The 56,656-nt window shown below is 55.5% G+C and carries 55 protein-coding genes, 2 tRNA genes and 1 pseudogene (2 of these 58 only partly in view); 27 read left to right on the top strand and 31 right to left on the bottom strand.

The window, feature by feature from the left end:
* The 4 genes from B347_RS0106675 to B347_RS0106660 all read left to right on the top strand — a co-directional run.
* Positions 1-2,271, top strand: the 3' portion of a protein-coding gene (locus B347_RS0106675) for an ATP-binding protein (protein WP_033387299.1). 498 nt of this gene lie to the left of the window's left edge; only the last 2,271 of its 2,769 coding nucleotides appear in the window; its start codon lies off the left edge, out of view; its stop codon occupies positions 2,269-2,271.
* An 11-nt stretch (positions 2,272-2,282) separates the two neighbouring features.
* The gene (locus B347_RS0106670) at positions 2,283-3,479 is read left to right on the top strand and encodes an EAL domain-containing response regulator (protein ID WP_026014023.1); all 1,197 of its coding nucleotides are present in this window, start codon (positions 2,283-2,285) and stop codon (positions 3,477-3,479) included.
* Between the two features lie 278 nt (positions 3,480-3,757).
* Entirely contained in the window at positions 3,758-4,408 is a 651-nt protein-coding gene (locus tag B347_RS0106665; RefSeq protein WP_019408927.1) for a response regulator, read from the top strand.
* Positions 4,409-4,464: 56 nt separating this feature from the next.
* Positions 4,465-5,109, top strand: a complete 645-nt coding sequence (locus B347_RS0106660; RefSeq protein WP_019408926.1) for a response regulator — start codon at positions 4,465-4,467, stop codon at positions 5,107-5,109.
* 1 nt (position 5,110) lies between these two features.
* Here the strand turns inward: B347_RS0106660 and B347_RS0106655 are convergent, their stop codons facing one another.
* The 7 genes from B347_RS0106655 to B347_RS0106625 form a co-directional block, all read right to left on the bottom strand.
* Complete coding sequence (locus B347_RS0106655) at positions 5,111-5,617, bottom strand: fimbrial protein (protein WP_019408925.1); 507 nt, start codon at positions 5,615-5,617, stop codon at positions 5,111-5,113.
* A gap of 19 nt (positions 5,618-5,636) precedes the next feature.
* Positions 5,637-6,119: a fimbrial protein gene (locus B347_RS0106650; protein WP_019408924.1), complete on the bottom strand. Its 483-nt coding sequence runs from the start codon at positions 6,117-6,119 to the stop codon at positions 5,637-5,639.
* 48 nt (positions 6,120-6,167) lie between these two features.
* Positions 6,168-6,659, bottom strand: coding sequence for a fimbrial protein (locus tag B347_RS0106645; RefSeq protein WP_019408923.1), 492 nt, complete (start codon positions 6,657-6,659; stop codon positions 6,168-6,170).
* 20 nt (positions 6,660-6,679) lie between these two features.
* Entirely contained in the window at positions 6,680-7,606 is a 927-nt protein-coding gene (locus B347_RS0106640; protein WP_019408922.1) for a hypothetical protein, read from the bottom strand.
* Positions 7,599-10,229, bottom strand: a complete 2,631-nt coding sequence (locus B347_RS0106635; protein ID WP_019408921.1) for a fimbria/pilus outer membrane usher protein — start codon at positions 10,227-10,229, stop codon at positions 7,599-7,601. Before B347_RS0106635 ends, B347_RS0106640 begins: the two co-directional genes overlap by 8 nt.
* Before the next feature lie 35 nt (positions 10,230-10,264).
* The gene (locus B347_RS0106630) at positions 10,265-10,963 is read right to left on the bottom strand and encodes a fimbrial biogenesis chaperone (protein WP_019408920.1); all 699 of its coding nucleotides are present in this window, start codon (positions 10,961-10,963) and stop codon (positions 10,265-10,267) included.
* A 67-nt stretch (positions 10,964-11,030) separates the two neighbouring features.
* On the bottom strand, positions 11,031-11,606 hold the full coding sequence (locus B347_RS0106625; RefSeq protein WP_019408919.1) for a fimbrial protein: 576 nt from the start codon (positions 11,604-11,606) through the stop codon (positions 11,031-11,033).
* 179 nt (positions 11,607-11,785) lie between these two features.
* On the opposite strand from B347_RS0106625, the gene B347_RS0106620 reads away from it, so the two are divergent.
* Positions 11,786-15,022: a hybrid sensor histidine kinase/response regulator gene (locus B347_RS0106620; RefSeq protein WP_019408918.1), complete on the top strand. Its 3,237-nt coding sequence runs from the start codon at positions 11,786-11,788 to the stop codon at positions 15,020-15,022.
* Between the two features lie 17 nt (positions 15,023-15,039).
* Here the strand turns inward: B347_RS0106620 and B347_RS0106615 are convergent, their stop codons facing one another.
* Positions 15,040-15,981 carry a helix-turn-helix domain-containing protein gene (locus tag B347_RS0106615; RefSeq protein WP_019408917.1) on the bottom strand — a complete coding sequence of 314 codons (942 nt, stop codon included), beginning with the start codon at positions 15,979-15,981 and terminating at the stop codon, positions 15,040-15,042.
* Between the two features lie 360 nt (positions 15,982-16,341).
* Between B347_RS0106615 and B347_RS26660 the strand changes: the two genes are divergently transcribed.
* The 10 genes from B347_RS26660 (at position 16,342) to B347_RS0106565 (ending at position 25,916) form a co-directional block, all read left to right on the top strand.
* The gene (locus B347_RS26660) at positions 16,342-16,485 is read left to right on the top strand and encodes a hypothetical protein (protein WP_019408916.1); all 144 of its coding nucleotides are present in this window, start codon (positions 16,342-16,344) and stop codon (positions 16,483-16,485) included.
* Positions 16,486-16,527: 42 nt separating this feature from the next.
* Positions 16,528-17,586 carry a phenylacetaldoxime dehydratase family protein gene (locus tag B347_RS0106605; RefSeq protein WP_019408915.1) on the top strand — a complete coding sequence of 353 codons (1,059 nt, stop codon included), beginning with the start codon at positions 16,528-16,530 and terminating at the stop codon, positions 17,584-17,586.
* Between the two features lie 129 nt (positions 17,587-17,715).
* Positions 17,716-18,585: a transporter gene (locus B347_RS0106600; protein ID WP_019408914.1), complete on the top strand. Its 870-nt coding sequence runs from the start codon at positions 17,716-17,718 to the stop codon at positions 18,583-18,585.
* 172 nt (positions 18,586-18,757) lie between these two features.
* A complete protein-coding gene (locus B347_RS0106595) occupies positions 18,758-20,272 on the top strand; it encodes an amidase (RefSeq protein ID WP_019408913.1) in 1,515 nt (504 codons plus the stop codon).
* Between the two features lie 86 nt (positions 20,273-20,358).
* Entirely contained in the window at positions 20,359-20,958 is a 600-nt protein-coding gene (gene nthA, locus B347_RS0106590) for a nitrile hydratase subunit alpha (RefSeq protein WP_019408912.1), read from the top strand.
* Between the two features lie 41 nt (positions 20,959-20,999).
* Positions 21,000-21,662, top strand: a complete 663-nt coding sequence (nthB, locus tag B347_RS0106585; RefSeq protein WP_019408911.1) for a nitrile hydratase subunit beta — start codon at positions 21,000-21,002, stop codon at positions 21,660-21,662.
* Positions 21,659-22,912, top strand: a complete 1,254-nt coding sequence (locus B347_RS0106580; RefSeq protein ID WP_019408910.1) for a GTP-binding protein — start codon at positions 21,659-21,661, stop codon at positions 22,910-22,912. The genes nthB and B347_RS0106580 overlap by 4 nt, the downstream gene beginning before the upstream one ends.
* Before the next feature lie 12 nt (positions 22,913-22,924).
* Complete coding sequence (locus tag B347_RS27030) at positions 22,925-24,217, top strand: methyl-accepting chemotaxis protein (protein WP_026014021.1); 1,293 nt, start codon at positions 22,925-22,927, stop codon at positions 24,215-24,217.
* Positions 24,218-24,221: 4 nt separating this feature from the next.
* Entirely contained in the window at positions 24,222-25,238 is a 1,017-nt protein-coding gene (locus B347_RS0106570; RefSeq protein ID WP_019408908.1) for an AraC family transcriptional regulator, read from the top strand.
* A 111-nt stretch (positions 25,239-25,349) separates the two neighbouring features.
* On the top strand, positions 25,350-25,916 hold the full coding sequence (locus tag B347_RS0106565) for a TetR/AcrR family transcriptional regulator (protein ID WP_019408907.1): 567 nt from the start codon (positions 25,350-25,352) through the stop codon (positions 25,914-25,916).
* 219 nt (positions 25,917-26,135) lie between these two features.
* On the opposite strand, the gene B347_RS0106560 is transcribed toward B347_RS0106565, so the two are convergent.
* The 3 genes from B347_RS0106560 to B347_RS0106550 form a co-directional block, all read right to left on the bottom strand.
* The gene (locus tag B347_RS0106560) at positions 26,136-27,290 is read right to left on the bottom strand and encodes a Fic family protein (protein ID WP_019408906.1); all 1,155 of its coding nucleotides are present in this window, start codon (positions 27,288-27,290) and stop codon (positions 26,136-26,138) included.
* A 313-nt stretch (positions 27,291-27,603) separates the two neighbouring features.
* A complete protein-coding gene (locus B347_RS0106555) occupies positions 27,604-28,983 on the bottom strand; it encodes a sensor histidine kinase (RefSeq protein WP_019408905.1) in 1,380 nt (459 codons plus the stop codon).
* Positions 28,980-29,642 carry a response regulator gene (locus B347_RS0106550; protein WP_019408904.1) on the bottom strand — a complete coding sequence of 221 codons (663 nt, stop codon included), beginning with the start codon at positions 29,640-29,642 and terminating at the stop codon, positions 28,980-28,982. The genes B347_RS0106555 and B347_RS0106550 overlap by 4 nt, the downstream gene beginning before the upstream one ends.
* A 147-nt stretch (positions 29,643-29,789) precedes the next feature.
* Between B347_RS0106550 and B347_RS0106545 the strand changes: the two genes are divergently transcribed.
* From B347_RS0106545 to B347_RS0106525, 5 genes are read left to right on the top strand one after another with little or no spacing between them, the layout of a single operon-like run.
* On the top strand, positions 29,790-30,056 hold the full coding sequence (locus tag B347_RS0106545) for a PepSY domain-containing protein (protein ID WP_019408903.1): 267 nt from the start codon (positions 29,790-29,792) through the stop codon (positions 30,054-30,056).
* The gene (locus B347_RS0106540) at positions 30,056-30,601 is read left to right on the top strand and encodes a cytochrome b/b6 domain-containing protein (protein ID WP_019408902.1); all 546 of its coding nucleotides are present in this window, start codon (positions 30,056-30,058) and stop codon (positions 30,599-30,601) included. Before B347_RS0106545 ends, B347_RS0106540 begins: the two co-directional genes overlap by 1 nt.
* A gap of 22 nt (positions 30,602-30,623) precedes the next feature.
* Positions 30,624-31,892 (top strand): sialidase family protein, encoded by a 1,269-nt coding sequence (locus B347_RS0106535; RefSeq protein ID WP_026014020.1) that lies wholly within the window; start codon positions 30,624-30,626, stop codon positions 31,890-31,892.
* A complete protein-coding gene (locus B347_RS0106530; protein WP_019408900.1) occupies positions 31,892-32,479 on the top strand; it encodes a hypothetical protein in 588 nt (195 codons plus the stop codon). Before B347_RS0106535 ends, B347_RS0106530 begins: the two co-directional genes overlap by 1 nt.
* Positions 32,476-34,494 (top strand): LTA synthase family protein, encoded by a 2,019-nt coding sequence (locus tag B347_RS0106525; protein ID WP_019408899.1) that lies wholly within the window; start codon positions 32,476-32,478, stop codon positions 34,492-34,494. The genes B347_RS0106530 and B347_RS0106525 overlap by 4 nt, the downstream gene beginning before the upstream one ends.
* Before the next feature lie 453 nt (positions 34,495-34,947).
* On the opposite strand, the gene B347_RS0106515 is transcribed toward B347_RS0106525, so the two are convergent.
* From B347_RS0106515 to B347_RS0106495, 6 genes and pseudogenes are all read right to left on the bottom strand, one after another.
* Positions 34,948-35,673 (bottom strand): hypothetical protein, encoded by a 726-nt coding sequence (locus B347_RS0106515; RefSeq protein ID WP_019408897.1) that lies wholly within the window; start codon positions 35,671-35,673, stop codon positions 34,948-34,950.
* Positions 35,674-35,945: 272 nt separating this feature from the next.
* Positions 35,946-36,146: a hypothetical protein gene (locus B347_RS0106510; protein WP_026014019.1), complete on the bottom strand. Its 201-nt coding sequence runs from the start codon at positions 36,144-36,146 to the stop codon at positions 35,946-35,948.
* A gap of 120 nt (positions 36,147-36,266) precedes the next feature.
* Positions 36,267-36,527, bottom strand: a complete 261-nt coding sequence (locus B347_RS0106505; RefSeq protein ID WP_019408895.1) for a hypothetical protein — start codon at positions 36,525-36,527, stop codon at positions 36,267-36,269.
* A gap of 164 nt (positions 36,528-36,691) precedes the next feature.
* A complete protein-coding gene (locus tag B347_RS0106500) occupies positions 36,692-37,120 on the bottom strand; it encodes a hypothetical protein (protein ID WP_019408894.1) in 429 nt (142 codons plus the stop codon).
* A gap of 214 nt (positions 37,121-37,334) precedes the next feature.
* Positions 37,335-37,781: pseudogene (locus B347_RS26840) on the bottom strand (integrase arm-type DNA-binding domain-containing protein); the annotation flags it as partial.
* Between the two features lie 167 nt (positions 37,782-37,948).
* Positions 37,949-38,025 (bottom strand) — tRNA-Met (locus B347_RS0106495).
* 170 nt (positions 38,026-38,195) lie between these two features.
* On the opposite strand from B347_RS0106495, the gene B347_RS0106490 reads away from it, so the two are divergent.
* Complete coding sequence (locus B347_RS0106490; RefSeq protein WP_026014018.1) at positions 38,196-39,416, top strand: MFS transporter; 1,221 nt, start codon at positions 38,196-38,198, stop codon at positions 39,414-39,416.
* Between the two features lie 85 nt (positions 39,417-39,501).
* On the opposite strand, the gene B347_RS0106485 is transcribed toward B347_RS0106490, so the two are convergent.
* The 9 genes from B347_RS0106485 to B347_RS0106445 form a co-directional block, all read right to left on the bottom strand.
* Positions 39,502-40,551: an FUSC family protein gene (locus tag B347_RS0106485; protein WP_019408892.1), complete on the bottom strand. Its 1,050-nt coding sequence runs from the start codon at positions 40,549-40,551 to the stop codon at positions 39,502-39,504.
* A 169-nt stretch (positions 40,552-40,720) separates the two neighbouring features.
* Entirely contained in the window at positions 40,721-41,821 is a 1,101-nt protein-coding gene (ychF, locus tag B347_RS0106480; protein WP_019408891.1) for a redox-regulated ATPase YchF, read from the bottom strand.
* Positions 41,822-41,844: 23 nt separating this feature from the next.
* Positions 41,845-42,429 carry an aminoacyl-tRNA hydrolase gene (pth, locus tag B347_RS0106475; protein WP_003439790.1) on the bottom strand — a complete coding sequence of 195 codons (585 nt, stop codon included), beginning with the start codon at positions 42,427-42,429 and terminating at the stop codon, positions 41,845-41,847.
* A gap of 165 nt (positions 42,430-42,594) precedes the next feature.
* A complete protein-coding gene (locus tag B347_RS0106470; RefSeq protein ID WP_019408890.1) occupies positions 42,595-43,179 on the bottom strand; it encodes a 50S ribosomal protein L25/general stress protein Ctc in 585 nt (194 codons plus the stop codon).
* 139 nt (positions 43,180-43,318) lie between these two features.
* Complete coding sequence (locus B347_RS0106465) at positions 43,319-44,260, bottom strand: ribose-phosphate pyrophosphokinase (protein ID WP_003208392.1); 942 nt, start codon at positions 44,258-44,260, stop codon at positions 43,319-43,321.
* Positions 44,261-44,305: 45 nt separating this feature from the next.
* A tRNA-Gln gene (locus tag B347_RS0106460) sits at positions 44,306-44,380 on the bottom strand.
* Between the two features lie 10 nt (positions 44,381-44,390).
* Complete coding sequence (gene ispE / locus B347_RS0106455; protein WP_019408889.1) at positions 44,391-45,266, bottom strand: 4-(cytidine 5'-diphospho)-2-C-methyl-D-erythritol kinase; 876 nt, start codon at positions 45,264-45,266, stop codon at positions 44,391-44,393.
* A gap of 2 nt (positions 45,267-45,268) precedes the next feature.
* Positions 45,269-45,895 carry a lipoprotein insertase outer membrane protein LolB gene (gene lolB / locus B347_RS0106450; RefSeq protein WP_019408888.1) on the bottom strand — a complete coding sequence of 209 codons (627 nt, stop codon included), beginning with the start codon at positions 45,893-45,895 and terminating at the stop codon, positions 45,269-45,271.
* A gap of 3 nt (positions 45,896-45,898) precedes the next feature.
* Positions 45,899-47,623, bottom strand: coding sequence for a tetratricopeptide repeat protein (locus tag B347_RS0106445; protein ID WP_026014017.1), 1,725 nt, complete (start codon positions 47,621-47,623; stop codon positions 45,899-45,901).
* 213 nt (positions 47,624-47,836) lie between these two features.
* Between B347_RS0106445 and hemA the strand changes: the two genes are divergently transcribed.
* The 6 genes from hemA (at position 47,837) to B347_RS0106415 (ending at position 53,202) form a co-directional block, all read left to right on the top strand.
* Complete coding sequence (gene hemA, locus B347_RS0106440) at positions 47,837-49,123, top strand: glutamyl-tRNA reductase (protein ID WP_019408886.1); 1,287 nt, start codon at positions 47,837-47,839, stop codon at positions 49,121-49,123.
* The gene (gene prfA / locus B347_RS0106435; protein ID WP_019408885.1) at positions 49,123-50,205 is read left to right on the top strand and encodes a peptide chain release factor 1; all 1,083 of its coding nucleotides are present in this window, start codon (positions 49,123-49,125) and stop codon (positions 50,203-50,205) included. The genes hemA and prfA overlap by 1 nt, the downstream gene beginning before the upstream one ends.
* Positions 50,206-51,036 (top strand): peptide chain release factor N(5)-glutamine methyltransferase, encoded by an 831-nt coding sequence (gene prmC / locus B347_RS0106430; RefSeq protein ID WP_019408884.1) that lies wholly within the window; start codon positions 50,206-50,208, stop codon positions 51,034-51,036. It abuts the gene before it with no gap.
* Positions 51,030-51,785, top strand: coding sequence for a molybdopterin-synthase adenylyltransferase MoeB (locus B347_RS0106425; protein WP_019408883.1), 756 nt, complete (start codon positions 51,030-51,032; stop codon positions 51,783-51,785). The genes prmC and B347_RS0106425 overlap by 7 nt, the downstream gene beginning before the upstream one ends.
* Positions 51,778-52,569: a glutamate racemase gene (gene murI, locus B347_RS0106420; RefSeq protein ID WP_019408882.1), complete on the top strand. Its 792-nt coding sequence runs from the start codon at positions 51,778-51,780 to the stop codon at positions 52,567-52,569. Before B347_RS0106425 ends, murI begins: the two co-directional genes overlap by 8 nt.
* A 114-nt stretch (positions 52,570-52,683) precedes the next feature.
* A complete protein-coding gene (locus tag B347_RS0106415; RefSeq protein WP_019408881.1) occupies positions 52,684-53,202 on the top strand; it encodes an acyloxyacyl hydrolase in 519 nt (172 codons plus the stop codon).
* A 50-nt stretch (positions 53,203-53,252) separates the two neighbouring features.
* On the opposite strand, the gene B347_RS0106410 is transcribed toward B347_RS0106415, so the two are convergent.
* The 5 genes in view from B347_RS0106410 to B347_RS0106390 are tightly spaced (at most 28 nt apart) and all read right to left on the bottom strand, a layout consistent with a single transcriptional unit that may run on beyond the window.
* Positions 53,253-53,558: a YkgJ family cysteine cluster protein gene (locus B347_RS0106410; RefSeq protein ID WP_019408880.1), complete on the bottom strand. Its 306-nt coding sequence runs from the start codon at positions 53,556-53,558 to the stop codon at positions 53,253-53,255.
* Between the two features lie 28 nt (positions 53,559-53,586).
* On the bottom strand, positions 53,587-54,108 hold the full coding sequence (locus tag B347_RS0106405; RefSeq protein ID WP_019408879.1) for a DUF2878 domain-containing protein: 522 nt from the start codon (positions 54,106-54,108) through the stop codon (positions 53,587-53,589).
* Positions 54,101-55,372 (bottom strand): SAM-dependent methyltransferase, encoded by a 1,272-nt coding sequence (locus B347_RS0106400; RefSeq protein WP_019408878.1) that lies wholly within the window; start codon positions 55,370-55,372, stop codon positions 54,101-54,103. The genes B347_RS0106405 and B347_RS0106400 overlap by 8 nt, the downstream gene beginning before the upstream one ends.
* Positions 55,359-56,159, bottom strand: a complete 801-nt coding sequence (locus B347_RS0106395) for a DUF1365 domain-containing protein (RefSeq protein ID WP_019408877.1) — start codon at positions 56,157-56,159, stop codon at positions 55,359-55,361. Before B347_RS0106395 ends, B347_RS0106400 begins: the two co-directional genes overlap by 14 nt.
* Positions 56,156-56,656, bottom strand: the final stretch of a protein-coding gene (locus B347_RS0106390; RefSeq protein WP_019408876.1) for an NAD(P)/FAD-dependent oxidoreductase. The gene runs 747 nt beyond the window's last position; only the last 501 of its 1,248 coding nucleotides appear in the window; its start codon lies beyond the right edge, outside the window; the stop codon is at positions 56,156-56,158. The genes B347_RS0106395 and B347_RS0106390 overlap by 4 nt, the downstream gene beginning before the upstream one ends.

Genomic DNA, 56,656 nt, shown 5'->3' with positions numbered 1-56,656 from the left:
TGGCTGACTGACAGCAGGACGCTGGATTCTCCGTTCTATCTATTCACCCGACTGGATAACCGTAATGTATCTTCCGGCTGGCTGGGCATTGAGGTCGAGGTGCCGGACCTTACAGAAGCGCTTCGCAGTGAAACCGCTGGCGACTTTATGCTGCTGGATGGGCAAGGGCAGATCATTTTTACCAATGCTGCGCAGTCCACGTTGGTCGACGCTCTGCACCGGCTGGAACCCAAAAATGCATTTGGCTTTATCGGCCCAGGATGGATCCCCGAGAGCTTGGCGATTCGCAAAAAGCTGGGGTATTCAGGCTGGCAAATCGTCTACGCCGTCGATATTAATTCTTTGTTTCCGGTTCTGGCTTGGCCGCTGCTGGGCTGTGTGCTGTTGTGGATTGCCGTGTGCATTGGGCTACGCCTGCTCATAGAGCGTATTGATCGTCGGCTGATCATGCCGGGAGAAAAACGCATACAAGCGCTGATTGAAAGTGAGGCATTCAACCGCGCCGTGTTGCAAGTTGCCCCGATCGCCTTGTGCGTGATTCGCCGTGTCGATGGCAACGTGGTGTTAGAGAATTCGCTCTCGCAACAGTGGCTGGGTAACGGCACTGAGATGGGCAAACTTTGTCATGGCTGGATCCGTCGGGCCTTCGACGAAGATGACGCGCTCAACAGTGATGAAATTGAGATGGAAGATGGCCGTCTTCTGTACCTCGCGTTTACTCCGACCCGTTACAACGGGCAGGACGTGCTGATTTGTGCGTTCAGTGACATCAGTGCACGTAAGCAGATTGAGGTGACGCTGGAGCGCGCGCGGCAGTTGGCTGATCGGGCCAATGAAGCCAAGACTTTATTTTTGGCGACCATGAGTCATGAAATCCGCACCCCGTTATATGGCGTGCTCGGCACGCTCGAATTGCTGGCGCGGACCGAACTCAATGATCAGCAAAACAACTACCTCAGAGCCATCGAGCGTTCTTCTGGCAATTTATTGCAATTGATCTGCGACGTCCTCGATGTGTCGCGCATTGAGGCTGGGCAATTGCAGTTGGAACTCAATACCTTCAGCCCTATGGCGCTGATCGAAGAAGTGGTCCAAGGCTATAGCGGTGCGGCGCAAGCCAAGGGGCTGCAACTGTTTGCCTTGATAGACTCGACAGTGCCCGAATGGCTCAGCGGGGACGTGACTCGCATTCGGCAAATTTTGAATAACTTGCTCAATAACGCCCTCAAGTTCACCGACAACGGAAAAATTGTCCTGCGGCTCAAAATGGACAGCCGCGATGATGAACGCGTCATGCTGCGCTGGCAGGTCTCGGACACCGGTAAAGGCATCGCGCATGAAGAACAGGCCCGTTTGTTCGAGCCGTTTTATCAAATTGAATCAGCAAAAAATGTCGTGGCGGGTACCGGTCTGGGTTTGTCCATCTGCAAGCGCCTCATGCATTTAATGAACGGCAGCATGCGCCTTGTCAGCGAGCCGGGGCTTGGCAGTAGCTTTACTCTGCATTTGCCGCTGGAGCAGGTGCGTGAACCTTTGCATACCCACCCTTTGGACGAGTTATCGCCCGACGTTATCTACGTGGTATCGCCACTGCGTGAACTGGCTGAATGCTATTGCGGCTGGTTACGTCGCTGGGGTGCGCGGGCCCAGTTGGGCGTCCCCAAACCTGGCGAGGCTCCTGAGCACGCTGTTCTGTTGGAGCTGCATCCCGGCTCAGCCCGGCAAAGGCTAGAGCCAGATTGGACAGGCCCGGTGGTCGTGGCCGCAAGTAATAAGTCCGTTGCGCTTGATCTGGACACGACTTGTTGGCATGTCGATCTAAACAGCTTGCAGTCTGTATACCAGGCACTGAGTAACGCGCAGGGTATGCGGATTAACACGCCTATTGAGGCAGGGGTTGGCAAGTCAGATTTGAAACTGGATCTGCGGGTTTTGGTCGCGGAAGACAATGTCATTAACCAACTGATTTTGCGTGACCAACTTGAGGAACTCGGCTGTTCAGTGACGTTGGCCAGTGATGGCCTGGAAGCCTTGGGATTATGGCAGGAGGGGCGGTTTGACTTGGTTTTGACTGACGTCAACATGCCCAAAATGAACGGCTATGAGCTGGCAGCCCAGTTAAGGTCCATGAAAGCGGCACTGCCCATTATTGGCGCGACGGCCAATGCCATGCGCGATGAGGGTGAGCGCTGTCTAAGCGCGGGGATGAACCACTGTTTGATCAAGCCTTTTACGCTGCACACCTTATTTAACTGTCTTCAGCACTTCTAAAGGAGGGTCCAGTGAAGCCCTATCGTGTCTTGGTCGTCGAGGATCATCCCTTTCAGCATGAGTATTTAATGAATGTTTTCAGTGAGGTGGGCGGCTTTGATGTTGACACCGTGTGGGACGGAGATGAGGCGTTGGAAAGCCTGATGCGTCATGACTATGACCTGCTATTGACCGACCTACTGATGCCTGTAATGGATGGGGTGCAACTGATCCAGAAAGTTGCCGCCTTAAAAAAAAGACCGGCGCTGGCGTTGATGAGTGCGTCGTCGCGCCGAATGTTAATTAGCGCGGGCCTGGCCGCAAAAAATCTGGGCATGTCGGTGGTCGGTTTGATTTCCAAACCTGTCGAGTTCAATGCCGTCATGCGGTTAAAGGAACGGATGGCGATTTTTCGTATGAGCGGTGAAATCGACCCCGCGCTGGCGATTGAAGTGGACCCTCAGAGCATTGTGCGGGCAATGAACAATGGCCAGATTCAGGCCTGGTTTCAACCCAAGAAGTCTTTACATAACGGTAATATCCTCAGCGCAGAAGCCTTAGTCCGCTGGGTTCATCCGCAGGCGGGGTTGTTACTGCCCAAAGACTTTCTCTCACTGTTGATAAAGCAGGGGCTGGAAGAGCGCCTGTTGTGGTTAATGCTGGAAAAAACCCTGCAAGCGCAAAGAGAGTGGCGCCAGCAGGGTTGGGATATTCCGGTTTCAATCAATTTGCCGACGCATTTGCTCGATGACCACGACTTGGCTGATCGCTTGCGTGACTATGTGATAGCCGATGGTGGCGAGCCGCGAAGCATCGTGTTTGAACTGATGGAAAGCTCGATCACAGAAGAACTCAGCAATTATTACGCTGGCGCTTGCCGCTTGCGCATGATGGGCTTTGGGTTAGCCCAAGATGATTTTGGTAAAGGCTTTAGCTCCTACTTTAATCTGGTTTCTACCCCTTTCAGTGAGCTCAAGATAGACCGTTCGCTGGTGCATGGCTGTGTTGAGAACGAGAACCTGGCCTCCGCTTTACGCAGTCTGGTTGAGTTAAGTCAAAAACTAGGTCTTACGGTGGTCGCCGAAGGTGTCGAAACACAGGCTGAACTCGCCTTTCTTCGTCGTATCGGCTGTGACCAAGCGCAAGGCTTTCTGATCTGCGGTGCAGTGTCATGTGCTGATTTTGGAACTCTTTTGTTCGAGGATAGCTCTAAGCCATCATGGAGATAACTCAAAGCAAAGCATGATCCAAACAGCTTTCGTTCACGTCTGTCACTCAGATAAAACCACGCGCAACGGCTCAGGAAATCACGCGGTCATCGCTTTGTGCTGGCTTTAGGAGCGCGGGCCAAGCTGATGGTCATTGCCGTTACTGTGCTTCAGGTTCGTGATGTGTACTTCTGTTCAAGCCTTGTTCAGTGTTCGCTCGATTGGCTGGGTGAGCACTGACCCAGTTTTGAATCCACTCAGCGGTATATAGCAGTGCGTCATTAATTTGGAGCCAGGCAATGTGCGAATTAAAGGCAGTAATTGCCGATGATCATCCGGTGGTGCTTTTGGGCCTTCGGGAGGTGATTCAGCGTGATGAGCGCTTCGGACTGGTCGGCGAAGCGCTTAATTCGTCGGAGTTGGTCCATCTGATGGTCTTGCATCAACCGGATGTAGTGATCACCGATTTCAACATGCCCGGTGATGAAGTCTACGGCGATGGTTTGCCGTTGATTGAGCACATCGTTGAGCATTTTCCGGCAGTGAAAATTCTGGTGCTGACGATGGTCAGCAATCAACTGATCATTTCGCGCTTGCTGGAAATGGGGGTGGCGGGCGTCATCGCCAAAAATCACATCCATGAGGAAATCGGCAAAGCCCTGAATGCCTTGGCCAATGACCGACCTTATAAAACCCTGATGGCTCACCCAACATCAGTGCTGGCTAACGCTAAGGTCATTGATGAGCGCTTTTCCAATCTTTCGCCGCGCGAGGTCGAGGTATTAAGGCTTTTTGTAGCTGGGAAAAGTGTCGGCGAGATTGCTCGCTTGTTGAATCGCAGCGTTAAAACCGTCAGTACCCAGAAGGTCTCGGCCATGCACAAACTGGAAGTGCTCAACGACCATGCGCTGCTCACTTACTGCATTAAGGCCGATCCCTTTGAGTCATAAAGGTCTTAGTGGCTGTTAACAGCGATCTGTGTTTCAGGACTGGAGTTATATACGTCATGCCGCAAATGAGAGTCTTATTGGCCGACGATCACCCGATTGTGTTGATGGGCGTGCGCGAGATCATTGAGCGCGATGCGCGTTTTAAAGTGGTCGGCGAAGCTACGAATTCGTCCGAATTGATCAGTAGGGTTTCTGAGCTGCGTCCTGACGTCATCATTACCGATTACAACATGCCGGGGGATGAGCAATACGGTGACGGAACCCGCTTGGTGGAGTACTTGCGCCGGCATTTTCCCGAGCCGCGGGTGTTGATTCTTACAGTTATTTCCAACCCGCAGATTTTGACTTGGCTGTATGAGTTAGGCATCAGCGGGGTGATTTCAAAGAACGCTGGGCTGGAACAAATTCTGGTGGCGCTGGATGCGTTTTATCGGGAAGGTCATTACCAACTCGACCCGTTTGACGGTGATACGAGCGCCGACACCGATGAGATTTCGCAAAGGCTCTGTCAGCTGTCAGTCAAGGAATTTGAGGTGTTGCGTTTGTTCGCCTCAGGCCTGAGCGTGAGTGAAGTGGCGCAGAGTCTGAACCGTAGTATTAAGACCATCAGCACCCTGAAAATTTCAGGCATGCGCAAATTGGGTGTCGACAGCGATCAGGCGCTGTTGATTCTGTGCATCAAGGCCAATTTATTTGCCTGACTTACAGGTAAATGATTTCCATCAATAATGTTGATCTGTAACTGCCAATGGCGGGCAATTCATCAGCCGTTTTCACCGGTCTCACCGACAGCTTAAGTTTGAGCAACGTGTCTGTAACAGGGAAGCTCAACGACTCGCCGAACTTTACGTCTAGCAATTTGGCGACGCTGGTCATGTCAGTAAGGCGTGTTTTCAAGCCCAGACTGTCGAGGGTCGTGCGCAAAGTATTACTGTCAAAGGCGCCGTTGCCCGCACTGAACTTCAGGAGCACCTGGCTGCCTTTGATGCACTGAAAATCAAGGGCCACATCGGTCCATTCGGTAATGTCCGACCGCAGCGAGTTAAGGTTTACCTTGGGGATCTCCACGCTCTGCGAGGCCGGGAAACTGGCCGTGCAGGGCGGTTTGATCAGCGTGCCCTTAATATCCAGCGACGGGGCGTCTGCTGCTCGGCTTGCTGCGCTAAAGCCCATAAAAAGGGCAGCCAACAGTGATAGCCATAGGCTCATTCTGGCGAACATGTTCATTTCACAGGTAGTCGAGGTTAATAACGGCGGAGGCCGAGAAATCGCCTTCGGACAAGGCGCCTTGAGCCACAAGTTTTGCTTTCATGCTCAGGTCAACCGCCCCATTGAGGTTGGGCACGTTTCGCTTTGTTCCCTTAATGTTGATGAGCGAATTGTCACTTTTCCATAACAGTGAATACCCCAAGTTCGTCCTGCCGGCAGAGGCTACCGTGTCCGACAGCGCTGAGGAGGCCGTGACGCTGATGTTTAGTGCTGAGTTGGATGGGCAGTTCAGGATTACCGGTACGTCGATTTGCGCAGCCGCGCCAACCTGGTCATAACGCAGGCTACCAAAGTCCGCGGTCAGTACTTTATTGCTGATCAGTGTGCAGGGTGGGCGAATCAGCGTGCCTTTGACGGTGAGTGTGCTGCTGTCGCTGGCCGCGAGTGCCTTGTTGGAGGCGAACAGGCCCAGCAGTGCGAGGGTTATCAGTTGTTTATTCATGGTCTGTTCCTATGGCTGGCGGTGAGGTCGGATTGGCTGGCGAAGCGGCTATAAATACTCAATGCTGATGACGCTAGAGGCACTGAATGCACCCTCGGTAACGGTGCCCAGCGTCATCAATTTGGTCTTCATACTCAAATCGACCGTTCCACTCAGGTTGGTCAGAGTACGTTTTGCGCCTGTTACGTCGATGAGTGTGTTGTTGCTGCTCCAGTACATCAAGTACGCCAAGTTGGCTTTGCCTGCATACGCCTGAATGTTTGATCCTTGAATCACACTGGACGCTTTGACGCTGATACTCAGTGCCGAGTTGGCCGGACAGCTCAGGGTGACTGGGATGTTGATTAGCGGTCCTGTCGAAACTTGGTCAGCGCGCATCGTGCCAAAGTTAGCGGTGAGTGCTTTGCTGCTGGTCAATGTGCAAGGCGGCCGGGTGAGCGTGCCGCTGACATTCACGGTGATGGTGTCTGTGCCCGCATTGGCCGCTGTGCAAGCCAGGCCAGCCATAAGTGCTGCGGCCAGTGATACGCTTAATTTCATGCTTGAGCTCCTGGGCCTGATCAGGGGTAGGTGATGGTGAGGGTGTATTGACTGGTGAAGTTACCTGTCGGCAATACACTGGTATTCAATTGCGGGCGAAAACCCAAGCTGATGGTGTTAGCGCCTGTTTTCAGAATGAACACACGCCGAACATTGAAGTTGACGGCATTGCCGAGATCAGCCCAGGTCGCGGCCATGGACAGCCCGGCCAACGTGGTCGCCGAAACGCCTGGGCTACCGCTAATTGCCGCTTGGGTGGGCGACAGAGTCACGTTGGCTGCAACGGGCGTGAAGCAGTTCATCGTGACGTTGGCCACTTGCTGCGCAGAGGAAAAGTCGTTGTTACTGAGCGTGCCGAACGACAGGTTCATGGTTTTAGGCGTACCCAAGGAGCAGGCGGGCTGGACAACCGAATAGTTGATAAGCACGGTCTGGAGGTAGTCGCCATAGGCTTGATAACCGCGGATAGAGGTGTCTGTCAGCGAAACGCGGATGCTGTAATTACCCGGTGTGACATAGGCTGTTCCCGTTAGCTGTACGTTGTATGAAAAGGTATCGCCCACGAAAAGCTGAACACAGCTCGATGGCATGCACACGGTGCTAGGGGTGCCGATGGGCTGTTCGGGCACCATCTGGCCCGAATTGGTATGGAATACCTGAAGCTTGTTGCCACTGCCTTGGGTGTAGGACTGTGTGTGTTGCAGCGACGAACCATAGGGGTACCAGCGAGTGACTCGGCAATTGGCGGTCATATTGGCGGTAAACGTTTGCCCAGGCGTCAGAACGCCCAGATCAATGGTGCCGGTGGTGCCCGTTTGCGTGCAGCTAAGGTTGTTTTGAATCAAGGCAAAGGCTTGCTGGCTGGCGAACATGAAGAACATGGTCAGCAGCAGCAAACTGCCTTTTACCCAGCGTGGGCGCAGAGATTGAACGGTCGAATCATTCATCAGGAGTACCTTGAGTATCTGCTGGCATTGCCAGCTTGGCATCGCAACGGATTTGCAGTTGTCCGATGCCCGTTTCTGAAAGGTCATAGGCACTCAGATCCAACGTTTTGGAGCACCACGGCTGACCGTTGACGTTGATTAGCAGTCGCGCTTTATCTGGCACACCCGTCATGAAAACCCTACCTTTGTCTGCCACCATGGCTGTGCTCAGCAAGACACCATTCAGGTCAAAAAGCTGAGATTCGGCTGCAAAAGGGGCCGGTTTGCCATTGCTGGAACTGACGCTAATCAACAGGCGACGACCGTTATGGGTTTCAAAATTGGCCATCACAAAAGCACCTCTATTAGGTGTGACTTCCTGAACCAGATTCGCGATGTCGGTGTTGTCAGATAACGAGTCTGTGTTCAGTGACACCTTGTTTTTTCGGTAAGGCTGGGCGTAAGGAATAACCGTGTAGCCACTGCCATTGGTTTTGATCCCGCTTTTGGTCAATACGCCGACATCGGCGGCGCCCGGTGTAGCAACAATGATGTTGGTCTCGCCCAGAGGCTGGGTAAACATCAAGGCGTCGCCCGTGGCCACGACGCCACCTTCTACGCCGTAGTCCATCTGCCGGGTGTTTTGATCCCTGCTGTAAGACCCGTGCCAAATGGCATTCGCGGCGTTGTAACGGGCGGCCAGCGAGCCACCGAGCACACGATCGTCGTCACTGATCTGTTGATTGATCCCTGCGGTGTACGACAGCGAATCGTCCTGGAATTGAGAGCCACTGAAGGTGGCGTTACGGCTGGCATTGCCGGACGAGTCCTGGTTCGTACTCAGGCCAACACGGCTAGAACTTCCTGGGTTGCCCAGCGGGATACTGACACTCAGCGACACGCTGCGAATGTCATCGCCAGTGCCGCTGTTCTGTGCCAGCCCCACGTTGTACGACGCGCGACCGACACTGAAGCTGTAACCCACTTGAACAGAGGTATTGCTTTGGTTGCGGTTCCAATAATCGGTTTTGGTCAGGTTGGCATACATACCGCCCAAGCTACCCAGCTGTTGCGAGACGTTGGCGGTAAAGCTGCTTTTCATGTGGCCACCTAAATAAGGCGAAAAAGCACCGCTGCTGATCAAGGTGTCATCGAGGTAAGGCGTCAGCGTGTTATTGGCGCGTGCATCGATGGCTTCGTTAAAGCTGTAGTAACCGCTGGTTGAATAGCGGTAGCCCACCAGGCTGAAACTGGTATCCGTAAGGTCAATGGACTTGGCATAGCGAAAGCGATACGACTGGCCCGACAGCGTTTTGGAGTCAGTGCCGATGTCATCGCTGATGGCGTGCGTCACGTCCAGCGAAATGGCGCCGAAACCGGCAAAGTCATGGGCAAAACCCAAGAGTGCCGACTTGTACTGATCACTAACGATGCTGCCGCCGAACAGGGTGGTGCCTTCCGTCAGCCCGCGGCGGTATGTGCCTTGAGCAAAACTCGGTTTTTGCGTGTTCAGGGTTCCATCGGCAGGGCGATATTGGCCTGCGGTCACGCTGTAACTTTGCTGGCCTTCGCGCAGCATGTACGGCACCGACGAGAATGACTGGGTATACACCTGACGCTCACCATTAGGCCCCTCGACGGTCACTTCGATATCACCGTTGCTTGAGGTTGAGTACAGGCCTTTAAGGGCAAACGGCCCGGAAGGCACCCACTGTTCGCTGATGACGTAGCCGCGCTGGCGCAACGTGACAAGTGAGCGGCCGTTGGCCACACCGCGAATAACCGGGGCAAAGTTGCGTGCATCATCGGGCAGCATGTCCAGATCAGAGGCAATGCTCGCGCCACGGTAGGAGATCGTGTCAAACAAGTCGCTGTCGGTAGCGCTTTCACCGAGCGTGGCAATGGCCATCATGTTGCCCAGATCACGCTGGACGTAGGTGTCTACCGATTTCCATTGACCGTCGACGTTGTTGCTTTTTTGCCAGGTCGAAAAGTTGCGAAAGCGCCACGCTCCGCTGTTAAAACCGCTGTGTACGCTGCCGAACTGAGATTGTCTGTTGCCGGTTTGGTTTTCGACGTTGCTACCGGAAAAGTTGTAGTTGGCAAACGCTACCTGCTCGCCATCGCTCCAGTTTTTACGGCGGATCTCGAAGGGCACCTCGCCAATAAATGCCTGCGGTACTTGCAGATTCAGGTGCTGCTTATTGAAGTCATAGTCATAGGTGACGCCCGTCAGCTCGCGGTTGAAGTACACGCATTTGTCGCTACTGATGTCGGCGTCTTTCAGGCGCGCCGGGTCAATACCCAGCTCCGTCAGGGCCTGAAGGCTAAAGCAGGGGAACAGGCCATTCGGGGTCGATACCTGGCTGGCTGTTTCGCGAATAAAGTTCATGTCCCGTTGTTCGATCAGACGGTCATCCACTGACAGATCAACACGGTAAATGCCGGGCAGTTGGCCTTGGCTCATGGCCTTTACTTGTTCAGCCACTTCGGCTGAGGCGTTGCCGCCACCAATTTCTAAAAAGGAGGAGTCGAAGCTGTAATCGGCATGCACGGCGGTCGCTGTAAGACCGACAGCACTCAGGCTAACACTGCTCCAGCTTTTTACTCGGCGCGCGAAGGCGCACATGCGCTCTCGCAGCATGAGGAAATCCTTCTATTAGACTAATTATTCAGGGATCAATTAAGGGTGACGGGGGCTGACTTAACGGTGCTGCCGTACTCGTTGATGTAGGTGAGTTCCAGCGTGTCACTGTTTTTCAGGGGTATCGCCGTGGTGGCGGTACTGCCGGGCTTGATCACTTCGGGCAGGCCTTTGCTGGCGGCGTTGTTAATCTGCAAGTCACTGACGACCACGTTAAAACCCGATGGGTTGTGCACGGTCAATTTGCCGCCATCAGCGCGCCATTGCAGGTTTTTCACGGCCTCTTCAAGCGAACCTTTTAAGCCTGCGGGGCGATAAAACAGTTTGATGGTAGTTTTGAGTGCAATCTGCAAAACGTTCTGACTGTTTTGCTCGTCGCTCTTGGCCGGGATCGCTTTAACATTTAGCAAAAACAGGCTTTCCTTATCGGTTGGCAGGTTTTGTGCGTTGGTCGCGATGATGCGCAGGATGTTCTGGCCTTTGGCGTCTAGACGGAACAAGGGCGGAGTGATGATAAATTCATCGGCACTGGCATCCCGATTTTCATACGGGCTGACCCATGACTGCACCAGGTACGGCACGCCATCTTCACCTGAGTTGGAGAGTGCAAGATTGGCTTCTTTTTCCTTACTTTGGTAAATAACCCGAGTGGCGCCCACATTGACACCCGCCTGGACCTGCGGCAGCCAAAAACTAGCTGCCAAAGCCAAAAAGGCTGCAACTTTTAAACGCATTTAAATGTCCTCTGTTCAACGCTCGAGCCCGAGTCAAACCACGGGCTCTTGCGTTAAAAAACACGCGTTACTTGTAAGTAACGTCGAAAGTAGCCAGCGCATTGACGGTACCAGTACCGATACCACGGGTATCAGCAGCGCCATCAGTACCTTTGGTGTCAGCTACAAGACGTACGTAGGAGGCCTTGAAGTCGAAGGTGTTGGACTGAGGGCGCAACACGTAATCGGTACTTGCAGTGTTCAACGGCAATTTGTCGCCAGTACGTGCGTCGGCAATTTGGATACCGAGGCCTTTGACCTGGTTAGAGCCGACCATACCGAGTACGGTCGCGTCGGTTGCGGATTGTTGGCCGCTGAATTTAATCGAGGCATTTTTCAGCGTCGAACCGCTGCAGTTTTCCAGAGAAATCGAGAACGGAGTTTCACCGGCAGTCGCGCCAACGGTGTTAGCGAAGTCGGCGATACGAACTTGACCCATATCAACCGATTTCTTCACGCTGTCACTGTTAATGGTGCAAGCGTTATCGTTGATAACACCTGTGAACTCAACTTGGCCGTCAGCGGCTTGAGCCGTTGCTGCTGCCATTGCGATCAGCAGGGTTGAGCCGCACAGCGCTGTGTATTTGCCGATTGTTTGAAACATGAGAGATACCCTCTATAAAAGTTATGTGTCATAGCCATTTTTAATAGTCCCCCCTGTTAACGGCTTGCCGCAGCAGGTGTTGCATAGGATGCAATGACGCCGGTGCAACACCCATCAGACGATTCCTGTTTTAGAACGCTTAACATTTTTGGGCTGTAACGCCCCTGATAGGCTCTCTTATGAAGCAAGCAAAAGTACGCCTCGGTGCATTGGCTCTGAGTTCTCTGAGGCTCAACAAGCTACTGTTTTTGTTGACCGGGTTGGCTCTGCTGTTGGTGAGCATGAGTTACTGGGCGGTCAACAGAGTGCTGAAGGAGGAGGAAGAAAAGACCGCGTTTCACTTTGCGCGGCTCATGGAAAGCATTCATGAACATGAAGCGTTCATGCGCGATGCAGCGCATAGCTACAACCAGCAAAGTGATGATTTGTTAACGGACAGCAAGCCGCAATCACACACCGAGTTAATGCGACAAGGTGGGGAACGGCTCTTTCAGAACAGCGATACAGCCAAATCATTGCCCTTCACGGTCAGCCAGCGAGACACGTTTACCAGCGGTGAAATGGCCGGCGTGTATTCGTTCAGCGTTCAACTGACGGATCTGTATGCGGCCTACTGGTCAGCCTCGCCTTACGCAGGGCCTCAGGTATTTATTTTTTCGCCCACCGATCAGTTCACCATTGCGGTGCCTGGCATTGATGGCGCGCGGAAGTTTCCACTGCTGCAAAACTATAATTTTTTTGATGTCTCTAAGCGGCTCTATGACCAACTGATGAGTCGGCGCCAAGCGCTTGAGAATAATCAAGTGCAATGGATGAGGGCACCTGGCGGACTTATCCAGAAACGCAAGTACATTATGGGAGCGGTTGAAATCGATCTCTCACATCGTTTTTTGCCCGCACCTGAAGATGACGATCCTGTGGTGCTCACTGCATTGCTGGACGTCAGTGATATCAACGATCTTGAGCGTTTGCTGATGCGCCCGATCAACAGCAGCTTGACCTTGATTTCACCTGCTGGTGAGGTGCTGCTCGGGGATGAGAAGGGTATTCAAGCTTTGCCATTGGGGTTGAGTTTTGAGCCAAACGGTTTGCATTTTAAATTGAGTTCGGGTGGCGCTGATCCCTGGATCGGCTCCTATGTCATCAGTTACCAGAAGTTCTTTGGTTACGCTATATGGCCACTGTTGGGTGCTGTGGGTTTGATCTTGCTGTTTATATTCATGGGCTGGCGCGTTAACCGTTGGTATCGCTTGCAGATCATCGAGCCCGCTCAACGCTCCAGCCAGTCGTTGGCCGAGAGTGAAGAGTTTAATCGGGTCATTCTCGACAGCGCTCCGGTGGGTTTATGCGTAGTACAGCGTGGCACCAGTGCCGTGTTGCTGGAGAATAAGCGGGCTCAGCAATGGCAAGGCACGCCTGAACTGATTGCAGTGCTCAAGCGTGATTATGCCAAGCGTGAGCCAGGGGAGGTTCGGCTTGAGGTCGCGGGTCGCTACCTTCAGGTCAGCTTTGCCTATACACGCTACAAGGGCAATGACGTAGCGCTTTGCGGCTTCAACGACATCACCCAGCATGTCGACGACGCCAACATGATGGAGCAGGCACGTCACTTGGCAGATGAGGCCAGTAAAGCCAAGACGATGTTTCTGGCAACCATGAGCCATGAAATTCGCACGCCCTTGTATGGGGTGCTGGGCAATCTGGAATTGTTAGAACTCACTGAACTCAGTGAGCGGCAGCAAGATTATCTGCACACGATTCAGCGTTCATCGGCGTTGCTGTTTCAGCTCATCAGCGATGTGCTGGATGTGTCCAAAATCGAATCCGGGCAAATGGCGCTCGAACTCAACACCTTTAACCCTCTGGATGTGTTTGAAGACGCTGCGCGCAGCTATGCGGCTGCGGCTGGGAATAAAGGCCTGAAAGTATTCATCTGTGCTGATGCTTCTCTGCCGCCTCGCCTATACGGGGATGCCGTACGGATCCGGCAGATCATCAACAACTTGCTGAGCAACGCAATCAAGTTCACAGACTTCGGGCGTGTCGTGCTCAGATTAAGAGTCACAGGCATCGAAAATAATCAGGTGTCGCTGCAGTGGCAGGTTTCCGACACGGGTGCCGGGATCAGCGAGCACCAACTGTCTCACCTGTTTAAGCCTTTTTCCCAAATCGCCGGGAGCGAGCGTGCAGGGGGGGCGGGGTTAGGTTTATCAATCTGCGCCCGACTCAGCGAAATGATGGGCGCTCACTTGCGAGTGGTCAGCGAGCCTGGATTGGGCAGTAGCTTTTCGCTGCACATACGCCTGCCTATTGTTGCGGGGTCGTTGGCCAATAGTTCAGACATTAATCTTCAAGGGGTCAGCGTGTATGTGCGCGCCTCGCTCAAGGATGTTGCCGATAGCCTGATTGACTGGCTAAGCGGTTGGGGCGCACGCGCGCAGCTATTCCCAGTCATGGGGATTGAAGACCCTACGGCGATTTTATTAGACGTTGATCCCGACCTCTCGCTCGCACAGGAATGGCCTGGGGAATGTGTCCTGGCGATTCACACCGCCAGCAACCAGCCGCAACGGACAGCGCGAGGGTGGGAAGTCAATTCGTATGACATCCGAGCCATTGCCAGAACCCTTATGCAGGTGGCGCGTGGGGCTGCACCTGAGTTCACCTCCAGCGTTGCGCAACCTGTTTTTAACATGGGCCTGAGCGTATTGGTGGCGGAGGACAACCCGGTCAACCGTGAAATTCTCAAAGAGCAACTTCAGGCATTGGGTGTTCGGGTTACGCTCGCCGAGGACGGTGAACAAGCGCTGTTGCGCTGGGCCGAAAGCGAATTTGATCTGGTGATCACCGACGTCAATATGCCCAAGGTGGATGGTTACGAACTCACCCGGCGTCTGCGTGAGCGTGATCCACATATCCCCATCATTGGTGTGACCGCCAATGCGCTGCGCGAAGAAGGCGAGCATTGTCTCGCAGTCGGAATGACCGCGTGGCTAGTCAAGCCTTTGAGCCTGACCACATTGCGTCAGACCTTGTCCGCCTATTGCCTGCAATCCGTGCCGGTGACTGCGCCGCAGATGAAGGCCGAGGTACCCGATGTTACCCCTGATGATCTGGAGGGATGGATTACGCTTTCACCGGCCATGCATCGGCTGTTTGTCACGACGATGCAAGAAGACCTAGAGCAAGCCGAGCGGTCTTTGCTTGCGTCTAATACGACACAGTTGGTCAGCTACCTGCATCGAATCAATGGATCGTTGGCGACTGTTGGCGCACAAGATTTAGCAGCAGCGTGCAGCGTGTGTGAAATTTCTCTGCTGCATGAGCCCTTGAATCCTGAATCTGCCCGCGCAGTTGAAGCCTTGTTGAAGCGCCTGCACCTAACGGTTTCCAGAATGATTGAGGGCGAGTTGTAGTGAATAACCCCGTGATGTTACGCAGAGTTGCGGGGCAAGAGTGTGTGCGGCGCTATGCCAAAAGCCTTGCGAAAGGCATGGCTGAAGTGTGAGAAATCGGAAAAACCGAAATCAAGCGCCGCTTGCGAAACGCTGCGTACCTGGCCGCACTCGATTGCGGCCCGGCTGGCGTTCAGGCGTTCTTTCCAGATCTCTGCGACCGGGGATTTTTGATGCCGGGCGAATGCGCGGGTCACCGTTCGGGTGGACACGTGGTGGGCTTGGGCTATCAACTCGATCGACAGTTCTGGCTCGGCCAAGTGGCGTTGGATGTAGTTCATGATCCGACCATAAAGATCCAACTCTTGATGGGCGGTCTTGAGGTCTTGAAGCTCCAGACTGATTACCAGCATGTCGAGTATCGCGCTGGAGTAACGGCTGGAAATGTCATCGTTTTGAAACAGTGTGGGAGTGCTCGCTACTTGGTGCACCATTTCGCGCAGGGGAATCACGCCGGGGCGGCGGTTATCCAGCACCATCGCAGTGAGTTCCGAAATGTGCGGTAACCGCTGGGTGATCAACTGTCTAGGAATACGGATCAAGTGGTTTTCGGTACCACCTAGGCTGAAGCGAAACGACTGAGTTGCGTCATAAAGAAACAAATTGCCGGCGCCTAGGGTTGCCTTGCGTTCCCGTTGTTCAAGTTCGCCGTACCCATTTCGAGTAAAACCCAGCCATATATCTTCGGAGCAATCACTGCGCACATGCCGGTCGGTACGCACCCAATGGTGCAGGGGTGATGACAGCGTAGAGACGTCCAGCAACCCTATGCCTTTGACCTCAAGCGTGCCCTCGAAATTGCTCTGCGACGAGGGTTTGCTGTCTGCCGTCAAGCAATGACGACACACCACTTCTTTCCAATAATCAAAGCGACGAGGTTGCGAAACAGCAAGGGTGGAATATTGGTTGGGCTGCGCCATGGCACTCACCTTAATGCAACTACTTGAGACAGCGGGGCACTGTTACGTGGCCTTAAACAAGCAATAAGCACGCCACTGCAAGTGTGGGGTGCTGATCACGATGCCCACCCACATAGGGGCCAGCCTGCGGTTGGGTAGCACGCCTTATGGATGCCCCATTCAGCCAGTGGTGTGTACGTTTCAGTGCGTAAACACCGCACATGCCTCTAGGGCGCACCAACACGGTTCATCAGCAAGCCGGGTGTTAGCTGCTGTCTTTTCCAACCAAGCGATTGTCCTTGCGAACCAAGCGATGTTGTCAGCGCCTGCCTAACTTTCACCTCACGGCATTTCTAGCCTTCGGCGCTGATGAGGCATTCCATGCACCTTCAAGAACAGCAGCAATTGTCTGACGCTTCCTGGTCGCTTCGAATGCGCGACTTGGCACCTGAAGAGTTTGTTTATTGGCTGATCGAGTGGTGCGCTCAGGCGCTACGGGTCCGAAAGGCTGGTGATGCACGTTGACGTGAGCGTACGCATAAACATAAAAAAAATGAGGAGCCTTTCATGGAATCTGCGATCGACACACACCTTAAATGCCCACGGACGCTGTCGCGCCGTGTGCCAGAAGATTACCAGCCACCTTTCCCGATGTGGGTCGGTCGCGCCGACGAACAATTGAAACAAGTGGTGATGGCTTACTTGGGCGTGCAGTTTCGTGGTGACGCGCAACGTGAGGATGCCCTGCAAGCCATGCGGGGCATTGTCAGCCGTTTCAGCGTGCCAGACGGGCCGCAGACGCATGATTTAACGCATCACACAGACAACAGTGGTTACGACAACCTGATGATCGTTGGCTACTGGAAAGACGCGGCGACCTATTGCCGCTGGTTGCGCTCACCCGAGGTGAATGAGTGGTGGACGTCGCCGGAGCGTCTGAACGACGGCCTGGGTTATTTTCGAGAAATCACCGCCCCGCGTGCCGAACAATTCGAAACCTTATACGCGTTCCAAGACCAGTTACCGGGTGTTGGCGCGATCATGGATAAGACCAGTGGCGAGATCGAGGAGCACGGCTACTGGGGGTCGATGCGAGATCGCTTTCCTGTGTCACAGACAGACTGGATGAGCCCCTCGGGGGAACTGAAGGTAGTGGCCGGAGACCCAGCTAAAGGGGGGCGTGTGGTGGTTATGGGCCATGACAACATCGCGCTGATTCGCTCCGGCCAAGATTGGGCTGACGCCGAGGCTGACGAGCGCTCGCTGTACCTGAATGAAATTCTGCCGACGTTGCAGGACGGTATGGATTTCCTGCGCGACAACGGCGCGCCCTTGGGCTGCTACAGCAACCGGTTTGTGCGCAACATCGACCTGGACGGCAATTTCCTCGACATGAGTTACAACATCGGTCACTGGCGTTCGGTCGAAAAGTTGGAGCGTTGGGCAGAATCCCATCCCACCCACCTACGCATTTTCGTCACCTTTTTTCGTGTGGCGGCGGGGCTGGTGAAATTGCGCTTGTACCACGAGGTGTCTGTCTCGGACGCCAAGAGCCAAGTGTTCGAGTACATCAACTGTCATCCCCAGACCGGCATGTTGCGTGATGCCGTTGTCGCGCAGACCTAACACTCAGTACTGACCCATTCGTGCCGCAGAGCGCGGGTCTTTCTTGCGCTGCGACACCTGACGCCTCTTCTTTTTTGGCCCCTATCTCTAGCGCATGGGGTTGGGCCTTTTTTTGTCAGGAATTTGATCATGAAGTTGAATCGAATCGTCTTTGTTCTAGGCATGCTGCCGTTTATCAACTGCCAAGCCATTGAGGTATCACCGGGTGATTTCGAGCCGCTGCCCGCGGGTGCCAATGCTCTATTGTTTTACTACCAACATGCCGAGCGCTCCGATCTTTATCAGAACGGTCATAAAGTCTCTGATAACGCCAAACTCAGCTCAGACGTGGGGATCCTGCGTTATATCCACGCGATAGGCCTCGCGGAGAACCTCTCGTGGGAGCCGCAGCTATTGCTGCCGTTTGGCTATATGAATGCTTCAGGTGATGTCGGTGCGCTGGGTGATACGCACGGCTTTGGCGATCCGATCATCGCGGCTCCCTTGAAGTGGACGTTGCCCACGGCCAACAAAGACGTTTTTGCGCTGGCGCCCTATCTGTCCATCCCCATTGGTAGTTACAACAAAAATGACGCGTTGAACCTGGGTGAAAACCGCTGGCGTGCGACGTTACAAGCGGCTTACATCCACCATTTTTCAGAAAAGTGGGCGCTGGACACCGTCGCCGATGCGTCCTGGGTCTCGGCTAATAAAGACTTCGGTGCGACGAGCGCCAAACTTGAAGAAGGGACGCGGTACGAGTATCAGGCTGCCGTTCGCTACCAATGGACGCCAAGCACCACATTTGCCGTGGGTGGCGGCTACGTCACGGGCGCTGCCACTACCGTGGATGGCGTTGACCAGCACGACGGTGTATCCACCTCTTATGGGCGCTTTACCGTGACTCACTTCGTCGATCCGACACTGCAGATACAGGCGCAGCTCGGCAGGGATATCCAGGTTGACCAAGGTTTCAAAGAAGGCGCGCGCCTGAATTTACGGGTCTTGAAAGTGTTCTGACAACGCTGTCTTTTTCAGCCAAATGTGTGTCCTGCTCAACCAAGCAAATACGGCAAAACATGCCTAATTTGTTCTCCTAAGACACCCGGATTGATTTGATCCCGAAGGCTCGGAAAGCGGTTGAGCACCGCCCCGAGCCTCCCTTTGATCATCGATGAAACTAAGGAAAGACATGGCCATTATTCGCCCCACACTTGATCAGCTTCAGGACATCGCAAGTCAATTGAACATCTCGCTGACCCAAGAACAGGCAGCGGTTTATCTGGAACTGATGCAAGCAAGTTTTGATGCGTACGATCTGGTCGACGAACTGCCGGACTTTGTTCCGCCCATTCGCTATGAGCGCAGTTCGGTCTATCGCCCCTCGAGCACAGAAAACCCACTAAACGCTTGGTATTACAGGGCTGAGGTGAAGGGGGCAGGTGAGGGCTTGTTGGCCGGAAAAACGGTAGCGCTCAAAGACAACATATCGTTGGCAGGCGTGCCGATGATGAATGGCGCATCGACGTTGGAAGGTTTTATTCCTGGGTTCGACGCGACCGTGGTAACGCGTTTGCTGGACGCAGGGGCGATCATCCTGGGCAAGGCCACCTGTGAGCATTACTGCTTGTCTGGTGGCAGCCACACCTCTGATCCAGCGCCTGTACACAACCCTCATCGTCACGGTTATGCCGCAGGGGGATCTTCATCGGGCAGTGCGGCACTGGTTGCCGCGGGTGAGGTGGACATCGCCGTAGGTGGCGACCAAGGCGGGTCAATCAGAATTCCGTCATCGTTTTGCGGTACCTACGGCATGAAACCCACCCATGGTTTGGTGCCTTATACCGGCATCATGGCCATTGAAGCCACGATTGATCATGTCGGGCCCATTACCGCTAACGTGCTCGACAACGCGCTGATGTTGCAAGCCATGGCGGGCTCTGACGGACTCGATCCGCGTCAGGCTGCGCCTCATGTCGACGACTATTGCAGCTATTTGGGGGCGGGGGTTAAGGGACTCAGAATCGGCGTGCTGCAAGAGGGGTTCGAACTCGCGAATCAGGACCCTCGCGTCGCTGAAAAAGTGCATGCAGCCATCGCCCGTCTTGAGGCATTGGGTGCTCATGTCGAGCCGGTGTCCATTCCCGAACATAACCTGGCAGGATCGCTGTGGCACCCCATCGGTTGCGAAGGGTTGACCATGCAAATGATGCACGGCAACGGCTCAGGCTTTAACTGGAAAGGTCTTTACGACGTTGGCCTGCTGGACAAACAAGCCGGCTGGCGCGATCAGGCCGATCAATTATCGGCGTCGCTGAAACTGTGCATGTTCGTCGGTCAATACGGTCTCAAACAGTACAACGGTCGTTATTACGCCAAAGCGCAAAACCTTTCCCGCTTTGCCCGTCAGGGCTATGACAAAGCGTTGCGAACCTATGACCTGCTGGTCATGCCGACCACGCCAATCCTTGCGCAGCCGCACCCACCTGCAGGGTGCTCGATCACTGAGTACGTGGCCCGTGCGCTGGAGATGATCGGCAACACCGCTCCGCAAGACATCACGGGGCACCCCGCAATGTCGATCCCATGCGGTCTGATAGACGGCTTGCCGGTTGGGCTGATGCTGGTCGCTAAGCACTACGCAGAAGGAACGATTTACCAAGCGGCAGCGGCGTTTGAAGCCTCTGTCGAATGGCGCACGCTTTAAGCCTTTTTACAGGCACTCCGACGTCCTGAAGACCAATAAGAAAACATGCAGCTTCATAACCGCGCTGACTGATAAGGAGTTACCCCATGAGCACACCTGTTTCCACCGCGACCACGTCTACACCGGGTGAGAGGGCAAGGGCGTTATTTGCAGTCCTTAAGAATAAAGACCTCATTCCAGAAGGTTATATCGAGCAGATCACTCAACTGATGGAGCACGACTGGAGCCCGGAAAACGGCGCTCGAGTGGTCGCAAAGGCTTGGGTTGATCCGCAGTTCCGGGCGCTCTTGCTCAAGGACGCAACAGCTGCGTGCGCTCAGTTCGGATACACCGGCCCGCAGGGTGAATACGTCGTCGCTCTGGAAGATACGCCGGACCTGAAGAATGTCATTGTCTGCAGCCTCTGCTCCTGCACCAACTGGCCTGTGCTGGGCCTGCCACCTGAGTGGTACAAAGGCTTTGAGTTTCGTGCGCGTCTGGTCCGGGAGGGGCGCACTGTTTTGCGTGAACTGGGGACTGAACTACCGAGCGACGTGGTCGTTAAGGTGTGGGACACCAGCGCTGAAAGCCGTTACCTAGTGCTACCCGTAAGGCCTCAAGGCTCAGAAAACATGAGCGAAGAGGCGCTTCAGAAGTTAGTGACTAAAGACGTGCTGATCGGCGTAGCCCTGCCGCGTGTTGGCTGAGAAAAACAACTCATCATCGTTCAATTCCCGGAGTTTTGATTATGGATGGCTTTCACGATCTCGGTGGTTTCCAAGGCTTTGGAAAAGTACCCCATACCATTAACAGCTTGAGCTACAAGCAAGTCTTCAAGCAGGACTGGGAGCATCTGGCCTACAGCTTGATGTTCATCGGTGCCGACCACATGAAGTTGTTCAGCGTGGATGAGGTGCGTCATGCCGTCGAACGTCTGGACGTTCGTCAACATGTCGGCACGGAGTATTACGAGCGCTACGTCATTGCGACCGCCACATTGATGGTAGAAAAAGGCGTGATTACCCAAGCAGAGCTTGATGAAGCGTTAGGCTCTCACTTCAAGCTGGCGAACCCCGCGCATGCTTCAGGCCGTCCGGCGATCACCGGTCGAGCGCCCTTTGAAGTGGGTGACCGCGTTGTCGTTCGAGATGAGTATGTGGCGGGCCACATACGCGTACCGGCTTATGTCCGGGGCAAAGAAGGCGTGATTCAACACCGCACCACGCACCTCTGGCCTTTCCCTGATGCGATTGGCCATGGTGATTTGACGGCTGCCCACCAACCTTCGTACCACGTCGAGTTTCGTGTGAAAGACCTTTGGGGTGATGCGGCAGATGACGGGTTCGTGGTGGTCGACCTGTTTGAAAGTTACCTGGACAAGGCTGACCGCTCGCAAGTGGTGAGCGCATGATTGACGGCGCCGTGGCGGGCAGACTGCCGGTGACCGTGCTGTCTGGCTTCCTCGGCGCCGGTAAAACAACACTGCTGAACCATATCCTGCGCAATCGCGAAGGATTGAAAGTAGCGGTCATCGTCAATGATATGAGTGAGGTCAACATCGATGCCGAGCACGTGCAGCGCGAAGTGTCGTTGCACCGCGGTCGCGACGAGTTGATCGAGATGAGTAATGGCTGTATCTGCTGCACACTCCGCGCTGATTTGTTGGAGCACATCAGTGAGCTGGCACGTCAGCAGCGTTTCGATTACTTGCTCATAGAGTCCACCGGAATCTCCGAGCCAATGCCGGTCGCAGAGACATTCGCCTTCCTTGACGCGGAGGGCTTCAGCCTCAGCGAGTTGGCGCGGCTTGATACATTGGTGACAGTGGTCGATGGCAGCTCTTTTCAGGCGTTGCTGGGGTCGCATGAGACCGTGGCGCGCGACGATGAGGAGGGTGTACAGCGCCCTCTGACGGACCTTCTGATTGAACAGGTGGAATATGCCAACGTTGTTCTCGTCAACAAACGTGACCTGATCGGTGAGGCTGATTACCAGGCGCTGTGTGCGATTATCGCGGGCCTTAACCCGACTGCACGAATCCTCCCGATGACTCAGGGTAATGTTGAGTTATCCAGCATCTTGGGCACCCATTTGTTTGATTTACCCAGCCTTGCGTCATCCCCCGGCTGGATGAGAAAAATGGAGGCTAGCGATACACCGGTCTCTGAGTCGGACACCTATGGTGTGACGTCGTGGGTTTACCGTGAACGAGCGCCTTTACACCCGCAGCGTTTTCTTGATTTTCTCGAGCGGCCTTGGTGCAACGGTTGGCTATTGCGCAGCAAAGGCTACTTTTGGCTCGCCAGTCGGCACCTGGAAACAGGCCTGTTGGCGCAAAGCGGCAAGCGATTTCAGTGGGATTATGTCGGCCATTGGTGGAACTTCATCGACCCGTCGCAATGGCCACAGGACAAATATCGGTTGCAAGGCATCATGGCCCAGTGGGACAGCACTGTCGGCGATTGCCGGCAGGAGTTGGTCTTTATCGGTCAGGGGCTCGATACCGACCTATTACAGCGCGAGCTCGACGCTTGCTTGCTGAGCACCGATGAAATAGCCGCTGGGCCGCTGGCCTGGTTGGCGCTGCCGGGAGCAGCGGCCTTTGACTGTGCTGCGTTGTCGACGCGACCCATGCAGTCATTGTCGGTTGAGCCCATCTGAGCGAGGTGTTACATGCTCTTTTTCAACCGAACCACCCGATGGATACTGATGCCGCTTGCTGACACGCTGGAGCAGCCTGACTTTGTGGGCGCGCCATTGTCGTCGAAAAATCCTTTGTTGCGACGCATCCTGACAGGCGCGGAGCACGTGTTGCACGAGCGCAGACTACTGAAAGAGCAAGCGCAGGCGCTGACCTTGGAAGTGGCCGAGTTGCGCGAACGTCTCGCTGAGCGTGACGCTGTTGTGCAACAGTGGGCGTCACGCTGGGCGCTCATCACCCAAGGTTGCGGCGAGCTATTTTGGGAGTTGGAACTGGGCGCCCCCCCTCCGCTTGCGCTGGAATCTGTGCTGGCGTGGTCGGGGCGTGAGTCACCTCAGGCCCAAGGCATTGACCGGCTCGGCCGTTGGGGCGAGCGGCTACATCCTGCTGACCGTCAACGTCATTTAGATGCCCTTACCCAGCACCTGGCGGATCGCAGCGGGCGCACCCCCTTTGCGCTCGATGTGCGAATGAGTCTGGCATCAGACGGTCACTATCGCTGGTACAGGGTCTGCGGTGAATCGTGCCGAGACCCTCACGGCGTACCTGTGGCCATGGGCGGAAGCCTGCGGGATATTCATGAGCAGCACCTGCGCGATGAAGAACTCGAATTGGCGGCGATGCGCTTCGAGATTTCCCGAGAAATGCTCCATGACGGGCTGTGGGACATAGAGGTCGTTGCCGGTGACCCGGCGAACCCCAAAAATACCATCTGGTGGTCTTCGCAAATGCGCAGGCTGCTGGGGTATACCACTGCCGAGGAGTTTCCCAACACCCTGGAAAGCTGGACCTCACGCTTGCATCCCGAGGACAGCGCACGAGCAATTGGTGCTTTTGTCGCACACGTCGACGACCGAAGCGGAAAAACCCCGTTTGATGTTGAGTATCGGCTTAAGCACAAAAATGGTCTTTACCGCTGGTTTCGCGGCCGGGGCCAGACGCGGCGTGCCGATGACGGCTCTCCGCAACGCGTGGTGGGCGCCATCACCGACATTCATGCCAACCATGAAGAAAGCGTGATGCGCGAAGCTCAGGAACACCAGCACCGCGTGATGCAGGAAACACTCAGCAAGCTAACGCACATTGTCGCCACCATTCAGGGCATAGCCAGCCAGACCAATCTCTTGGCTTTAAATGCCGCTATTGAGGCAGCCCGAGCGGGCGAGGCTGGGCGGGGGTTTGCAGTGGTTGCAGATGAGGTCCGCAAACTGGCCACCCGTACCAGCAAGGCCACCCAGCAAGCGGTCGATATGATGGACGGCTAGGCACATGAAAGACAGCATCGCCATTCAACTGGTTCGTGAAGCGCTGCGTGAATGTCAGTTAGACCCTGACATGCTGCTTAGAGAGGCCGGTATTGACCCCGCATGCCTGAGCGATGACACGGCTCGGGTATCCACTCAATCCTATGCCAACCTATGGCGCACAGCGTCTGATCGTCTTGATGATGAGTTCTTCGGCATGGACCCGCGCCCACTGCGCCGAGGCAGCTTCGCGTTTCTATGTGAGGCCAGCTTTGTTCAACCCACGCTTGGCGAAGGGTTGGAAACGGCGCTGGGATTTCTCTCGTTAATGCTCCAAGGGTTTGACGCGCATTTGGTTCGCCACCCCACGCACATCGAAATAGCCCTGCGTGAGCAACACACGACGCCCAAGCGCGCCTTTGCCTATTTCACCTACTGGATGATCGTGCATGGCGTGGCTTGCTGGTTGGTCGGTCGTCGTATTCCGATTTTAGCGGTCGAGTCACGTTGTTCCCCGCCTGCTTTCATTGAGGATTACCACGTGATGTTCACGCGTAATCTGCAATTTGAATGCCCTACAACGCGCCTGATGTTTGCAGCGCAATGCCTGGATTATCCCATTCGCAGGACCCCCAAAGAATTGCAGAGATTTCTTGCCAGGGCGCCGGCCAATATCTTGGTGAGATACCGTGCGCCAGACGGATTGGGACGGCGTATTCGGCAGGCTTTGCGCGAGTCCCCGGCAGCGCAGTGGCCGCCGGTCGAAGGCTTGGCAGGGCGTTTTAACACATCGGTTTCAACGTTGCGTCGGCGCTTGGCCGAGGAAGGGCAAAGCTACCAGACGCTCAAGGACGGTGTACGCAAAGAACTGGCGATCACCGCGATGAACGATCCGCGCATGACACTGGAAGCCATCGCTGAATATTTAGGCTTTGAAGACGTCAGCTCTTTCCACAAAGCTTTTCGCAAGTGGACGGGGAAAAGTCCGGGGCACTACCGTCGTTTTAATGTGAGCAGTGGCCAAAACGATCAGCGCAATTGAGTCGTTTTGCCATTGTTTGCCCCCAAAAATGCATAACAATAAGCGCTCCAGACAGACAACTGCGGCGTGGATACGAGGGTTTGTGAGCACGCGCACTACGAGGAATTGTTTGTGCTAAGCCGAGCAGACGTCCAGAACAAAGCCTTGGAGTTATTCAGGGAGCGCAGTTTTAGCCAAGTCAGCATGCGCGAGTTGGCCGCCTATATCGGAATAAGTCCGGGGGCCATTTACCACCACGTAGAGAGCAAAGAGGCGTTGCTGTTCGAGTTACTGAGCGAGCTGTATCAGGCGCTGTTGTCTCAGGTTCATCTGATCAAGAAACGACGAATGACGCCTGAGCAACGCTTGGCCCAATTGATCGAATGCCATCTTCATTTGCATGAAAACATGGCGGGGCATTTCAAATTGGCGGTCATGGACGTCAATTGTCTAAGCGCGCCAATAGAGGCACGCATCGAGCGTCTGAGGTTTGCCTATGAGTCAGAGATCGTGGGCTTGGTCAGCCAGCTAAGCCAACAACCTGGTGGCCCCTTACGCGAAGGCGCACTTGCGGCCATTTTGCCTCTGCTGAACAGCCTGCCGACATGGCTGAGCCCCACGATGGATAAAGTCCAACGCCAGCTTATTACCAAGACCATAGCCGATGCGGTGGTGCGGGCAATAAGGTCTCTGCCTTGAGCGGGTGAGGGTGCCTGCTTTTTTGGCTCGTTTCACGCTGTCTGAAAAAGCCGTGGAGATTCGTTGATCTTTCCCCTGCGAACGGTAACGCCATCTGAGGCGTTCATATCATTCTCGGCGCCAGCACCACCACGGATCGGGCAGTGGTCATCAAGTTGCTCCAGCCTCAAGTGGTATAGGGAGGGGCTATTTTCGCTCACTGTTTCTTTAATTCGATGCTCATGGTTTTTCCAGCGGTTCAGGTATGAACCCTTCCTCCCTGAGTGACTTGATGACACCTCGAATTAGATAATTATTAGAAAACCCGATTGTGTATTGCCTCGCGCCTGCACTTAGCGGTAGGAGCATTCCTTGGCCTACCAGTTTTTTGATCAGGTAAGTCCGTTGATTGCTCGACTGCTGAGGGAGTACGGCTGCTACATCAGCAGATTTTACGACCTTCAATTTTATAGCGGCCGACAGCACTGCCTCTTCCTTCTCAGTGATCCATTCTCGCTCCCGTGCGAAGGCCACAGCAGGGACGAGTATGCATTTGGTCAGATATGCGTAGTCCGTGAGGCGATCGACTTTCTCAAGCTCAGCACGAATGCCTTCCAGCACATAGGTACACCACTTCTCAAGTCCTTCCTTCGTTCCTTTGTCGGCGGTGGCTAGCATTGCGTAATAGCGCTCACGGTCATTACAAAAAATGGCCGTAGGATTTAGGACGCGGCCTCCCGTGCTGACGTTGAAACCATATTTCATTAGGAGTGCATAGGTCAGCAGCCTGACCACGCGACCATTACCATTGCCGAATGGATGTATCCATCCAAATCTATGGTGAGCAAGTGCGACCTTCATGAGGTCATATTTCGGGGAGTCTTCGTGATTAACGAATTCGACAAGTTCCTGCATATAAGCCTGAACTTGGATGAAATCGGGTGGTAGGTGATCAGATTGGGATATGCTGACGCCCCCGTTGCGATAGGCCCCTGGCGTTTTGTCGCCTTCGCGAACCAAATCGTTTACGGTCATTGCGTGCAGCTCTCGAATCGTCTGCTCAGTAAGTGCTGCGCCCGGCGTCATGATTTGTTCAACATAATCCATTGCCTTTTCAATATTGGCAACTTCGCGCAACTGATCAGTGTCCTGGGCCTGACCTTCTACCTTGCTATCTATGTAGTCCGCCAAAGTCGTGTGGTTGCCCTCTATGCGTGCAGAGCCGAGGCTTTCCAGCGCATGGAAAAGCGACTTGAGTTGGTAGAACACCTGCGGTGGCGTATCGCCTTCAAGTCTTAGACGACGCAAATGCTCAAGCTCGCTCAGTACATCGACAAGGTCCGAGTCAAAGGATGGATTGAGAAGCTCAAGGTCGTGGTGGGTAAACGTAGGCATATAGAAAAATATCTCAAGCCGGCCGAATAGTTATCTTGAAAAAACTCAAGGAGACCACCGTAATTAAAGGTTTACGCTTAGCGTGCGCTAAACATTATCTGGAATTCAGTCTTAAGTTAACTCAAAAATGAGTAATGATTAAGTGAGAAATCTCGGTGGTTAGCGGGGTATCTTCGGCCAGGCCGCACTTTCAGTACATCGATATGGTGACGCCTCTGAGTGTCATGATCGGCGCCAGACTTCAAGGCAGATAGCAATGGCATCGCCCCCTACTGCTCGATTGCTCAGAGTGTTGCTCGGATGTGAGAGGGCGTTATAGGGTGCTATTGGTCTGGTTGAGACTGAGTTCTGCACAGACGCCACCGCTGGCTAGGTTATGGATGTGTAAGCTAGCGCCAATTTTACGAGTCACCATCTGTACGATGGCTAATCCAAGGCCCGCGCCATTGGCGTTGCCTCGGCTATAAAATCGCTCAAACAGTCTTGGCAGTTCTCCTTCCTCTATTCCCGGTCCGGCGTCTTCAACCCTCAAGCAGACCCTACCTTCCTCGTCCTTGTGCACCACTACAGTGACTTCTCTCCCTGAGGAAGAAAAGTTGAGGGCATTGGTCACCAAGTTTTGCAGTGCAATAGCTAACGCTACCGGCTCGGTTTCTACCCAGCACTCCTCGTCCCCTTCGAGCACCAGTTCCACGCCTTTTTCCATGGCCAGTGGCGTTAATTCGGCCAATTCTTCCCGTACCAATTCGGTAAGTTGCACGCGGCTGCGCACAGGGTTATTCAATTGCGGCTCGATACGCGCCATGGTCAGCAACTGGCTGGCGATGCGGGTGGCGCGGTCGACACCGCTTACTAGAAATTCCAACGCCTCGCGTCGTTGCTCCGAGGTCTCCGCGCTTTGGGCGTTTTGCGCATGGATACGCAGGATCGCCAGGGGGGTGCGCAGTTCGTGGGCGGCGTCGGCGATGAACCGGCGTTCGCGCTCCAACAGCTCGTCCACCTGCACCAACAGCCGGTTGAGCGCGGTTTGCATGGGTTCTAGGTCGGTGGGCAGGGGTTTGAGGTGCAGCGGTTGCAAGGTGTCGGAGTTGCGCCCGCGAATCGACAGTGCCATGACCCGCAGGGGTTTGAGGCCCCAACCGATGCACAGCCAGATCAACACTGTCAGTAGCGGCACACCGATCAGGGTCGGCCAGAGGGTGTGGCGCATGATGCGTTTGATCACGTCTTGGCGGATGTCGTCACGCTCGCCCACCCAAATCAGCAGGCCCTGTTGCGGGTCGGCGAGAAGGAAGGCGCACCAGTCGTTGCCGTTTTCCATGATGTCGTGCGAGCCAAGGGTCGCGGGCGGTGCGGCCAGCACCGGCGCTTCGGCCGAGCGAACGAGTAGCTGGCCGTCGCTGCGCCACACCTGGAACGTCAGGCGGGTTTCATAGGGATGAGCCACGCCCTCTTCGCCCACCCGGCTCATGGCCTGATCAAACGCCTGGTACAAACGGTCCCAATCCGCCTCGCCGGGGTCACGCTGGCGCAGTACGCCTTGCAGCAGGCGCGCGCTTTGGGCGAGTTGGGCGTCGTAGACGTCTTCGATTTCGTGGTGACTGTCGCGCAGCACCAGCCAACTGATCAGGGCGTCGCCGAGCAGGATCAACACCAGCACTGGCACGAGGATGCGCGCGCGTACGGAGATCATGGCTTGAGCACCAGCACATAACCAACGCCGCGCACAGTGCGGATCAGCTCGGTAGATAACTTTTTACGCAGATTGTGGATCAATACTTCCAAGGTGTTGCTCTCTACGCGGTCCTGCCAACCATACAGCGCGCGGGACAGGCGCTCGCGGGTTACCACTTTGCCAGGGCGCACCATCAGTTGGTGCAGCAACTGGTATTCCATGGGCGTGACGATGATGTCCTCATTCAGGTAACGCACCTGCTGGGTGGTGGGGTCGAGGCTGGCGCCGGCGTGTTCGAGCATCGGTTGCGCGCGGCCTTGGCTGCGGCGCAAGAGGGCGCGCACGCGGGCCTTGAGCTCTTCGACGTCAAAGGGTTTGACCAAGTAGTCGTCGGCGCCAGCATCTAGTCCGGCGATGCGCTCGGCGGTGCCGTCGCGGGCGGTGAGGATCAGTACCGGAAGATCATGTTGCTCGGCGCGCAGTTGTTGCAACAGGTCGAGGCCGTCGAGACGGGGCAGGCCGAGGTCGAGCAGCAGTAAATCGAAGCTCTCCGTACGCACCGCATGCAGCGCCGCAACGCCATCCTGCAGCCAATCCAGGGTGTAGCCCTCGGCGCCCAAGGCCACGCGAATTCCTTGGCCAAGGGCGCGGTCATCTTCGACAAGGAGTAGGCGCATAGCAAAATCTCTGTAGGAATCCGCGGCATCATGCCGGGTTCTGGTCGGGGCTATTTTAACAAAGATGTTACGACTCGTTGCCAACTAAGGTTGCCCTAAGGTTGGTTTGGCACTGTGAAAGCTCCCCCATTTGCTGAGAGCTTTTTCATGCGCAAAATTCTCCTGCTGTCCCTGATCCTCGCCAGCCCCCTGGCCGTCGCCGGTCCGCAATGCACCACCGCCGAGCGCTCGCAATGGCAAGACGAAAAAGCCTTCCAGGACACGCTCAAGGCCGAGGGCTACACCATCAGCAAGTTCAAGGTCACCGCCGGCAACTGCTACGAGATCTACGGGTTCGACAAGGACAAGCGCAAGGTCGAGATTTACCACGACCCGGTCACCGGCAAGGCCGTGAAGACTGAGATCAAAGGCTGATGCCAGGCGAATCCCTGCGCTTGTGGGACCCGTTGGTGAGGCTGTTCCATGCGTCCGTCGCCGGAGTCTTCGTGGCCAATTACTTCTTCAACGAAGCAGGCGACGACTGGCATGTCTGGTTGGGTTATTACGCCATGGCCTGGCTGTTGGTGCGAACGGTGTGGGGATTTGTCGGACCGTGCAGTGCACGGTGGGCAGACTTTTGGCCTACGCCAAAAAGGCTGAATGCCCACGTGCGCTCGCTGCTCAAGGGTAAGCCGCAACACCGTTTGGGGCATTCGCCGATTGGCGCGCTAGTGATGCTGTTGATGTTGCTGGCGTTACTCACCATCGGCGTGAGCGGCTTTTTGATGCAGGAAGTTGATGCCCTGTGGGGCGCCGATTGGCCGCTGCAAGTCCACGACACCGCGGCCAATGTGCTGCTTGGTCTGGTGTGCCTGCATGTGCTGGCTGCCGTGTTTGAAAGTATCCAGGTGCGGGACAACCTGCCGTTATCCATGCTCACCGGTCGCAGGAAGCGCCTGCCGGATGAGCGTGCGCAGTAATCCTTTTACCAACAGGTTCTCTATGCGCTCCGCCTTATTGATTTTTAGCCTGCTGGCAGTGTTTTTTGCCGCTTGGCAAAGCCATCCGCCCCATGTGCTGGCGCCGTTTGCTCACGTCAGCCCGAACACCGTAAAAGTGGCGGCGCCGGCTCAGTACAGCAGCCGGTTCGTGTCCACCCAGATAACCGACTTTGTGCATTCCTCGTCCGTTACCGCCCTGCCTGGCGGCGACTTGATGGCGGTGTGGTTTGCCGGATCGCGCGAAGGCGCCGCTGATGTGCAGGTGCGCACCGCGCGATTTGATGCACGCAGCGGCGAATGGGGCGCAGAACAGGTGCTGGCCACGCGGGAAAGCACCCGCGACGGTACCCAACGTTACATTCGAAAGCTTGGCAACCCGGTGATTGCCCTGGCGCCGGATAAACGCCTGTGGATGTTTTATGTGTCGGTGTCAGTGGGCGGGTGGGCCACCAGCGCGATCAATGTGATGGTCTCGGATGACTTTGGCGCCAGTTGGACGGCCCCTCGGCAACTGGTGACCTCGCCGTTCTTTAATATCAGCACCCTAGTGCGCGCCGCGCCGGTATTCCATGCCGATGGCTCCATCGGCCTGCCGGTGTACCACGAGTTCATGGGCAAGTTTGCCGAGTACCTGTACTTGAGCGCCGACGGGGCGGTGATCGACAAATTCCGTATCAGCCGCGGCAAAAATGCCCTGCAACCGACCATCGTGCCCCTCGACGGCCAACGCGCCGTGGCGATGTTGCGCTATGCCGGCGACACCCATCATCGCGTGCTGGCCAGTCGCACTGAAGACGCCGGGCAAACCTGGAGTCAGCCGTACCCGTTGCAACCGTCCAATCCTAACTCGTCGCTGGCGGCGGTGGGCACGGTGGGCGATGGGTTGCTGGTGGCGCTCAATGACCTGCAGGACGGCCGCTTCAAGCTCAGCCTCTATGGCACTGACGCCCAGCTCAGTCAGTGGCGCACGGTGGTGCAACTGGACGAATCGCCTGACCCGCTCGGCCAACCGTTCGCCCCCGAGGTTTATAAAGAGATCATCGGCAAAGGCTTTCGCGCCTCCAGCGGTGCGCAGCGTTTACCGCTGGAGCAACGTTTTCTTAGCAGCCTCGACTACCGCGTGTGCAAACCCCGTGGCTGCGATTTCGAATACGAGTACCCGTACTTCAGCCGCAGCCCGGACGGCATGTACCACTTGGTGTACTCGTGGAATAACACGTTTATTAAACATGTCAGCTTCAACGAAGCCTGGCTGGCGGAGCGTCTGTGATGGTTTCGCTATGGCAAGCGCATTTGAGTTTTGTGCTGTTGGGGTTTGTGCTGTTAAGCACCTTTCGATTTACCGCCCCTTGGCGACCGTGGTTGCTGCCAGTCTTGGTGGCAGTGAGCGTGATCCCGCTAGATGAGCTGCCATTGGCAGCCTATGTACGCAGCTTTACCGATGACTTGGCGATCAGCACGTTGGTGTTGTTGGGGTGGGTCGCGCTGAGCCGTTTGGGCTTGGTGCAGCCGCAGTCTCAACGTCATCAGGTGCAGATGTTGCTGCTGTTTGGTCTGCTGAGTGTGGTGCTCTATCCCGCCACGTTAGGCCTGACCTATTTCGACCCCTACCGTTGGGGCTTCAATCCTCGACCGATGATTGCGCTGGTCGCGGTGGCGGCGCTGTTGATGCTGTGGCTGCGCAATGCACTGGCGGTGTGGATGTTGGTGATCGGCACACTGGCGTTCGCATTGCGGCTCAAGGCGTCGGAGAACTATTGGGACTATCTGGTTGATCCGCTCTTGGCAGGTTACTGCGTGGTCGCTGGATTAATGCAAGTCAAACGGTGCTGCTTTAGAAAATGGAAAAATTCATGAGTGCGTTGCAATCACGTCGCTTGCGCTACGGCATGGGTGCGATCGGGTTGGTGTTTGTGGTGCTGGTCGTGTTGCGACTGGTGTTTGTGCTGGGTTTTTCCGGCCTTGAGTTCACCACCCCGGCGCTGCTGGAAACCCTCGGCATCGGCCTGCGTTTCGACCTGCGCCTGGCGGTGTTGCTGCTGCTGCCGTTGGCCGTGCTGGCATGGCTGCCGCGCTGGAACCTCACCACGCTGCCAGCCCTGCGCTGGTTGGCGCGTGCCTATCTGGTGGTAGCACTGGCGATGATCGGCTTGGTCTACATCATCGACTTCGGCCATTACGCCTACCTCGGCGTACGCATCAATGCGACGGTGTTGCGGTACCTGCAAGACGCACAGATTTCACAACAGATGGTGTGGGAAACCTACCCGGTACTGTGGATAACCGCCTGCTGGCTGGCAGCGGTGGCGTTGTGGGTATGGGCGTTGATCGGCCTGGAGCGCCTGACCCTAGACCGCGCGCCAGCCCCCATCAATCGATGGGCGGTGACGTCAGTCTCCGTGGTTGGCGTGGTCGCCGTGCTGCTCGCCCTGCTTGGGCGCGCGGGCAACCTCAATCTGGAAAACCCGGTGCCGCTGCGCTGGAGCGATGCGTTCTTTTCCGGCAACAGCCAAGTGGCCGCCGTGGGCCTGAACCCAGTGCTGTTTTTGTACGACACCCTTAAAGTCGGCCAATCGAAATTCGACGAGGCCAAGGTGCGTGAGCACTACACACAAGTCGCCACGTACCTAGGGGTTGAGCAACCCGACGCCCAGGCTCTGAACTTCACCCGAAAGCAAGGCGTGCAGCCTTATCGCCTGGCTGGCGAGCGCCCGCCGAATGTGATCTTCGTGATGCTCGAATCCCTCGGCACGAGCGCGGTCGGGGCCTACGGCAACCCGCTAAACCCCACACCTAACCTGGACAAGCTTGCCAAACAAAGCTGGTTCTTCAAGCACTTCTACGTCCCCGTCACCGGCACCGCCAAAACCGTGTGGGCCAGCATCACCGGCGTGCCGGACGTGACCCGTCAAGAGACAGCCACGCGCAACCCGTTGATCACGCGGCAGCACACGTTGATCAACGCGTTCGAGGGCTACCAGAAGTTCTACATGATCGGCGGCAACGCTGGCTGGGCGAATATCAACGCCCTGATCCGCCAGAGCATCGACGGCGTGCAGCTCTATGATGAAAGCCACTGGCGCTCGCCCCGGGTAGATGTATGGGGCGTCTCTGACCTGGACCTGTTCAAGGAAGGCGACCAACTGCTGCGCGGAGTGCCCAAGGAGCAGCCATTTTTTGCCTACCTACAAACTTCGGGCAACCATCGGCCGTTCACCATTCCCAAGCAAAACGACGACTTCCGGGTAAAGGACGTGACGCTGGATCAAGTCCAGGCCGCCGGCTCGCGCAGCGTCGAGCAATACAATGCCGTACGCCTGCTTGATTACAACATCGGGCGCCTGATGGAAATCGCCAAGGCGGGTGGCTATTACGACAACAGCATTTTTGTATTCTTCGGAGACCACAACACGCGTATCAGCCAGATCCCGCACATGGCCCCGGCTTTCGAACAACTAGGTCTGGAAAGCAACAACGTGCCATTGCTGATCCATGCGCCCGGTTTGCAACCACGGGTGATCGAAGAGGCCGTGGGTCTCGTGGACCTACTGCCTACCGTGGCTGGCATGGCGGGCATGCCATTCAGAAATGGCGCAATGGGTCGCGATATCCAGCAGCCGGCCCCAGAAGGCGAGCGCGTGGTGCCGCTGATACTGCGCGAGGGCACGTTCCCAATTATCGGAGGTGTTACCAAGGACTTCCTGCTTCAGATGCAGCACGACGGTAGTTCGCCGACCCTCCATGATTTGGCATCACCTACGCCGCGTGACAATGTGGCCGCGCAATATCCTGAGGAGTTTCGTCGCTTGAGTGGGTTGACCCGGGGACTGCATGAAACCGCTCGGCTGATGCTCTATCGCAATATTCCATAACTCTGCGGTGCTCACACTAAATAGCAGATTTATATCTGTAGTCGTCTATGAACAAGCGTTTGGTACACAGTCACTTGAACTGGTTGCGTAACTTGTTGTTTATGTTTGCTATTTGTATGTTCGTATTTTCATGGGATATACGGCGCTGGCTGCTGGGGTATTTTTGGCCCGTTTTACGCTGGTTGAAAAAGGCGTCTAAGTTTGTTGCTCCATCCCTGACGAACGGTAACGTCATCACCACTCCTCTGATGGTTCAGTCCATCAGTGACCCCATTACCTCGTTCCTCACTTTTGAGGAGCCATCGCCACACATTTGTGGCGCTGTTTAGCTGTTCCATCACTCAGAGGCGTTCTTGCCATTCCCTGGCCCCATCACCACCCCGTATCAGGTTAGTGGTGATTTTGGGTGAATTTCAGGTTCAGGCCTCAACTGTTCCATTCTCGGTGCAGTTTCTACCGCACGTTCCTTTCGGCGTGCTCCTTGGCGACCAACTCATCGTGGAGAGGCGGGTAATATGCCCAGTTTGTTTTCCATGCCGGAAACCACGCCCAGCGCAGAAGAGCAAATACGGCGAGTACTGCTGCAATACCGACGTTATCGTTGGTATGAGAAAGAAATACTTGGACCAGTGACCCAGTACTGTAATTCTTGCCAAGACTCCAATCGAGTATGCACAGTAGGGTCATGCCGAAAAAAAGCATCCCGATCTGCTCTCGTTGCTCTCGGGCCTCTTCTATCTCCGCTGACCGTTTTTCATACAGCTTCATTAAGAATTCGCTGTTCTGTCTCAAAGCATGTTTATGAAGCTGGTGGAGCGATACACACCCATCTGGCCGCTGGTAGCGCTCTGCCCGAATTTCAAAAAGACCGTAAGGAATAGCCAATCCAATTAGCGATAATATTTGACGCAGTGCAATCGCAAGCGCTGGGATGCCGAATGAGACAATAAGGCCAAATGAACAAGCGGCTGTGAGAAGGTATCCAAAGTTGGCCCAGACTCTTTCAAGAGAAATGGACATCTCTAGAACGCCTGGTAGTTTCCTTAGCAACAAAGCTATGTCCAAAAAAAGAACTAAGTACGCAAGGCGAACTGCCCATTTCCATTCCCATGCTTTTTCAATCAACCCTATAGAAACCGGCGGGCTGGTTTCTTGGTTTTTTTGCGTATGCTCTGTCATTTGGGCCTCCTTGGTGAAGGCTTCGAGCATAGGTAGTGATAGGTGACAGGTCTAGATGGCATTAGCTAACGGCGAGAGACGTTAGCAAATGCTTCCGTTGCCAAGCGCGGATGTGCTTAATCATCAGTGCGCCGCGGCACGAGTACGTATTGCTATGGTTGCCACGATGCGACCAAAGCGAAGATCTGAATATCTGGCAACGAATTTGCCCTCCCATTTCGGTAGGTCAGGCGCTGAAAACTACCGAGATCCCGATAGTTCGAGCAAGTAGCCTATAACCGCATTTCCCTGATGACTCTCCTAGGCTCAGTTCCCCGAAAAATGGCGCGTCGGGCGTCCTTGGTGAGCTGGTCGAGCGCTTGCTCCTCGAGTGCCGCCGCCATTGCGCTGGCCTTCCTGACAACCAGCAGCGCCAGCTCCGGCGGAAACACCACCTTGTCGGCGGGTAGATAATCACAGTTAATAACGGACACGACCAGTACCAAGTGGTCGCAGTTTGTGGTGACCTCGCTAAGTCACCGCCCAAGTATCCGTTGCGGTTGAAAGCACAAGTGTGGATACCTGCGTGGATACCTTCCAGCCAGTGAGATTAACTACACGAGCTTATGAGCCCATTTGTAGCTGCTATACAAGAACGGGCGACTTTCCTCTTTTGCTGTCTCCACAACTTGCAAACGCACTTTCGTGCCTACCGGATAATCCCTGATCTCCCTTGAGCACTCGATCTTCATGTTTTGAGCAAAGGGTTGCCCGCTTGCAGGGCGAACACCATTTTTACGGCGTGCGGGGTCATAGAAAACCTCCGCGATGATCGAAACGTATTCGTCTGGGCTGTGCCTGCTTTCCCAATTCATGGCCACTCCTTGATCCATTCTTATGTGCCGAAGAGTGATTGAAGGTCAGCGCCAGCGACCTGTCAAAACCTGTCATCAGGCTCGCACCAGAACCTGGCATTGGATAGGTGCCGGAGATTAGGATGAAGGCATGTAAACAGTGCTCAGCATGGGAACACTCGGCGTCACACGGGGTACGTGGCATACACCTTTGTTACGACGTAACCGAAAAACGAAAACAGCATCGTGTAATTTCGCAGCACATACATCGTCTTCGTGCGCTCGGCCACTTTGTCTACTGCATTCCTTGCAATTTGCCGCATTGAGAAGTCATTTAGCTGGCCCATCTCAATCATGTGCAAATAGCCAGAGTTAGCGTTCATGGTTGAGATCGTCGACTCAATACGGAGGAATCCGAATACTGCGCTCAGCGCCATCATGAACAGGGTCGCTAGGTACATCGTGGACACGTTAAGGCCAATGGGGCCGAAAGGCATTGTCTGCGCGAGATAGGCGCAAGCCGCCATTGAGGCTCCTAGGACGAAGCGATCAAAGTTTGCTGATTCAGTACTCGCGCTTTGGTGGAGTTTTACGCTCCGTTCATCCGCACTCATTTTAAACGTCCTTGAATTGTTACTTATGGCGGTTACCAAAGTGGTTACTGAGCGGCGCCGATAGCGGCCTTATTGAACATATGCATACCTTTGAACTGCCGAAAAATACAGTTTGTCGATGTCGAATCCAGTAATGAATCGATCTTGGCAGCCTTGGGCACGGTATAGGTATGCCAGGTTGCACACAATTTTCGCTGCAAGCTTGATGATGTCTGTACTGGCGATTGCCGAACACAGGGAGGGCGTGACGCTCAAGGGCACCCATGACGCGCTTGGCGGTTCCGGTATCCCAGTTGCTGATACGGGATGCGTGCCATTCGAGGATCATCACCTCAAAGGTGTCATTTGAGGATTCTACCGCGATGGCTCTACGCGCTTGCTTGGTCGCCATTAGACTTTTACCTTCAGAGGCGTCCGTGCGCAGTTCTGCGGCTTTTTGTCTGGCCAGTGCGCCGCTCACCTCTGGATAACCCTCAAGGCCAAGCCAAGACCATTTACCATCTGGTTTTTTGTAGCGTAGTTGCTAGGGCTTCTGACCATCAGGTTTAACGCGAAAATACAGGCCGCTGGCGTCTAGCTACCGATACTCCTTGGAGTCAGGCTCAAGCCACGCGAGAGTGGTGTCCGACAGGGGGCGCCGCTTAATGGCGGTACGCTTCATTGGCTTGTATCCCTTCAGTTCAATTACTTTAAAAGGATATACAGGGGGATACACGGAGGGAAGTTATAGGGGGAGACAGGGATAGATGCCCAGACACAAGAAAGCCCGCACTAGGCGGGCTTCTTGTACTGTTTGTAGACTGCTGTAGACGTCTATAAACAAGCGTTTGGTGGCTACACAGGGACTTGAACCCCGGACCCCAGCATTATGAATGCTATGCTCTAACCAACTGAGCTATGTAGCCAATGGCGCGCATTATTCCCTCGTGCGGGGGATGTGTCAAGCAAATATCTGAAAATTTTCTGTGTTCTATCAACCGCTTAAGGTTTTTAGGGCTTTGGATGGCAATATCTTGTTAAAAAGTGGCACATTGGCGGACTTGCACGTGCATTCATCTGTTGTCCGGAAACCCTTATGGCTCTTAGCAACGCTCAAATAAAAACAACGTCTGACACTCAACTCCCTCAATCCAGCCCACTCGTTATGCGCATTATCGGCGCTGTGGCGCTGGCGCATTTGATCAATGACTTGATTCAGGCGGTGCTGCCTTCGATCTATCCGATGCTCAAGGCCAAATATGACCTGACCTTTACCCAGATCGGTCTGATCACCCTGACGTTTCAACTTACCGCCTCTCTGTTACAGCCATGGGTCGGCTATTACACTGACCGACATCCCAATCCATTGTTACTGCCAGCGGGTATGGTCTGTACGCTGATCGGGATTTTGATGCTGTCCCAAGTGGGCAGTTTTCCGTTGATCTTGCTGGCGGCCGCACTGGTCGGTGTCGGTTCGTCGACCTTTCACCCCGAAGCCTCTAGGGTGGCGCGGCTGGCGTCGGGCGGGCGTTATGGCTTGGCGCAGTCGACCTTTCAGGTGGGCGGTAACGCAGGTTCGGCATTTGGACCGTTGCTGGCAGCCGCCATCATCATTCCTTTTGGTCAGGGCAACGTCGCCTGGTTTGGCTTGTTTGCGCTGTTTGCGGTCGGGCTGCTGTACGTCATCAGCCGCTGGTATCGCAACCACCTGAACCTGTTCAAGCTCAAAGCTGGGCAGAAGGCGACGCATGGTTTGTCCAAGCGGCGTGTCATCAGTGCGTTGGTGGTGCTCGGCTTGCTGGTGTTTTCCAAGTATTTCTACATGGCCAGCCTGACCAGCTACTACACGTTCTTCCTGATTCAGAAGTTCGACGTGTCGATCGCCAACTCGCAGATGTATTTGTTCCTGTTCTTGGGTGCGGTGGCGGCGGGCACGTTCTTTGGCGGCCCGATTGGCGACCGTATCGGCCGCAAAGCGGTGATCTGGTTCTCGATTCTGGGTGTGGCGCCGTTCACCTTGCTGCTGCCTTATGCTGACTTGTTCTGGACCAGCGTACTCAGCGTGGTGATTGGTTTCATCCTGGCGTCGGCGTTCTCGGCGATTGTGGTGTACGCCCAAGAGCTGGTCCCGGGCAACGTGGGGATGATTGCCGGTATCTTCTTCGGCCTGATGTTTGGCTTCGGCGGGATTGGTGCGGCGTTGCTGGGGCACTTGGCTGACATTCACGGCATCGAGTACGTGTACACCCTGTGTTCGTACCTGCCGCTGTTTGGCGTCTTGGCAATCTTTTTGCCACGACGTACCAAGAAGGTCTGATCACTCCGCTGTACGCAAAGCTCGTAGCCGTTGACGAGCTTTGCGAGGCTACGTCCGGCTGCGAAGCCGTTGTAATCCGTGCGCATTATTTCCCATCGCTTTTCGTGTTGGCACTAAAACTCTGCAGCGCGCTTTCAACGGTGCTCAAATGCTGCAGGCAGATTTGCCACGGGGCTGACACGGCTTCGGCCTGTTGATCATTGCAGGCTGGGGCCAATGCTGGCTTTTCAGTGTCGCTGGCTATTGCTGCGCAGTCTGAGGCGACGCTGGCCAGCCGCTCATGCAGCGAGGCGGGTGGCGAGCCCTGTTCCTTACGCATGGCGTCAGCGAAGGCCTCAGAGAACAGTAGGGCGCTGGCGTACAAGCGCACGGCATGTCGCTCGTAACGACTGGCGATGTCTTTGACTTCCCGTGAGGCAAACCGGCCGCGCAACGTCCAGCGTGCAGTGTTGCGTGCACTGGCAATGCCGTTCTCCAGAGTGATGAGGCTGTCGTGAGCACCCGAGAAAATAAACACGGCGTGCTGCGCGCTTTTCGTATCGTTCTCTTCAAGGGCTGTAAGGCTTCTACCGAAGCCTTTGGCGAGCTTTTCCAGCAAGTCCTTGGCCGAGTTATCAATGATGCCGATCGGGTTAGGGGTCAGGAGGATCTGACTGAACATCAACCCGACCCCGGCGCCCATCGCCACATCCAGCATGCGCACGACGCCTGCGTTCTCGGGGCCTACGGCCAGCATCAAGATAGCCGACACGCCTGCCTGAATTGGTACTACCGGGCCCAAGCCATATAGGGCTGCAATAGCAATGGCTGAGAACGAGGCAAAACCGATGCGCAGCAATGGATAGCCATCGGGTAGCCAGAGTGCGGCTTCACCGATGATGATCCCAGTGGCGACGCCGACCATTAACCCTATTGCTTGTTTGCCATGACTGGGCAGGCCAGGCGCCAAGCAGACGACGGCGCTGATGGCGGCAAACACCGGATGCACATGACCGAAAAAATGTTTGGCGAGAATCCACGCCAATGCCGCGGCGATGGCTGAGGCCAGGGCATCACGCCAAGCCGACGACCAGCGAAAGGCTATGCGTTCGATCAATGGGGCGGTAAAGCGATTGAAGAACACCTTGGCGAGCATTGGTACTCCCGTCATTCAGTCTGAGGTTATGCGACTAACCATAGACCGTTTGCTCGACAGAGTGTTCGGATTCAACGGGTGCGCCTCTCTAGTCGCACCTGAAATGGCTTTATAAAACCGAGGCCAAAAAAAACCGCGCCAGAGCGCGGTTTTTAGTACGTGTGATGTTTTACACGTTGAAGCGGAAGTGCAGGACGTCGCCGTCTTTAACGATGTATTCCTTGCCTTCCAGACGCCATTTGCCGGCTTCTTTCGCACCCGCTTCACCCTTGTACTGGATGAAGTCGTCGTAGGCGATGACTTCGGCACGGATAAAGCCTTTCTCGAAGTCGGTGTGGATCACGCCAGCAGCTTGCGGAGCGGTAGCGCCTACTTTCACGGTCCAGGCGCGTACTTCTTGAACGCCGGCGGTGAAGTAGGTTTGCAGGTTGAGCATTTCGTAACCGGCACGGATCACACGGTTCAGGCCTGGCTCTTCTAGGCCCAGCGCTTCAAGGAACATGTCCTTTTCTTCGCCGTCTTCAAGTTCGGCAATCTCCGCTTCGATCTTGTTGCAGACCGGAACGACCATGGCGCCTTCTTCTTCGGCAATAGCCAGCACCACGTCGAGCAGTGGGTTACTTTCAAAACCGTCTTCAGCCACGTTAGCGATGTACATCACCGGCTTTGTGGTCAGCAGGTGGAAGCCCTTGATGATTTGTTTCTCATCGGCGTCCATGTTTTTGATCAGGCTGCGTGCTGGCTTGCCCAAAGTGAAGTGAGCAATCAGTTGCTCCAGCAGCGCTTTTTGAGCGACGGCTTCTTTGTCACCGCCTTTGGCGTTGCGCGCGACTTTTTGCAGTTGCTTCTCGCAGCTGTCGAGGTCGGCAAAGATCAGCTCAAGGTCGATGATTTCGATGTCGCGCTTAGGGTCAACGCTGTTGGAAACGTGAATCACGTTTTCGTCTTCAAAGCAGCGAACCACATGAGCGATTGCATCGGTCTCACGGATGTTGGCCAGGAACTTATTACCCAGGCCTTCGCCTTTCGACGCGCCGGCTACCAGACCTGCGATGTCAACGAATTCCATGGTGGTCGGCAGGATGCGATTCGGTTTAACGATCTCGGCCAGTGCCGCCAGACGTGGATCGGGCATCGGCACGATGCCGGTGTTTGGCTCTATCGTGCAGAAGGGGAAGTTCTCCGCTGCAATGCCGGATTTGGTCAGGGCGTTGAACAGGGTGGACTTGCCGACGTTAGGTAGGCCGACGATGCCGCAGTTGAATCCCATGGTGTTTCCCCTCGGAAAAAGAGTCAGGCCTTCTGGCTGTGCAGGTTTTTCATCGCACGGTTCCATTCCCCGGCGAGGATATCCGGCAGCACGCCGAGGGCAAAATCGATGCTGGCGTCCAGTTTTTCCTGCTCGGCGCGTGGCGCACGACCCAGGACAAAGTTGGACACCATGCTCGCGACGCCTGGGTGGCCAATGCCGAGCCGCAGACGGTAGAAATTATTGTTGTTTCCCAGTTGCGCAATGATGTCACGCAATCCGTTATGACCTCCATGGCCGCCGCCCAGCTTGAGCTTGGCAACGCCCGGTGGGAGATCGAGTTCGTCGTGGGCCACCAATATGGATTCGGGCGCAATGCGGTAAAAACCGGCAAGCGCCGCAACGGCCTGGCCGCTTCGGTTCATATAGGTGGTGGGAATCAACAGACGAACATCCTGACCTTGGTGGCTGAAGCGCCCGGTCAGGCCAAAATATTTGCGATCAGCAACGAGATTAACGCCGTTTGCCGATGCTAGACGCTCAACAAAAAGGGCCCCTGCGTTATGCCGGGTCTGTTCGTATTCGGTGCCTGGATTTCCCAGGCCAACGATCAGTTTTATGGCGGTCACGACAAGGGCCCTTCTGTGGAGTTGTGGATAACATCGCCGCTGACAGCGGCGGCGAAAACGAACAAGAAAGCGGGTTTACGTGAGTAAACTTCGCGATCTTGTCCGCTTTACTCGCTGCGTGTTAGCTCGCGATGTTTCTCAGAACTCCGAAAGCAGAGTAATGAATTACTCGGCTTCTGGTGCTACACGCGGAGCGTGAACGTTGGCTACTGCCAAGTCGTTACCGTGTGCCAGAGCTACGAACTCAACGCCTTTAGGAGCGGTGATGTCCGACAGGTGAATGATCGCGCCGACTTCAGCGTTAGCCAGGTCAACTTCGATGAATTCAGGCAGGTCTTTTGGCAGGCAGGTAACTTCGATTTCCGCGATAACGTGCGAGATCTCGCCGCCTTTCTTGATCGGAGCAGCTTCACCAACAAAGTGAACTGGAACGATTGCAGTCAGCTTTTGACCAGCAACAACGCGTACGAAGTCAGCGTGCATCACGTGGCCTTTAGCCGGGTGACGTTGCAGAGCTTTGATGATCACGTTTTGCTTAACGCCGCCAACGGTCAGTTCGATAACGTGGCTGTAAGCAGCTTCGTTTTCGAGCAGTTTGGCAACTTCTTTAGCCAGCATGCTGATGGATTCAGGGGCTTTGTCGCCACCGTAAACTACAGCTGGAACCAGGCTTGCGAGACGACGCAGGCGGCGGCTCGCACCTTTCCCCAGGTCGGAACGCACTTCAGCATTCAGAGTAAAATCGTTCATGTTGTATCTCCAAAATAACCACATCCGGCCTAGCGTTTGCGACCAGCGCTATGGACGGTATGGGCAAAAAAGCCCCGCCCCAACAGGGTGTTGGGGCGGGGCGCTTTTCGTCAGCGGACGTAAGAGAAGGGCAGGGCCCTTATCGGAACATCGCGCTGATCGATTCTTCGTTGCTGATGCGGCGCACCGCTTCAGCCACAACCGGTGCGATATCCAGTTGACGGATACGCGAACAGGCTTGTGCAGCTGCGGACAGCGGAATGGTGTTAGTCACCACCAGCTCATCCAGCATGGAATTTTCGATATTCTCGATTGCCCGACCCGACAGCACAGGGTGTGTGCAGTAGGCGAACACTTTAGCAGCGCCATGCTCTTTCAAGGCTTTAGCCGCGTGGCACAGAGTGCCGGCGGTATCGACCATGTCATCAACCAAAATACAGGTACGCCCTTCGACATCACCAATGATATGCATCACTTCCGAGTGATTGGCTTTCTCACGGCGTTTGTCGATGATCCCCAGATCCACGCCCAAGGATTTAGCAACAGCACGTGCGCGCACGACGCCGCCGATATCCGGGGACACAATCATAAGGTTCTCAAAGCGCTGATCTTCGATGTCATCCACCAAAACTGGGGAGCCATAGATGTTATCTACAGGAATATCGAAGAAACCCTGAATTTGGTCAGCATGCAAATCAACCGTGAGAACACGATCGATGCCGACTACGGTAAGCATGTCAGCAACAACTTTTGCGCTGATAGCCACACGTGCGGAACGCGGACGGCGATCCTGACGGGCATAACCAAAGTAAGGAATAACAGCAGTAATACGAGTCGCTGAGGAGCGGCGGAAGGCATCAGCCATCACGACGAGTTCCATCAGGTTATCGTTGGTCGGAGCACAAGTCGGCTGAATGATGAAAACGTCTTTACCGCGGACATTTTCATTAATCTCAGCGGTAATCTCGCCGTCGGAAAACTTACCGACAGAAATGTCACCGAGTGGGATATGCAGCTGACGTACGACACGCCGAGCCAGATCGGGGTTAGCGTTCCCCGTAAAGACCATCATCTTGGACACGCGCAGTACCTGAAGGCTGAGGGTAACCTGGATGAGTATAAGAAATGGCAGGGGCGGCTGGATTCGAACCAACGCATGGCAGGATCAAAACCTGCTGCCTTACCGCTTGGCGACGCCCCTGTATCTATTGCTACGAGTACCGTGTACCCGTTTCCTGTGACAGATTCTGTAGTGTGCGATGCAATATCGAAACATTGCTTCCTTTAGCTACAAACCCTGTAAGGGTGTCTGTCAGAAGGTGCAGCACTTTATCAGCACTTGCTTCGTTTGGGAAGGCCCCAAATATACAACTTCCAGTTCCAGTTAATTTTGCTTCGGTATATTTACCTAGCAAATTCAAAGCTTTACGTACTTCTGGGTAAAGCTCCGTTACCACCGCTTCGCAGTCGTTTCGGCTGTTTCCCTTGGGAACGGGGCGCACTTTAATGGGCAAAGTGTCACGTGTCAACAAAGGATGTGAAAAAATTTCTGCTGTGCTTACAGAGACTTGCGGCACAAGTACTACGTACCAAGGTTCTTCCGGGTCGACGGGGGTAAGAATCTCACCAATGCCTTCAGCGAAAGCAGCGTGTCCACGGACGAAAACCGGAACGTCGGCGCCCAGGCTCAGGCCCAGTGCTGCCAGTTGCTCTTCGTTCCAGTTCAACTGCCAAAGGTGGTTGAGCCCCAGCAAGGTGGTGGCCGCATTTGAACTGCCGCCGCCGATGCCGCCGCCCATGGGCAATATCTTATTGATCCAGATATCAATGCCAAGCGGGCAGTTGGATTGCTGTTGCAGTTTTTTCGCGGCTTTCACTATCAGGTTGTCGTCATGGGCCACGCCGGGGAACTCGGTGTGCAGACAAATAACCCCGTCATCGCGCACGGCGAAGCGCATTTCATCGCCGTAATCGAGAAATTGAAACAGTGTTTGCAGTTCGTGATAGCCGTCTTCGCGACGACCCAGAATGTGCAGCATCAAATTCAGTTTTGCCGGGGAGGGCAAAACCAGTGGCTCTTTTTGCATCGTTATTGTCCCAGCTGACGTGGCTGCCAATCCTTCACGACCAGCGTGACATCTAGGTCTGTGCCATGCAGTTTGACCCGTTCAGGCAGCCAAAAGCCGTTTTGTTCAACGTAGCTCAGGTATTCGATTTTCCAGCCGTCTTGTTCCAAGCTCGCTAGGCGGCTATCGGCGTTCAAGGTCACACGGCTTTTGCTGTCAGGTGCGGGTAGACCGCGCACCCACCAGACCAAATGCGACACTGGCAAGCTCCAGCCCAATTGCTCGCCCAGCAGTTCTTCCGGGGTTGCGGCTTCGTAGCGACCTTGGCTGGCCACTTCTAGGCTGACATTTCCCGGGCGACCTGTCAGGCGGGCGGCGCCTCGACCCAGCGGCCCCGAAAGACGAATGTCGTAATAGTCCTGGCGCTGTAGCCAGAAAAGCGTCGCACTGCCGGAATCTTTAGGGGCGCGAATGCCTACCTTACCGTTGATTTGCCAGCCGTCGAGTTGAGTCAGTTGCTGTTTATGTTGTGACCACAAGGCTGGGCTGCCGTGGCCTTCAACTGATTCTCGAGCGCCGAAGCCTGCGCAACCGGCGAGCAAGGCGATGAGACTAAAGGCGATCAGGTGGCGTAAATGACGAAAAAGCATAATTTAAAGACTCTCGGATCCGGTCAGGCGCAGGACTGTTTTGCGCAGAATAGGGCTGTCAGGATTGTCTTTCAAAAACGTTGCCCAAACGGTTTTGGCTTCACGCTGTTTGCCATTGGCCCACAGCACTTCACCCAGATGCGCCGCTACTTCTTGGTCGGGGAAGCGTTCCAGCGCCTGGCGCAGCAAGCGTTCGGCCTCACCCAGATTGCCAAGGCGAAAATTCACCCAGCCCAAGCTGTCGAGCACGGCCGGGTCATCTGGGTTCAAGTCGTAGGCTTGCTGGATCAGCACTTTGGCTTCGGCGTAGCGGGTGGTTCGATCCGAAAGCGTGTAGCCCAGCGCATTCAAGGCCATCGCATTGTCCGGCTCGCGCTGGATGATGGCGCGTAAATCGCGCTCCATCTGTTGCAGGTCGTTTCGCTTTTCGGCCAGCATGGCCCGTGAGTACAGCAAATTCAGGTCGTCTGGGTATTGCTTGACGGCTTGTTGTAGGACGTTCCAGGCGCGATCCGTTTGATTATTCGCAGACAGGGTTTCTGCTTCGATCAAATACAGCTGAATCGCATAGTCCGGCTGTGCATCGCGGGCCGCCGCCAATTTTTGCGACGCTTCTGCGCCACGACCATGGCTGATTAAGATGTCGGCCTGACGCAATTGCGCTGGCAGATAGTCATTGCCTGGACCTACCAAGGCGTATTCGATAAGCGCGCCTTGAGGATCATTGCGTTCTTCAGCGATGCGGCCCAAGTTCAAGTGTGCCGAATCGACGTGGCTGTCGCGGTCGATCAACGCTTGCAGATAGCCTTCAGCTTCGTCCCACTGTTTGCCTTCAAGGCACACCAGCGCTAGGGAAAAACGCAGTTCATCGTCTTCCGGGTATTGCTGTACCAAGCTGACGAACTGGGTTTTGGCTTCGGGTATGCGATTTTGCTCGACCAGTGTACGGGCGTAGGTGAGCCCTAGCCGTTTGTCGTCTGGGTATTGGCGAATGGTTTTTTGCAGCAACGGCAGCGCTTCGTCACCTCGATTGAGGCTTTGCAGCAAGCGAGCGCGCAGCAGGATTGGGGCCAATTCACCGTCGTGTGGTGGATTTTTTTCCAGCAGCTTTAAGGCACCGGCGGCGTCGCCGTCCTGTTGCATCAACAAGGCTTTGCCGAAGATCAGTTGGTCATTGTCCGGGTGTTTGATCAGCAGGCGGTCAAAACTGTTTTGCAGGCCAGCGCGTGTGTCGGCATCGGTTTCGAGGGCCGATAAGGCTAAAAAGTCGAAGTGTGTATCACCCTTGGCCTGCAGGACTTTTTCCATGTAAGCCATGGAATCGTCGTAGCGGCCATTGCGTGCCAACTGAATGGCCGCCGCGCGTTGCGCCTCAAGATCATCAGGCGCGTTTCGTGCCCAAATCAGCGATGTATCAAGGGCCGCCTGATCGGCGCCCAGGTACTCTGCGATACGGAAAGCGCGTTCGGCAACACCCGGATCTTGTGTATTGATCGCCTGAGTCACGTAGTTATCGAGGGCGATATCCAGGCGATTGCGTTGGCCGGCTAACTCTGCGCTCAGCAAACTGAACAACGTTTCTTCGCTGAACGAGCCATAAACCGTGGGCTTTTCCGGTACGGAGGTAGTGTCTTCGGCCACAGATGAATCATCCGGGGGCGTGGGAGCCAAAGCTTGGCAGCCACTCAGAAGGACGAGAGCTAGGAGCAACGCGGAGGATCTATTCATATAAGAGAAGGGCGACTTACCTGCGGTCTGGGCATCATGACACATGCGATGACGCAAACCCTAGCGGCCGCGACTATCGTTATAAGGGTCTGATGATGCGAGAGAAGAGGAGTTCAACAGACGTTAACTATAGAGACAATAGACAGCAATGGTTGTTCTCGATCTGACGAAGTAGGACAATTGCCGGCTTCTCGTCATCATCAGCGATCTTGAATGGCCTTCCTCGCACTTGGTATTAACCACAAGACTGCTTCAGTAGACGTCCGCGAGCGCGTGGCTTTTACTCCAGAGCAGTTGGTTGAGGCCTTGCAGCAGCTCTGCCGCCTAACCGACAGTCGCGAAGCTGCGATCCTCTCCACCTGTAATCGTAGCGAGCTTTACCTAGAACAGGATCAGCTCAGCGCTGATACTGTGCTGCAATGGCTCGCACAATTTCACAATCTGAGCATCGAAGAGCTGCGTGCGTGCGCTTATATCCATGAGGATAATGCGGCCGTTCGTCACATGATGCGTGTGGCATCCGGTCTCGACTCGCTGGTGTTAGGCGAGCCGCAAATCCTCGGCCAGATGAAGTCTGCCTATGCCGTCGCGCGTGAGGCGGGAACTGTCGGGCCTCTGTTGGGGCGGCTGTTTCAGGCGACGTTCAATTCGGCCAAGCAAGTGCGTACCGACACTGCCATTGGTGAAAACCCGGTGTCGGTCGCGTTTGCTGCCGTGAGCCTGGCCAAACAGATTTTCAGCGACTTGCAGCGCAGTCAGGCCTTGCTGATCGGGGCGGGCGAGACCATCACCTTGGTCGCACGTCACTTGCATGACCTTGGGGTGAAACGCATCGTGGTGGCCAACCGTACCTTGGAGCGGGCCAGCACGCTGGCCGAACAGTTCGGTGCCCACGCGGTACTGTTGTCGGATATCCCGCAAGAGCTGGTGCACAGCGACATCGTGATCAGTTCCACGGCCAGCCAATTGCCGATTCTGGGTAAGGGTGCCGTTGAAAGCGCCTTGAAGTTGCGCAAGCACAAACCTATTTTCATGGTTGATATTGCTGTTCCCCGCGATATCGAGCCAGAAGTCGGCGAGTTGGACGACGTTTACCTCTATACCGTCGATGACCTGCACGAAGTGGTGGCCGAAAATCTCAAGAGTCGTCAGGGCGCAGCCCAAGCGGCGGAAGAGTTGGTCAGCATTGGCGCCGAAGACTTTATGGTGCGTTTGCGTGAATTGGCGGCCGTTGATGTGCTCAAGGCTTACCGCCAGCAAAGCGAACGCCTGCGCGACGAAGAGCTGCAAAAGGCCCAGCGGTTGCTCGCCAATGGCAGCAACCCGGAAGATGTGCTGATACAACTGGCGCGTGGCCTGACGAATAAATTGCTTCACGCACCCAGCGTGCAGTTGAAAAAGCTTTCCGCCGAAGGCCGCCTTGATGCGCTGGCCATGGCCCAAGAACTTTTTGCCCTCGGTGGGGGCTCATCGGATAGCTCTGCGGATAAAAAACTGTAATGAAAGCGTCACTGCTCAATAAGCTGGACATCCTCCAGGATCGTTTTGAAGAACTGACCGCCTTGCTTGGCGACGGCGAAGTTATTTCGGATCAGACCAAATTCCGCGCCTATTCCAAGGAATACGCCGAAGTTGAGCCCATTGCTGCCACTTACGGGCAGTGGCTCAAAGTGCAGTCCGACCTTGAAGGCGCCCAGGCGCTGCTCAAGGACAACGATCCTGACATGCGCGAAATGGCCGTTGAAGAGGTTCGCGAGGGCAAAGAACAGCTGATTGAGCTGGAAAAAGACCTGCAACGCATGTTGCTGCCCAAAGACCCGAATGATGGGCGCAACGTTTTCCTCGAAATTCGCGCAGGCACCGGCGGCGATGAAGCCGCTATTTTTGCTGGCGATCTGTTTCGCATGTACTCCCGTTACGCCGAGCGTCGTGGCTGGCGGGTAGAAATTCTGTCTGAAAGCATCGGTGAGCACGGCGGCTATAAAGAAGTTATCGCCCGTGTCGAAGGTGAGAATGTTTACGGCAAACTGAAGTTCGAGTCGGGTGTACACCGCGTGCAGCGAGTCCCTGCGACAGAATCCCAGGGCCGTATCCACACCTCGGCCTGTACCGTTGCTGTATTGCCAGAGCCGGACGAGCAGGAAGCGATCGAGATCAACCCGGCCGATTTGCGTGTCGACACCTACCGCTCTTCAGGCGCGGGCGGTCAGCACGTCAACAAAACCGACTCTGCAATTCGTATCACTCACTTGCCATCGGGCATTGTGGTGGAGTGCCAAGAAGAGCGTTCCCAGCATAAAAACCGGGCGCGAGCGATGTCTTGGCTTTCAGCTAAATTGAATGACCAGCAAACCAGTGCCGCAGCCAATGCCATTGCCAGCGAGCGTAAATCGCTGGTGGGTTCGGGAGATCGTTCCGAGCGCATCCGCACGTATAACTTTGCACAAGGCCGGGTCACCGACCACCGTGTGAACTTGACCTTGTACTCGCTGGATGACGTATTGGCGGGCGGTGTTGATGCCGTTATTGAGCCGTTGTTAGCAGAATTTCAGGCTGATCAACTGACAGCCCTGGGTGAATAAATGACCATTATTGCCAGTTTGTTACGTGCCGCTGAACTGCCCGATTCGCCAACGGCCCGTTTGGACGCTGAGCTGTTATTGGCGGCAGCTTTGGGAAAATCTCGCAGCTACCTGCACACCTGGCCCGAGAAAATTGTCAGCAGCGAGGCGGCTTTAGCGTTCTCCGAGTTTCTGCTGCGGCGCCGCGCGGGTGAGCCCGTGGCCTACATTTTGGGCCAGCAAGGTTTCTGGAAACTGGACCTAGAAGTAGCACCACACACGCTGATTCCACGTCCCGACACCGAGTTGCTGGTTGAAACGGCGCTGGACTTGCTGCCCGAAACCCCGGCTCGCGTGCTGGACCTGGGCACCGGCAGCGGGGCCATTGCCTTGGCACTCGCCAGCGAGCGTGCTGCCTGGCACGTCACGGCGGTTGATCGGATTCTCGAAGCCGTGGCACTTGCCGAGCGCAATCGCCAGCGTTTGCACCTTCAAAACGTCACTGTGCTTACCAGCCATTGGTTCAGCGCGCTGGCCGATCAACGCTTTGACCTGATCATCAGCAACCCGCCGTACATTGCCACGGGCGATGTACACCTGGCCGAGGGTGATGTGCGCTTTGAGCCAGCAAGCGCCTTGGTGGCAGGCCCCGATGGCCTCGACGACATCCGCGACATCATCGGCGCTGCCCCGCAGCACCTGAATGCGGGCGGTTGGTTGATGCTTGAACACGGCTACGATCAGGCCGCCGCTGTTCGCACGTTGTTACAAGAGAACGGATTTAAGTGCGTTGAAAGCCGCAAAGACCTCGGCACCCACGAGCGCATCACGTTGGGTCGCCTACCGTGCTGACCGATCAGGAGCTGTTGCGCTATAGCCGACAGATTCTGTTGCAACAGGTCGACATCGACGGCCAGCTCACGTTGAAAAACAGCCGTGCACTGATCATCGGTTTGGGCGGATTGGGCTCGCCCGCCGCGCTCTACTTGGCGGCGGCGGGTGTCGGTGAATTGCATCTGGCTGACTTCGACAGCGTCGACGTGACCAACCTGCAACGCCAGATCATCCATGACACCGCTAATGTCGGTGAGAGCAAGGTGGACTCGGCCTCGCGCCGCCTGCGGCTGCTCAACCCAGAAATAAAAGTGATCGTGCACCGGTCGCAACTGAACGCGGACTCGCTGGGCGAGGCCGTCTCAGCCGTGGATGTGGTGCTGGATTGCTGTGACAACTTTGCCACCCGGGAAGCGGTCAATCGAGCCTGTGTCAGCGCCCGCAAACCCTTGGTCAGCGGCGCAGCGATTCGCCTTGAAGGGCAGTTGTCGGTATTTGACCCTCGCCAGCCAGCCAGCCCCTGTTACCACTGTTTATACGGGCACGGCAGCGACGATGAACTGACCTGTAGCGAAGCCGGCGTGATCGGCCCGCTGGTTGGGCTAGTCGGCAGCCTGCAGGCCCTTGAAGCGCTGAAAGTGCTGGCCGGTTTTGGTGAACCTTTAGTAGGGCGTCTGTTATTGATTGACGCTTTGAGTACGCGGTTTCGCGAGTTGCGGGTTAAACGCGATCCGGCTTGCAGCGTATGCGGTCCGGCCCATGAGTGACGCACCGATTGGTGTGTTCGACTCCGGCGTCGGCGGCTTGTCGGTGCTGCGGGAAATTAGCCAGTTATTGCCCAACGAATCGCTGCTGTACGTGGCGGATTGCGGGCATATCCCTTATGGCGAAAAAAGCCCGGAATTCATTCGTCAGCGCTGTGCGGTCATCGCTGATTTTTTCCAGCGCCAAGGGGCCAAGGCGTTAGTGCTGGCGTGTAATACCGCGACAGTGGCGGGCGTGGCGGATTTGCGTCAGCGTTATCCCGACTGGCCCATGGTTGGGATGGAGCCGGCAGTTAAACCTGCGGCAGCGGCCACCCGCAGCGGCGTGGTGGGCGTGCTCGCCACCACGGGCACCCTGCAAAGCGCTAAGTTCGCCGCCTTGCTTGATCGTTTTGCCAGCACGGTAAACGTCATCACCCAGCCCTGCCCAGGCTTGGTGGAGTTGATCGAAACCGGCGACCTGCACAGCGAAGGCTTGCGCACGCTGCTGCGCGGCTATGTCGAGCCGCTGCTGGCGGCAGGTTGCGACACCATCATTCTCGGTTGCACCCATTACCCTTTCCTCAAGCCCCTGCTCAGCCAGATGCTCTCGCCTTCGATCACCTTGATCGACACCGGCGCCGCCGTGGCCCGTCAACTTCAGCGGTTACTGGATGAGCGCGGGTTGCTGGCGGCAGGCCCTGCGCGTGAAACGCAGTTGTGGACCAGTGCTTCGCCGGAGAATCTCAGAAATATCCTACCTGTGTTGTGGAATAAATCTGGCGTTGTGCGAAGCTTCGACCTGTAAAGAAGCGTTAGAAACGCTCAAGCTTTTTGAACTGTCACAAGGTCGAACGCTTCATACACTCGGCCTGATGAGGCACATAACAATTGAGATCGGCCACGGGAATAGGATTTTCTTATGAAGCGTCTTTTGGGCTTGGTGGCACTGGTAACGGCTGCGTGTGGGTATAGCTATACCGCTCAAGCGGCCGGGCTTGAGTTTGGGGTGGGGCACACCAGCGAATCGACGATGACGTATCGTCTTGGCTTGAATTCCAATTGGGATAAAAGCTGGCTGCAAAGCGATGTGGGTCGTCTGACCGGCTACTGGAGCGGGGCTTACACCTACTGGGAAGGTGACAAGTCGTCGTCAAGCAGCAGCCTGTCGTTCTCGCCTGTGTTTGTGTACGAATTTGCCGGTGAAACCGTTAAGCCGTATCTGGAGGCTGGGATTGGCGTCGCGTTGTTCTCCCACACAGAAGTGGAAGGCAACAAATTGGGCACGGCCTTCCAATTTGAGGACCGCTTGGGCTTTGGTTTGCGTTTTGCGGGTGGTCATGAAGTCGGCATTCGCGCGACTCACTACTCCAATGCCGGACTGTCCAGCACCAATGACGGCGTAGAAAGCTATTCACTGCACTACACACTGCCGTTGTAAGCCGCCAGACCGTGTAGGCGCGAGCTTGCTTGTGCCTACAAGGTCGGCTCTTACCGATACGCCGTCGAAATGCCTTGGCGTTCATTCAGGCATTCAACGTCACCCATCTCGAACTCCCGGCAAATGAGCGGGCGCTTTTCATAGATGGTGCACATCATGGTGTTTCGGTCCAAGGCCGCGCACCAGCCATCGTCCAGCCTCAGCATGACTTCACCGCCCCAATCATCGTTGTCGATAAAACGCTCGGGTACACCGGTGTCGGTGATCAGCATCACTTCCAATTGGCAGCAGCACGCCGCGCACGTCGAACAGGTGACGGCGGGCTCGGTAATTTCAGTCAGTGGGATGTTGGTCATAGCCGCGCAGTGTAAGGCAGAGCTGCGATCAGGTGTGAATACGCTGATAAACAGCCTTGTAGGCAGCACTGCCCGCCAACCATTGCAGCGCTGGGAACAGCACCGCCCACACCACCGCCAGCCCGATCAAGGTGGGCCACAGCCCGAGCGGAAACTGCACCGCACCCAAACGTTGCCCCGCGTAATACGACAGTGGCCCGCTGATAGCACCCAACAAAGCGGCCCGCCAAAGAGGCTGTGCCGTCCACGCCAGGCAGTGTCTCAAGCTGATTGCAAAGACCGCCCAGAGCACAACTAGCCACAACGGAATCAATACCCCCAGTTGATTGAATTCAAATACACCCGTATTAAGCAACAGGCTGTCGACCACGGTACCGAGCAAACAGACGCAAATGACCAAGTGAACCTCGGCCCATGAGCGGCTTATCCACAGCAGATGGATCAGTAACGCAGCGCCAGCCAGCAGTAACCACGGGCTGTTGCCGCCCAGTACGCAAGCAAACCAGCCGAGTTGAAACAACCCGGCATTGGCCAACTGCTTTTTAAGCATTGAAGCGCCCCAGTAATGGCTCGGGCTGTGCAGCCGGTTTGGCCAACAGCAATTGCGCGGTGCCGATACTGCGCTCCAGAAAGCCGCCTTCGCAGTAACACAGGTAAAACTCCCACAAACGCAGAAAATATTCGTCATAGCCCAACTCGGTCAAGCGGCCGTGGGCGCGGCGAAAGTTCTCGTGCCACAGGCGAAGGGTCTTGGCGTAATGCAGGCCAAAGTCTTCCATGTGCATCAGATTCATGTCGGTATCGCGGCCCACAATTTCCAGCATTTTTTGTACGCTGGGCAGGGCGCCGCCGGGGAAGATATAACGCTGGATAAAGTCCACGCTGGTTTTGGCTTGCTCGTAGCGCTGGTCGCGAATGGTGATGGCTTGAAGCAGCATCAGTCCGTTGCTTTTAAGCAACTGTGAGCACTGTTTGAAGTAGCTGGGCAAAAAGTGATGGCCGACGGCTTCGATCATCTCAATCGAGACGAGCTTGTCGTATTGCCCGCTTAGGTCGCGGTAATCCTCCAGCAGCAAGGTGACTTGCTCCTGTAAGCCCAGCGCTTGAATACGGGCCTGGGTGTAGTCGAATTGTTCTTTGGATAGCGTGGTCGTGGTCACTTTGCAGCCGGAGTACTGCGCGGCAAAAATGGCCATGCTGCCCCAGCCGGTGCCTATTTCGAGTAAATGATCTTCGGGCTTGAGATCGAGCTTCTGACAGATACGTTGCAGCTTATTTAGCTGCGCTTGTTCAAGCGTGTCGTCAGCGCTGAGGAACTGCGCGGCGGAATACATCATGGTCGGGTCGAGAAACTGCTCGAACATTTCATTGCCGAGGTCGTAATGCGCGGCAATGTTTTTTTGCGAGCCCTTGCGGGTGTTGCGATTAACCCAGTGCAGACCGCGAATGAGCGGACGGCCCAAGCGGGCAAGCCCGCCTTCCATGGCATCCAGCACCTGCATGTTGCTCACCAACACCCGGATTACCTTGGTCAGGTCGGGTGAGCTCCAGTAGCCGTGAATGAAGGCCTCGCCCGCGCCAATCGAGCCGTTGCTGGCGATCATTCCCCACACGCTAGGATCGTTGACCTGGACTTCACCGATCAGCGTAGCGTGATGGTCACCGAACTGATGGCGCTCGCCGTTTTCGACCAGCACCAACAGGCCGTTCTTTAATTGACTGAGTTGGCGTATGACCCCGCGTCGCAGCAATACGCTGGTTAGGGTGTACGTGCTCAGGCGTGAGGTTTTGCTCACCAGGCTAGGGCTTTTCATGGCGTTTATCCTTGGGTTGCAGGGCGGCAATGCGAAAGGCGCCGTCGGCGGCCTGGTGGGAAAAAATAGGTGTGCGTTTAAGCAATAGGCGCAAGGCTTGCCAGTAAATAGCCAGGCAGGTCTTGGCGGTCATCCATGGAAACTGGCGTAAGTAGCGATGCAGCCCCGCACGGTCTAACGTGCTGCGTTGCAGATTGAGGGTGGCATCGAACATTTTCAGCTCGCCTTGCCAATCCGCCATGTGTACCCCGAGTCGGTCATCCGGCGGGCTGAAGCTCATGCGGTATTCCAGGTCGCGAGGCAAAAACGGTGACACATGGAATGCCTTGGCCACGGCCACGTGTTGATGGCCATCGCCCTCGGCCGGGAGCACGTAGTGATAACGCTCGCGCCACGGGGTGTTCGTCACTTCGCACAAGATGGCGGCCAGTTGGCCGTCAGCCTCGTAGCAATAAAAGAAACTCACCGGGTTGAATGACAGCCCCCAACTGCGGGCTTGGGTCAGCAGGCAGATTGCGCCTTGGGGCGTGTGCCCGAGGGCCGCTGCGACTTGCTGGCGCACTGCATCGATGAGGCGCGTACCCGTTTGTGTGTAAGTTTTAAGGTAATCGGTTTCGCGAAACGAGAAGGGTGCAAAGCGGCTTTTACCGGCCAGTGGTGACAGTCCGAGTACAGCGTCTTGCTCGTCCAAGTCGAGGTAGAGCAAGCCAATGGTGTACCGGAACGCATGCGTGGTCGGCGCAAAGCGTCGATGGGCGATCCAGCCGCTGTACAGGGCGCTGTTCATAGTTGTTGACCGAAGGCTTTGGCGACACGCAGTGCGCTGACCACCCCGTCTTCATGAAAACCATTGGCCCAATAGGCACCGCAAAAATAGCTGTGTTGTTCGCCGTGCAGTTCTTGCCAGCGGGCTTGAGCGGCGACCGCATCGAGACTGTATTGCGGGTGTGCATAGGAGTAACTGGCTAGCACTTTGAGCGGGTCAATGCTGGCCGTCTGGTTAAGGCTGACGCAGAACGTAGTCTCGCTCTGAATTCCTTGCAGGATGTTCATATCGTACGTGACGGCAGCTCGCTGGAGCCCAGCATCACCTAAGCGGTAATTCCAACTGGCCCACGCCAGCTTTCGATCGGGTAACAGGCGTGTATCGGTGTGCAGTACCACGTCGTTTTCAGCGTAGGGCAGGGCGCCGAGGATTTGCTGTTCGGCTGCTGACGGGTTAGCCAGCAACTGCAAGGCCTGATCGCTGTGGCAGGCAAATATCACTTTGTCGAAATGTTCACT

The organism is Pseudomonas psychrophila HA-4 (assembly GCF_000282975.1).
GTDB lineage: Bacteria > Pseudomonadota > Gammaproteobacteria > Pseudomonadales > Pseudomonadaceae > Aquipseudomonas > Aquipseudomonas psychrophila_A.
The sequence above is the reverse complement of the archived record's forward strand: the minus strand, read 5'-3'. Positions and strand labels throughout refer to the sequence as shown.

Excerpts from the sequence above, each read along its gene's own strand:
- B347_RS0106665 (WP_019408927.1), top strand. The coding sequence starts at position 3,758 with ATGTGCGAATTAAAGGCAGTAATTGCCGATGATCATCCGGTGGTGCTT.
- B347_RS0106660 (WP_019408926.1), top strand. The coding sequence starts at position 4,465 with ATGCCGCAAATGAGAGTCTTATTGGCCGACGATCACCCGATTGTGTTG.
- B347_RS0106655 (WP_019408925.1), bottom strand. The coding sequence starts at position 5,617 with ATGAGCCTATGGCTATCACTGTTGGCTGCCCTTTTTATGGGCTTTAGC.
- B347_RS0106650 (WP_019408924.1), bottom strand. The coding sequence starts at position 6,119 with ATGAATAAACAACTGATAACCCTCGCACTGCTGGGCCTGTTCGCCTCC.
- B347_RS0106645 (WP_019408923.1), bottom strand. The coding sequence starts at position 6,659 with ATGAAATTAAGCGTATCACTGGCCGCAGCACTTATGGCTGGCCTGGCT.
- B347_RS0106640 (WP_019408922.1), bottom strand. The coding sequence starts at position 7,606 with ATGAATGATTCGACCGTTCAATCTCTGCGCCCACGCTGGGTAAAAGGC.
- B347_RS0106635 (WP_019408921.1), bottom strand. The coding sequence starts at position 10,229 with ATGCTGCGAGAGCGCATGTGCGCCTTCGCGCGCCGAGTAAAAAGCTGG.
- B347_RS0106630 (WP_019408920.1), bottom strand. The coding sequence starts at position 10,963 with ATGCGTTTAAAAGTTGCAGCCTTTTTGGCTTTGGCAGCTAGTTTTTGG.
- B347_RS0106625 (WP_019408919.1), bottom strand. The coding sequence starts at position 11,606 with ATGTTTCAAACAATCGGCAAATACACAGCGCTGTGCGGCTCAACCCTG.
- B347_RS0106620 (WP_019408918.1), top strand. The coding sequence starts at position 11,786 with ATGAAGCAAGCAAAAGTACGCCTCGGTGCATTGGCTCTGAGTTCTCTG.
- B347_RS0106615 (WP_019408917.1), bottom strand. The coding sequence starts at position 15,981 with ATGGCGCAGCCCAACCAATATTCCACCCTTGCTGTTTCGCAACCTCGT.
- B347_RS26660 (WP_019408916.1), top strand. The coding sequence starts at position 16,342 with ATGCACCTTCAAGAACAGCAGCAATTGTCTGACGCTTCCTGGTCGCTT.
- B347_RS0106605 (WP_019408915.1), top strand. The coding sequence starts at position 16,528 with ATGGAATCTGCGATCGACACACACCTTAAATGCCCACGGACGCTGTCG.
- B347_RS0106600 (WP_019408914.1), top strand. The coding sequence starts at position 17,716 with ATGAAGTTGAATCGAATCGTCTTTGTTCTAGGCATGCTGCCGTTTATC.
- B347_RS0106595 (WP_019408913.1), top strand. The coding sequence starts at position 18,758 with ATGGCCATTATTCGCCCCACACTTGATCAGCTTCAGGACATCGCAAGT.
- nthA (WP_019408912.1), top strand. The coding sequence starts at position 20,359 with ATGAGCACACCTGTTTCCACCGCGACCACGTCTACACCGGGTGAGAGG.
- nthB (WP_019408911.1), top strand. The coding sequence starts at position 21,000 with ATGGATGGCTTTCACGATCTCGGTGGTTTCCAAGGCTTTGGAAAAGTA.
- B347_RS0106580 (WP_019408910.1), top strand. The coding sequence starts at position 21,659 with ATGATTGACGGCGCCGTGGCGGGCAGACTGCCGGTGACCGTGCTGTCT.
- B347_RS27030 (WP_026014021.1), top strand. The coding sequence starts at position 22,925 with ATGCTCTTTTTCAACCGAACCACCCGATGGATACTGATGCCGCTTGCT.
- B347_RS0106570 (WP_019408908.1), top strand. The coding sequence starts at position 24,222 with ATGAAAGACAGCATCGCCATTCAACTGGTTCGTGAAGCGCTGCGTGAA.
- B347_RS0106560 (WP_019408906.1), bottom strand. The coding sequence starts at position 27,290 with ATGCCTACGTTTACCCACCACGACCTTGAGCTTCTCAATCCATCCTTT.
- B347_RS0106555 (WP_019408905.1), bottom strand. The coding sequence starts at position 28,983 with ATGATCTCCGTACGCGCGCGCATCCTCGTGCCAGTGCTGGTGTTGATC.
- B347_RS0106550 (WP_019408904.1), bottom strand. The coding sequence starts at position 29,642 with ATGCGCCTACTCCTTGTCGAAGATGACCGCGCCCTTGGCCAAGGAATT.
- B347_RS0106545 (WP_019408903.1), top strand. The coding sequence starts at position 29,790 with ATGCGCAAAATTCTCCTGCTGTCCCTGATCCTCGCCAGCCCCCTGGCC.
- B347_RS0106540 (WP_019408902.1), top strand. The coding sequence starts at position 30,056 with ATGCCAGGCGAATCCCTGCGCTTGTGGGACCCGTTGGTGAGGCTGTTC.
- B347_RS0106535 (WP_026014020.1), top strand. The coding sequence starts at position 30,624 with ATGCGCTCCGCCTTATTGATTTTTAGCCTGCTGGCAGTGTTTTTTGCC.
- B347_RS0106530 (WP_019408900.1), top strand. The coding sequence starts at position 31,892 with ATGGTTTCGCTATGGCAAGCGCATTTGAGTTTTGTGCTGTTGGGGTTT.
- B347_RS0106525 (WP_019408899.1), top strand. The coding sequence starts at position 32,476 with ATGAGTGCGTTGCAATCACGTCGCTTGCGCTACGGCATGGGTGCGATC.
- B347_RS0106515 (WP_019408897.1), bottom strand. The coding sequence starts at position 35,673 with ATGACAGAGCATACGCAAAAAAACCAAGAAACCAGCCCGCCGGTTTCT.
- B347_RS0106505 (WP_019408895.1), bottom strand. The coding sequence starts at position 36,527 with ATGAATTGGGAAAGCAGGCACAGCCCAGACGAATACGTTTCGATCATC.
- B347_RS0106500 (WP_019408894.1), bottom strand. The coding sequence starts at position 37,120 with ATGAGTGCGGATGAACGGAGCGTAAAACTCCACCAAAGCGCGAGTACT.
- B347_RS0106490 (WP_026014018.1), top strand. The coding sequence starts at position 38,196 with ATGGCTCTTAGCAACGCTCAAATAAAAACAACGTCTGACACTCAACTC.
- B347_RS0106485 (WP_019408892.1), bottom strand. The coding sequence starts at position 40,551 with ATGCTCGCCAAGGTGTTCTTCAATCGCTTTACCGCCCCATTGATCGAA.
- ychF (WP_019408891.1), bottom strand. The coding sequence starts at position 41,821 with ATGGGATTCAACTGCGGCATCGTCGGCCTACCTAACGTCGGCAAGTCC.
- B347_RS0106470 (WP_019408890.1), bottom strand. The coding sequence starts at position 43,179 with ATGAACGATTTTACTCTGAATGCTGAAGTGCGTTCCGACCTGGGGAAA.
- ispE (WP_019408889.1), bottom strand. The coding sequence starts at position 45,266 with ATGCAAAAAGAGCCACTGGTTTTGCCCTCCCCGGCAAAACTGAATTTG.
- lolB (WP_019408888.1), bottom strand. The coding sequence starts at position 45,895 with ATGCTTTTTCGTCATTTACGCCACCTGATCGCCTTTAGTCTCATCGCC.
- B347_RS0106445 (WP_026014017.1), bottom strand. The coding sequence starts at position 47,623 with ATGAATAGATCCTCCGCGTTGCTCCTAGCTCTCGTCCTTCTGAGTGGC.
- hemA (WP_019408886.1), top strand. The coding sequence starts at position 47,837 with ATGGCCTTCCTCGCACTTGGTATTAACCACAAGACTGCTTCAGTAGAC.
- prfA (WP_019408885.1), top strand. The coding sequence starts at position 49,123 with ATGAAAGCGTCACTGCTCAATAAGCTGGACATCCTCCAGGATCGTTTT.
- prmC (WP_019408884.1), top strand. The coding sequence starts at position 50,206 with ATGACCATTATTGCCAGTTTGTTACGTGCCGCTGAACTGCCCGATTCG.
- murI (WP_019408882.1), top strand. The coding sequence starts at position 51,778 with ATGAGTGACGCACCGATTGGTGTGTTCGACTCCGGCGTCGGCGGCTTG.
- B347_RS0106415 (WP_019408881.1), top strand. The coding sequence starts at position 52,684 with ATGAAGCGTCTTTTGGGCTTGGTGGCACTGGTAACGGCTGCGTGTGGG.
- B347_RS0106410 (WP_019408880.1), bottom strand. The coding sequence starts at position 53,558 with ATGACCAACATCCCACTGACTGAAATTACCGAGCCCGCCGTCACCTGT.
- B347_RS0106405 (WP_019408879.1), bottom strand. The coding sequence starts at position 54,108 with ATGCTTAAAAAGCAGTTGGCCAATGCCGGGTTGTTTCAACTCGGCTGG.
- B347_RS0106400 (WP_019408878.1), bottom strand. The coding sequence starts at position 55,372 with ATGAAAAGCCCTAGCCTGGTGAGCAAAACCTCACGCCTGAGCACGTAC.
- B347_RS0106395 (WP_019408877.1), bottom strand. The coding sequence starts at position 56,159 with ATGAACAGCGCCCTGTACAGCGGCTGGATCGCCCATCGACGCTTTGCG.